General features: G+C 47.1%; 51 protein-coding genes, 2 tRNA genes, 2 pseudogenes and 1 riboswitch (1 of these 56 running past the window's edge). Of the genes and pseudogenes, 18 read left to right on the plus strand and 37 right to left on the minus strand.

Going from position 1 to position 57671, the window contains the following annotated elements; translation table 11 throughout:
• Positions 1 to 625: 625 nt before the first annotated feature.
• Positions 626 to 697, plus strand: a tRNA-Gln gene (locus IEX81_RS11530).
• Positions 698 to 748: 51 nt separating this feature from the next.
• Here IEX81_RS11530 and IEX81_RS11535 read toward each other — a convergent pair.
• A complete protein-coding gene (locus tag IEX81_RS11535) occupies positions 749 to 904 on the minus strand; it encodes a hypothetical protein (protein ID WP_188803466.1) in 156 nt (51 codons plus the stop codon).
• A 631-nt stretch (positions 905 to 1535) separates the two neighbouring features.
• On the opposite strand from IEX81_RS11535, the gene IEX81_RS11540 reads away from it, so the two are divergent.
• The 7 genes and pseudogenes from IEX81_RS11540 (at position 1536) to IEX81_RS11565 (ending at position 6471) form a co-directional block, all read left to right on the plus strand.
• The gene (locus IEX81_RS11540) at positions 1536 to 1859 is read left to right on the plus strand and encodes a hypothetical protein (RefSeq protein WP_188803468.1); all 324 of its coding nucleotides are present in this window, start codon (positions 1536 to 1538) and stop codon (positions 1857 to 1859) included.
• A 268-nt stretch (positions 1860 to 2127) separates the two neighbouring features.
• Positions 2128 to 3777 (plus strand): HNH endonuclease, encoded by a 1650-nt coding sequence (locus IEX81_RS11545; protein ID WP_188803470.1) that lies wholly within the window; start codon positions 2128 to 2130, stop codon positions 3775 to 3777.
• Between the two features lie 6 nt (positions 3778 to 3783).
• On the plus strand, positions 3784 to 4269 hold the full coding sequence (locus tag IEX81_RS11550; RefSeq protein ID WP_188803472.1) for a DUF6985 domain-containing protein: 486 nt from the start codon (positions 3784 to 3786) through the stop codon (positions 4267 to 4269).
• 63 nt (positions 4270 to 4332) lie between these two features.
• Positions 4333 to 4482: a hypothetical protein gene (locus IEX81_RS11555; protein ID WP_188803474.1), complete on the plus strand. Its 150-nt coding sequence runs from the start codon at positions 4333 to 4335 to the stop codon at positions 4480 to 4482.
• A gap of 155 nt (positions 4483 to 4637) precedes the next feature.
• A pseudogene (locus IEX81_RS16965) lies at positions 4638 to 5253 on the plus strand (IS4 family transposase); the annotation flags it as partial.
• A 341-nt stretch (positions 5254 to 5594) separates the two neighbouring features.
• The gene (locus tag IEX81_RS11560; RefSeq protein WP_188803476.1) at positions 5595 to 6068 is read left to right on the plus strand and encodes a MerR family transcriptional regulator; all 474 of its coding nucleotides are present in this window, start codon (positions 5595 to 5597) and stop codon (positions 6066 to 6068) included.
• Positions 6052 to 6471, plus strand: a complete 420-nt coding sequence (locus IEX81_RS11565) for a hypothetical protein (protein WP_188803478.1) — start codon at positions 6052 to 6054, stop codon at positions 6469 to 6471. Before IEX81_RS11560 ends, IEX81_RS11565 begins: the two co-directional genes overlap by 17 nt.
• Positions 6472 to 6525: 54 nt before the next feature.
• On the opposite strand, the gene IEX81_RS11570 is transcribed toward IEX81_RS11565, so the two are convergent.
• Both IEX81_RS11570 and IEX81_RS16975 read right to left on the minus strand, forming a co-directional pair.
• On the minus strand, positions 6526 to 6972 hold the full coding sequence (locus tag IEX81_RS11570; protein WP_229727585.1) for a hypothetical protein: 447 nt from the start codon (positions 6970 to 6972) through the stop codon (positions 6526 to 6528).
• Between the two features lie 90 nt (positions 6973 to 7062).
• Positions 7063 to 7218, minus strand: a pseudogene (locus tag IEX81_RS16975) (hypothetical protein); the annotation flags it as partial.
• A gap of 763 nt (positions 7219 to 7981) precedes the next feature.
• On the opposite strand from IEX81_RS16975, the gene IEX81_RS11575 reads away from it, so the two are divergent.
• Positions 7982 to 8611: a LysE family translocator gene (locus IEX81_RS11575; RefSeq protein WP_188803482.1), complete on the plus strand. Its 630-nt coding sequence runs from the start codon at positions 7982 to 7984 to the stop codon at positions 8609 to 8611.
• A 141-nt stretch (positions 8612 to 8752) separates the two neighbouring features.
• The gene (locus IEX81_RS11580) at positions 8753 to 9049 is read left to right on the plus strand and encodes an HIT family protein (RefSeq protein WP_229727586.1); all 297 of its coding nucleotides are present in this window, start codon (positions 8753 to 8755) and stop codon (positions 9047 to 9049) included.
• Positions 9050 to 9434: 385 nt separating this feature from the next.
• Here the strand turns inward: IEX81_RS11580 and IEX81_RS11585 are convergent, their stop codons facing one another.
• The 9 genes from IEX81_RS11585 to IEX81_RS11630 form a co-directional block, all read right to left on the minus strand.
• Positions 9435 to 9938 carry a hypothetical protein gene (locus tag IEX81_RS11585; RefSeq protein WP_188803484.1) on the minus strand — a complete coding sequence of 168 codons (504 nt, stop codon included), beginning with the start codon at positions 9936 to 9938 and terminating at the stop codon, positions 9435 to 9437.
• 456 nt (positions 9939 to 10394) lie between these two features.
• Positions 10395 to 11162: a type I 3-dehydroquinate dehydratase gene (gene aroD / locus IEX81_RS11595; protein WP_188803486.1), complete on the minus strand. Its 768-nt coding sequence runs from the start codon at positions 11160 to 11162 to the stop codon at positions 10395 to 10397.
• Positions 11163 to 11444: 282 nt separating this feature from the next.
• Positions 11445 to 12584 (minus strand): mannitol-1-phosphate 5-dehydrogenase, encoded by a 1140-nt coding sequence (locus IEX81_RS11600; RefSeq protein WP_188803488.1) that lies wholly within the window; start codon positions 12582 to 12584, stop codon positions 11445 to 11447.
• A 5-nt stretch (positions 12585 to 12589) separates the two neighbouring features.
• Entirely contained in the window at positions 12590 to 14689 is a 2100-nt protein-coding gene (locus IEX81_RS11605; protein WP_188803490.1) for a BglG family transcription antiterminator, read from the minus strand.
• An 81-nt stretch (positions 14690 to 14770) separates the two neighbouring features.
• Positions 14771 to 16675 carry a PTS mannitol transporter subunit IICBA gene (locus tag IEX81_RS11610; RefSeq protein WP_188803493.1) on the minus strand — a complete coding sequence of 635 codons (1905 nt, stop codon included), beginning with the start codon at positions 16673 to 16675 and terminating at the stop codon, positions 14771 to 14773.
• 498 nt (positions 16676 to 17173) lie between these two features.
• A complete protein-coding gene (locus IEX81_RS11615) occupies positions 17174 to 17962 on the minus strand; it encodes a L,D-transpeptidase family protein (RefSeq protein ID WP_188803494.1) in 789 nt (262 codons plus the stop codon).
• A 197-nt stretch (positions 17963 to 18159) separates the two neighbouring features.
• On the minus strand, positions 18160 to 18342 hold the full coding sequence (locus IEX81_RS11620) for a YvrJ family protein (RefSeq protein ID WP_188803496.1): 183 nt from the start codon (positions 18340 to 18342) through the stop codon (positions 18160 to 18162).
• Between the two features lie 141 nt (positions 18343 to 18483).
• Positions 18484 to 18699 (minus strand): DUF2922 domain-containing protein, encoded by a 216-nt coding sequence (locus IEX81_RS11625; RefSeq protein WP_188803498.1) that lies wholly within the window; start codon positions 18697 to 18699, stop codon positions 18484 to 18486.
• Between the two features lie 42 nt (positions 18700 to 18741).
• The gene (locus IEX81_RS11630; RefSeq protein WP_188803500.1) at positions 18742 to 18960 is read right to left on the minus strand and encodes a DUF1659 domain-containing protein; all 219 of its coding nucleotides are present in this window, start codon (positions 18958 to 18960) and stop codon (positions 18742 to 18744) included.
• A 246-nt stretch (positions 18961 to 19206) separates the two neighbouring features.
• Between IEX81_RS11630 and IEX81_RS11635 the strand changes: the two genes are divergently transcribed.
• Positions 19207 to 19590, plus strand: a complete 384-nt coding sequence (locus IEX81_RS11635) for a RidA family protein (protein WP_188803502.1) — start codon at positions 19207 to 19209, stop codon at positions 19588 to 19590.
• Between the two features lie 124 nt (positions 19591 to 19714).
• Here the strand turns inward: IEX81_RS11635 and tkt are convergent, their stop codons facing one another.
• Entirely contained in the window at positions 19715 to 21733 is a 2019-nt protein-coding gene (gene tkt / locus IEX81_RS11640) for a transketolase (protein ID WP_188803505.1), read from the minus strand.
• A gap of 62 nt (positions 21734 to 21795) precedes the next feature.
• Positions 21796 to 22509 (minus strand): transaldolase, encoded by a 714-nt coding sequence (locus tag IEX81_RS11645; protein WP_188803507.1) that lies wholly within the window; start codon positions 22507 to 22509, stop codon positions 21796 to 21798.
• Positions 22510 to 23641: 1132 nt separating this feature from the next.
• Between IEX81_RS11645 and IEX81_RS11655 the strand changes: the two genes are divergently transcribed.
• Complete coding sequence (locus IEX81_RS11655; RefSeq protein WP_188803510.1) at positions 23642 to 24667, plus strand: glycoside hydrolase domain-containing protein; 1026 nt, start codon at positions 23642 to 23644, stop codon at positions 24665 to 24667.
• A 66-nt stretch (positions 24668 to 24733) separates the two neighbouring features.
• Here IEX81_RS11655 and IEX81_RS11660 read toward each other — a convergent pair whose 3' ends face one another.
• The 3 genes from IEX81_RS11660 to IEX81_RS11670 form a co-directional block, all read right to left on the minus strand.
• Complete coding sequence (locus IEX81_RS11660) at positions 24734 to 24877, minus strand: hypothetical protein (protein WP_188803512.1); 144 nt, start codon at positions 24875 to 24877, stop codon at positions 24734 to 24736.
• Complete coding sequence (locus tag IEX81_RS11665) at positions 24864 to 27533, minus strand: cation-translocating P-type ATPase (protein ID WP_188803514.1); 2670 nt, start codon at positions 27531 to 27533, stop codon at positions 24864 to 24866. The genes IEX81_RS11660 and IEX81_RS11665 overlap by 14 nt, the downstream gene beginning before the upstream one ends.
• Positions 27534 to 27783: 250 nt before the next feature.
• Positions 27784 to 27856, minus strand: a tRNA-Ala gene (locus tag IEX81_RS11670).
• 642 nt (positions 27857 to 28498) lie between these two features.
• Here IEX81_RS11670 and IEX81_RS11675 point away from each other — a divergent pair.
• From IEX81_RS11675 to IEX81_RS11690, 4 genes are all read left to right on the plus strand, one after another.
• The gene (locus IEX81_RS11675) at positions 28499 to 29686 is read left to right on the plus strand and encodes a CaiB/BaiF CoA transferase family protein (protein WP_188803516.1); all 1188 of its coding nucleotides are present in this window, start codon (positions 28499 to 28501) and stop codon (positions 29684 to 29686) included.
• Positions 29687 to 29701: 15 nt separating this feature from the next.
• Positions 29702 to 30907, plus strand: coding sequence for an acyl-CoA dehydrogenase family protein (locus IEX81_RS11680; RefSeq protein ID WP_188803518.1), 1206 nt, complete (start codon positions 29702 to 29704; stop codon positions 30905 to 30907).
• Positions 30908 to 30931: 24 nt separating this feature from the next.
• Positions 30932 to 31255, plus strand: coding sequence for a DUF3870 domain-containing protein (locus IEX81_RS11685; protein WP_188803520.1), 324 nt, complete (start codon positions 30932 to 30934; stop codon positions 31253 to 31255).
• 165 nt (positions 31256 to 31420) lie between these two features.
• On the plus strand, positions 31421 to 32671 hold the full coding sequence (locus IEX81_RS11690; protein ID WP_188803522.1) for an MFS transporter: 1251 nt from the start codon (positions 31421 to 31423) through the stop codon (positions 32669 to 32671).
• A 422-nt stretch (positions 32672 to 33093) separates the two neighbouring features.
• Here the strand turns inward: IEX81_RS11690 and IEX81_RS11695 are convergent, their stop codons facing one another.
• From IEX81_RS11695 to IEX81_RS11710, 4 genes are all read right to left on the minus strand, one after another.
• Positions 33094 to 33732 (minus strand): ABC transporter permease, encoded by a 639-nt coding sequence (locus IEX81_RS11695; RefSeq protein ID WP_188803524.1) that lies wholly within the window; start codon positions 33730 to 33732, stop codon positions 33094 to 33096.
• Positions 33733 to 33768: 36 nt separating this feature from the next.
• On the minus strand, positions 33769 to 34728 hold the full coding sequence (locus IEX81_RS11700; RefSeq protein WP_188803526.1) for an ABC transporter ATP-binding protein: 960 nt from the start codon (positions 34726 to 34728) through the stop codon (positions 33769 to 33771).
• An 80-nt stretch (positions 34729 to 34808) separates the two neighbouring features.
• Positions 34809 to 35741, minus strand: a complete 933-nt coding sequence (locus IEX81_RS11705; RefSeq protein WP_229727587.1) for an ABC transporter substrate-binding protein — start codon at positions 35739 to 35741, stop codon at positions 34809 to 34811.
• Between the two features lie 19 nt (positions 35742 to 35760).
• Positions 35761 to 36405 (minus strand): ABC transporter permease, encoded by a 645-nt coding sequence (locus IEX81_RS11710; RefSeq protein ID WP_229727588.1) that lies wholly within the window; start codon positions 36403 to 36405, stop codon positions 35761 to 35763.
• A gap of 339 nt (positions 36406 to 36744) precedes the next feature.
• Positions 36745 to 36829: riboswitch (cyclic di-GMP riboswitch) on the plus strand.
• A 47-nt stretch (positions 36830 to 36876) separates the two neighbouring features.
• Between IEX81_RS11710 and IEX81_RS11715 the strand changes: the two genes are divergently transcribed.
• Positions 36877 to 37953, plus strand: a complete 1077-nt coding sequence (locus tag IEX81_RS11715; protein WP_229727589.1) for a glycoside hydrolase family 191 protein — start codon at positions 36877 to 36879, stop codon at positions 37951 to 37953.
• A gap of 194 nt (positions 37954 to 38147) precedes the next feature.
• Here IEX81_RS11715 and pelG read toward each other — a convergent pair whose 3' ends face one another.
• The 6 genes from pelG to IEX81_RS11745 form a co-directional block, all read right to left on the minus strand.
• Positions 38148 to 39602, minus strand: coding sequence for an exopolysaccharide Pel transporter PelG (gene pelG / locus IEX81_RS11720; protein ID WP_188803529.1), 1455 nt, complete (start codon positions 39600 to 39602; stop codon positions 38148 to 38150).
• Entirely contained in the window at positions 39565 to 41022 is a 1458-nt protein-coding gene (gene pelF, locus IEX81_RS11725; RefSeq protein ID WP_188803531.1) for a GT4 family glycosyltransferase PelF, read from the minus strand. The genes pelG and pelF overlap by 38 nt, the downstream gene beginning before the upstream one ends.
• A 2-nt stretch (positions 41023 to 41024) precedes the next feature.
• A complete protein-coding gene (locus tag IEX81_RS11730) occupies positions 41025 to 42857 on the minus strand; it encodes a DUF2194 domain-containing protein (RefSeq protein ID WP_188803533.1) in 1833 nt (610 codons plus the stop codon).
• The gene (locus tag IEX81_RS11735) at positions 42841 to 43764 is read right to left on the minus strand and encodes a tetratricopeptide repeat protein (protein ID WP_188803535.1); all 924 of its coding nucleotides are present in this window, start codon (positions 43762 to 43764) and stop codon (positions 42841 to 42843) included. Before IEX81_RS11735 ends, IEX81_RS11730 begins: the two co-directional genes overlap by 17 nt.
• Positions 43761 to 44987 carry a nucleoside-diphosphate sugar epimerase gene (locus IEX81_RS11740; RefSeq protein WP_188803537.1) on the minus strand — a complete coding sequence of 409 codons (1227 nt, stop codon included), beginning with the start codon at positions 44985 to 44987 and terminating at the stop codon, positions 43761 to 43763. Before IEX81_RS11740 ends, IEX81_RS11735 begins: the two co-directional genes overlap by 4 nt.
• Positions 44988 to 45156: 169 nt before the next feature.
• On the minus strand, positions 45157 to 46086 hold the full coding sequence (locus IEX81_RS11745) for an NAD-dependent epimerase/dehydratase family protein (protein ID WP_188803539.1): 930 nt from the start codon (positions 46084 to 46086) through the stop codon (positions 45157 to 45159).
• A gap of 352 nt (positions 46087 to 46438) precedes the next feature.
• Here IEX81_RS11745 and IEX81_RS11750 point away from each other — a divergent pair, with 352 nt between their 5' ends.
• On the plus strand, positions 46439 to 47596 hold the full coding sequence (locus IEX81_RS11750; RefSeq protein ID WP_188803541.1) for an amidohydrolase: 1158 nt from the start codon (positions 46439 to 46441) through the stop codon (positions 47594 to 47596).
• A 26-nt stretch (positions 47597 to 47622) separates the two neighbouring features.
• On the opposite strand, the gene IEX81_RS11755 is transcribed toward IEX81_RS11750, so the two are convergent.
• The 10 genes from IEX81_RS11755 to tuaE form a co-directional block, all read right to left on the minus strand.
• Positions 47623 to 47895 (minus strand): hypothetical protein, encoded by a 273-nt coding sequence (locus IEX81_RS11755; RefSeq protein ID WP_188803543.1) that lies wholly within the window; start codon positions 47893 to 47895, stop codon positions 47623 to 47625.
• A gap of 564 nt (positions 47896 to 48459) precedes the next feature.
• Positions 48460 to 49596 carry a carboxynorspermidine decarboxylase gene (nspC, locus tag IEX81_RS11760; protein WP_188803545.1) on the minus strand — a complete coding sequence of 379 codons (1137 nt, stop codon included), beginning with the start codon at positions 49594 to 49596 and terminating at the stop codon, positions 48460 to 48462.
• 11 nt (positions 49597 to 49607) lie between these two features.
• A complete protein-coding gene (locus tag IEX81_RS11765; RefSeq protein ID WP_188803547.1) occupies positions 49608 to 50807 on the minus strand; it encodes a saccharopine dehydrogenase family protein in 1200 nt (399 codons plus the stop codon).
• Between the two features lie 107 nt (positions 50808 to 50914).
• Positions 50915 to 51772 (minus strand): polyamine aminopropyltransferase, encoded by an 858-nt coding sequence (gene speE, locus IEX81_RS11770; RefSeq protein ID WP_188803549.1) that lies wholly within the window; start codon positions 51770 to 51772, stop codon positions 50915 to 50917.
• A 2-nt stretch (positions 51773 to 51774) separates the two neighbouring features.
• Positions 51775 to 53229: an aminotransferase class I/II-fold pyridoxal phosphate-dependent enzyme gene (locus IEX81_RS11775; RefSeq protein WP_188803551.1), complete on the minus strand. Its 1455-nt coding sequence runs from the start codon at positions 53227 to 53229 to the stop codon at positions 51775 to 51777.
• A 15-nt stretch (positions 53230 to 53244) separates the two neighbouring features.
• Positions 53245 to 54063 (minus strand): adenosylmethionine decarboxylase, encoded by an 819-nt coding sequence (gene speD / locus IEX81_RS11780; RefSeq protein ID WP_229727590.1) that lies wholly within the window; start codon positions 54061 to 54063, stop codon positions 53245 to 53247.
• Between the two features lie 385 nt (positions 54064 to 54448).
• Positions 54449 to 55630, minus strand: a complete 1182-nt coding sequence (gene tuaH, locus IEX81_RS11785; RefSeq protein ID WP_229727591.1) for a teichuronic acid biosynthesis protein TuaH — start codon at positions 55628 to 55630, stop codon at positions 54449 to 54451.
• Between the two features lie 119 nt (positions 55631 to 55749).
• Positions 55750 to 56508 carry a teichuronic acid biosynthesis protein TuaG gene (gene tuaG / locus IEX81_RS11790; RefSeq protein WP_188803558.1) on the minus strand — a complete coding sequence of 253 codons (759 nt, stop codon included), beginning with the start codon at positions 56506 to 56508 and terminating at the stop codon, positions 55750 to 55752.
• A gap of 15 nt (positions 56509 to 56523) precedes the next feature.
• Positions 56524 to 57204, minus strand: a complete 681-nt coding sequence (locus tag IEX81_RS11795) for a hydrolase (protein WP_188803559.1) — start codon at positions 57202 to 57204, stop codon at positions 56524 to 56526.
• Positions 57201 to 57671, minus strand: the final stretch of a protein-coding gene (tuaE, locus tag IEX81_RS11800; protein WP_188803561.1) for a teichuronic acid biosynthesis protein TuaE. It continues 1020 nt past the right edge of the window; 471 of the gene's 1491 nt are visible here — the last part of the coding sequence; its start codon lies beyond the right edge, outside the window — the gene reads right to left on this strand; it ends in the stop codon at positions 57201 to 57203. Before tuaE ends, IEX81_RS11795 begins: the two co-directional genes overlap by 4 nt.

Raw genomic sequence — 57671 nt, forward strand, 5'->3', positions numbered from 1 at the left:
CCTTTAAAATTATAGTTCAATCATACGGGATCCCATTTTGACGTGTCCACCATTTAGACTAACTCTAGTCGAGCCAAAACGCGAAAAAGTAGAACCGAAATATTGAAAAGTAGTACCGAATCCGGCAAAAGTCGAACCGAAAATGAGAAGTTAAACCGAAACGGGAAGAAGTCGAACCGAAATATTGAAAAATAGAACCGAATCTGGCAAAAGTCAAACCGAAAATAAGAAGTTGAACCGAAACGGGAAGTCGAACCGAAATATTGAAAAGTAGTACCGAATCTGGCAAAAGTCAAACCGAAATTCAAATTGGACCAAGCTGAGCCAACATGACAAAAAAGTTCAGCCATCATATATTGTCAGATCTTTACTTCACTCCTATCGATTTTATGAACAGTTCGTGTTTTACTGTGCAACATCAAAATGAAACAACTTTATTGTAATTTTTAAACGACTTTATTTGTAATTAAACATCTTTATTGTCATTCAACACCAGTGAAAAATAGCCGGAACGAAAAACGTTTTGGATAGGTTTCTGTTTCGTTCCTAATCAGCTTTAATTTTTTTGAATTTCCTCTTGCATAATTTTAAAATACTGGGTATAATATTTCTTGTTCTGATTCATTACCCCATGGCCAAACGGTAAGGCAGCGGTTTCTGGGGCCGCGATGTTCTGGTTCGAATCCAGATGGGGTAATCACAGAAGGGACCAAGATCTTTGGTGTATCAAGGATCTTGGTCCCTTTCTCTATAAGAATGTCACTGCCAATGTCACGCGTGTGTCACGATCCGTTTTTTCAACCGGCTGCTTCAGGGCGAGCTGTAGGTGATTCCGCTTCGAAGTTGCCCGCTTTTTGTGACGATTTTTCGTCGGATGGCGGATTCTCTTCTTTTGTTTCACCACTTATCCCACTCTTTTAATAGACTTAAGTCTTTGAATGAGCCTTCCTGAAGCCCGCCCCTTCGTTCACATCCTTTAGAACGCAGTCACTCAAAAAAATTTTTTCTTGAGTCCCTTTGGATAGACTCGGAATATTCCATTCATAAATCGCAAACTTCATCCTCCTTTACTAAACTTTCGCAGTTCAATAATCGAGATGATCGCTTAACATCATTCATTTCATAGCAGGTGAACTAGGGTTCTTGACTAAATAGAAAGACACCCCTCTTTTTGATATAGTGAACTCGACCAAAACACAACCAATTAGAGAAAGTATCCTTTCACAGGATAACGAACTGTCACAGCGATCAACTTCATAAAGAAATAAAAACAAGATTTGGTGAATTGGGAATTTTGAATCATCTACGTCAGGCAGGGATCACCAGGACCTTCGGCTTTTCCTGTGGCTGTCTCTTTCAATGGGTCTTCCGCCTGATTCTCATTCAGAAAAATTGGTATCGTCTGCTCGGTAGTCACCAGACAAACGATCTGCCAGGTAAAGATGCTGTTTATTGTTCTTTGAACTATCCTAAATTAACCTGGCGACGTTTTCTGCTCTTACTTAGAACGGCGACGGATCCAAAAAGTCAACCAGTTGACCGAAACAAAGCATACAAAAGTACTCATTTTGGATGATTCTTCTATCGAGATTGACTTTTCCCCGTTCAGTTCTGAAAAAGCAACGGTAAACGGAATACTAGGGCTCTGTTATAATTTCCTGATCCTGTTTTTATGCCGTTCCCGTTCCATAGATTCGCTTCTCTTGAAGAGAATGTATACGGAAATTCATCTGACCGTTAGCGACGGCGGATCGCTGCCTAATGGACAGGAAATGCCGGCAGAAGCGGATCATTTAAAAAGCAAGGGTTCAAAAGACCTGCAATTTCCTGTCGGAATCTGTCGAATAAGGTTTGAATAGTATGAAAGCAGATGAAAATTCAGGAACTTTTCCCTGTTCAATATTTTGTCACACTTTTCTATAATACAAATGAACGCGTGAGAAGAAATCAGAAATCGGAGCTCTCGGCAAAGTTTCGATTTTTTTCAGGTGACGTGAAATCGTTGCTGCGAAATGATAGAGCCGCTTTTTCGGAACGAATGAAGTACCCAAAATAAAGGGACGATGAATATGGACAATCAACAGCTGATGCTGGCCGCTTCAATCAATGAAAGGCGGTGACGGAAGCATGGGAGAGGATGTTTCCTACCGGAGCGGTTCATGGGACGACATGGGCCGGGCGATCGCTAAAATTTCCGCCTGGGGCGGCGCGTTGGAGCGCATGCAGCAGATGGACCGGACTCTTCAGCAGATCCAGAATGCGATTGATGATCTGGATGAGGACCGGCGTCTCTGGTTTTCGTACAAGAGCCAGGCTGGGGCGCTCGACAAACTGGGTCAGGACTACCGGAAACTGGACACCTTTACGGGAGAGGCCGGCAATGCGGTCAGCCGCCAGATCGATGATCCCTTTTACAAGCAGATGGATGCCTTTGTCGCGGAAATGTCGCAAATTTCTATCAACCAGTACCACACCCAAAACACGCTGAACGTCAAGGAATACCAGGCGGCCAGCCCGCTCGTTTCTGTTGCCACGTATGAGCAAGTGACGAAACAGTCGATCACGTTCGACGATATTTTTAACAGCAGCAGCCTGATGGCCGCTTCGCTGAAAAAGGAATACGAAGCCTACCGGGCCGCGGCCGGGAAACAAGCGGGAGATGTGACTTTCGACCAGTACAAAGAAGGAATCCAGTACATCCGCGGCTTTGACTACCAGTCGATCAAAGACAAGCAGATGGACCAGGAGTTCTGGGTGAATCTCGGCATCGGAGCGGCGATTGTCATTCTGACGATCACCTGCCCGCCGGCCGGGATTGCGGCGGGTGCCGCCTACGGAGCGATGCAGCTGACCGATGCGGCCACCGGGACGAGCCTGATCTCCGGGCGGAAGCTGAGCACGGAGGAGCGGGTCACGGAAGGCGTCTTCGGCGTGCTGGACGTGGTCCCCGCTTTCAAGGCCGCCGGCGCTTTCAGCGCGATCGGCCGTATGGGCACAAAGGGCGTGACGACCCTGGGCGGCCTGACGAAAACGATGGGCCGGGAGTCCGGAAGGCGGCTTCTGGAACTGAAACAGGCTGGTCGTACAGGGATAGACAGCGTGAAACAGGCCGCGACCAACGTGGGAGACCGGATCTCTCTGGGCGGCCTGCAGCCGGAATTTGCCGGGGCTTCAGGGGTTGGCGATGCGGGCAGTGGAGAGAGTTTCGTCCAGAATGTCAAAAGCACATTCCGACAGATAGCGTCTAAAGAAAGTGTTACTCAGCAGGTCAGTTATAGTAAAATAGAGGAAGTTAAAGGTGCCGCAAAAATTAATACGACAGAAAAGCATTTTAGTGACGTTAAACCACCAAGTTCTTATCAAGAAAGGCTTTCTCAAACGCCAGTAAATCATGGAGAATGGATGGGACAACGTGGAGAATCAACTTTTATTTCAGACTATGATGAGGTGAAAAATATTTTAGAAAAGAAAGATCTAGCAGGAATAGAATATTCAGATGCAATTCCTGACTTTTCACCTATATCCGTTCATGAAGTTGAAATTTCTAATATGACGACGGATAGAAGACTTAATTTTAGAAATGCTGATGAATTATTGGCTCAAAGGTTTGGAGTTACTAGAAAAGAAATTGTGAAACTTAGGAAACAACAAAATTTAACTTGGCATGAATTAAATGATATGAAAACTATGCAGTTAGTTCCCACAGTCATTAATAGTAAGTTCGGACATTTAGGCGGAGTTGCCGAAATTAAGATCCTATTAGGTATAAAGGAGTGAAAAATATTGGTAGATTCTATTAATCATAAAATTTTTGGGAAACTGAATTTTGATCAAGGATGGATAAAAAATATTGATCTGAAAATTTTTGGTAAAAATCAAAAGATCCAAATAGTTATAGATGCAGATGAGGATGCAGATTTCGAAGATGCTCAAATAAAATCCTACGAAAAATTTTTTGAAAAAATTGATAGAAGAGTCATTGATGCTGAAAACGCAACTTTTGAATTTTATCAAACAGTCAGTCCTAATATTAGAGATCAATATAAAGGTGTAGAAAAGATAAACGAAATCGTACCTGAGATTTCAAGAAAAGAAGATTTATATCATCTGGTTTTCCCAAAGCAAATTCTATTCCCCATCATTTTTGATGAAACTAAAAGAGAAGCTGGCTTTATTTGTGACTGCTCTTGGGAAATTGAACACGGATTGGGTATAAAATTTGAGAATGAAATCGTTACTGAAGTTGGGTTTCAAGATATATTGCTTTAAATTTCTTTAAGAAATTTATATTCAATTTCTAAACAGGAAAAAAGAGTATGGAGAATTCAAGAATTGAATACAGCAGTTCCAAATCAGAATAATCTTCTATATGAGCAAATGACTGTTAATGAAAACGAAATAACTGCAACAGATTTTTATGCCAGCGGATATTTTATTAATCCTTTAAGTGAGAATATTGAGGAAATAAATATTGGAAAGTAATAGTAACTCAACTTTCGCAGTTCAAAAATCAAGGTGATCGCCTAACATCACAAGATTCATGGCTTATCAATTAGGGTTCTTGACTCAATGGAAAGACACCTTTTCTCTTTGGTATAGTGAATTTTGACGAAAAACACGACCAACCAGAAGGTGTCCTCGTCAAAGCGACGAACCAGCGTTACTAGGTGGGTGGCCAACAGGTTGGTTTGAAATCCCTGTTCCGACTCGCTTCGCCAGTCACGGGCCAAAGTTCTACGTTCCATTCGCATCACCCTAGCTAATGGCACTCCAGTCAAAGGGATCTTCGTCCAAAACCGTCGTCAACAGGACCCAGCCCTTTTAAGTACCGATTTATAGAACGGGAAATCATCCGAATCTACGGCATGAGATGGGATATCGAGCTCTTCTTTAAAGCGGCCAAGTCCTTTCTCAAGCTGCAAGAAGAATTTCAGGGTCGGTCATATGCCCTTCTGATCAGCTACACAACCATCGTATTTACCCAGTTTATTCTTCTGGCGTGGCAGAATCGCTAGTTCAGACGACCGGACACTCGGTGGCCTGTTCTACGAGCTTTGTGACGAAATGAGTGAACGGGATTGGGCCGTTGCCCTGACCCAGCTTCTGGATCTTCTCCATGAAATTATAGTCGGGACCAAACATACGATCAAAGGGTGGATCACTTGTCAACTCCAGAAATGGATTGACAGACTCCACAACTCGGGTTGTGTTGCTGTTGACATCGAACATAAGTTGGCTTTCGCACTGGTGTAACCGCTTGTGGTTAGCGATACTTCCGTTGGCAGTACATCAAAATCGTTGGCGCTGTGCCCCTCCGTTCAACGATTAGAACTCGTTTCCTTATAGGTTGCTCCATTATTGATTCCGTGAGCGGCTGAAGAACCGTCTGCCTTAAAGCCACTGGTTAACGTCGTCACATTCCCGGATCTGAGCCGGATTTAAAGATGAGAAATGCTTCCTTTCCCATTCATGTTATTATGACATAGATAAATGAAAAGGAGACACTGATCCGGTTTAAATTACTAAATTGCACACTGAGAAAAAATAGAAAAAAGGCTTGACATTGGAGCCGCCTCTAATGTTATGTTAAATTCATGAAAAAACTTTATTCTATACAAGAGGTTGCGCAAATGCTTGGGATACCGAAGGATACGCTGCGGTACTATGACCGGATTGGAATCGTATCGCCGATTCGAGAAGGCAATCGGTATCGCAGGTATTCGAAGGACGACCTCATCGACTTGATGAATATCCAAATCATGCAGTATGCTGACTTTTCTTTAGAGGAAATTAGAGGGGTATTTGGGTTCCAAAGAATGGAAAATATAACCCCTGCTTATTGCGAAGAGGTTGCTGCGTTTCTCGATGCCAAGAATACAGAAATACGCACAAAGATTGCCCATCTGGAAAAGGTCAGCCGGCTACTTCACATAGCAGCTGAAACATTAAGAGACCTTAATCCTGAAAACGACCAACGGCTAGCAGAAATTGTCCGCAAGATTTACCGGGAAATGAGAAAGAATGAATCAAACATTTTCGAGGAGGGGTGTAATGAACATCAAGATTAGAAATTTTTATTACCTGATTGCAGGCATTCTTGCGATACTGTTTGCCATCTCACACGCATGGAACGGACAGTTTGCCGTACTGCCGACGCTTGACGTTAGGACGATATCTGTGGGGTCCCGGACGATATTAACGTATGTCTGGCACATCATCACGGTGGAAAATCTTGTTTTCGGCATTGCATTCATCTTCATGTCACTGCAAAGGGAACAATCGAAAGTCCGGTTTGCCGCATGGATGATCGTGTCGATCCTGATCTCCCGGCTGATGGTCATTCTCGGCGTAACGGCATTTCATGACATTTCAGCACTTAATGATACACTAATCGATTCGATCGCCATCGTAATCTATGTAGCCCTCATCGTACTGGGCACACGGATGAAAAAAAGAGAATACGGGGATTAGCCAACACAGTCCGGTATTGGGCAGTGAAAATGACCGGGCCGGAAGAACGGCACATCATTGGAGCCAGTCCGCGACATGTCCTCCACTCACATACTGACCACTCGGATTGGATGCATGCATCGCTCCTGTTTCATGTTCCGAATAAACTTGTGGGAACTGATAGCTATCAGACTGTGTATAATCACCGATTCCTAGTGCATACCTCGAAGAGACTGCATCGTCCATCTTAGCCGTTACATTACTTCCACTCGTTCCATGCGTTGAAGGATCTTCACTCCAAAGGTCTGCTGTATCTCCACTAACCTTCATCTTGTCTGAAATACTGAACGTTAACTTATTCGACTTATCATATTTATAACTATATTGATAGTCTGAACCCAATGCATTGTCATAGTTGACATCCACATTCGTGCTATCCCCATACCCCGACTTGTTTTTCTCCAGCGGCGTGGCTGAATACTTAAACGATTCATAGGTATCCATCTCGGTCGGATGAACCACTGACGACTCGATTCTGACGATATACTAATGTGAATCGGTATGGGTCGTGTTGCTGTTGACATCAAATAGTAAATTGGCTTTTGCACTGGTTTAGCGGCTTGTCGTCAGCGATGCTTCCGTTGGCAGTACATCAAAATCGTTGGTGCTGTACCCCTCAAACTTCACCGTATACGGTAGGTGCGATCCATCTGAATGACTCTTCGTCAGCGACGATGGAATCGTAAAAGTCAGATTGTCCGGAACCTTGTTGGCTGCATATTATTGCATGGCGATTCGGGTACTTCCCTGATAGAGCGATATGTTAATCGTCTTGCTTGACATGTCTGCAATTCTCGTTGCATAGTTATAAACTTTGTCCAACGCCATCACCCACTATCCCTAGTTTCATAGCCATACCGTTTCTTTTTGATACTTAAAGTTCTTAAAGTACTAAAAGCTCTTAAGTATCTAAAGTTCTTAACTACTTACCCAATCTCCTATACCCTGTTATATCTCATTACTGTCATGGCTTAACTAACACTTTTAACATTTTCAACAGATATTTACTTTATTCCTACTTTTACTTCACCATCATGAAATATCTCAACAACAAATCCCGAAGATATCTTTTCACTAATGGAAAGATGAGTCTAATATTGGCGACCCTCAGCCTCAGATGGGGGCAGCATCACCAGCCCATTGAGCGCCTGTGCGATTTCCCGCCCTGCCTTTTATTACTCTTTTAAAAGTAACGGCTCTCTCCCGCTCATCGCCGATCACCCTGTAACAAAGAACCAATTGGTGTCGATCTTTCCTTGTGCCCTGATTCCCCTCGATGATTTTGATTAAGATGAAGTATTGATGCTTTTTGATGGGGAAGATTCATGAGAGCTCAATTCATATGCCCTGAAATCAGTTATAATAGGGAAAATAGTTCTGTTGCGTAACTGACGGATGATACGCAACAAGTATATTTAATTAAAAAATTAGTTTTTAATACTGTTATGACATTTATGAGGGTGGCGATTTAATGATTGACGTATCATACTTTTCCGCTTTTCTCTTAACTTCATTAGTGATTTTGATAGCGCCCGGACCTGATATGGCGTTTATCATTAGCAGAAGTGTTGGAGAAGGACGAAACGCAGGTGTCGCAACAGCATTGGGGATGCAGGTGGGTGTGCTTGTGCACATTTGTTTGGCAGCGTTTGGGTTATCAGCTATTCTCATGACCTCAGTATGGGCTTTTCAAATAATAAAGTACATTGGCGCAGCGTATCTTATTTACCTAGGCATCCAATCCTTAAAAAGAGAAAAATCAATAAACATAATTTCAGAAAAAAATACAATCAGTGTCCGTAAAGCATTCATCCAAGGGGCAATAACTGATATTTTTAATCCAAAAGTTGCATTATTTTTCTTAACTTTTCTCCCACAATTTATTAACCCACAAATATCAAATCCTATTGACCAATTTTTTATATTCGGAATAATTTTTAGCGTTATGGGTTTGGCTGTCGATATTGTTACATCTGTATTAGCGAGTTCGCTGCGTCAAGTGCTTTCAAAGAACAAAGGAATATTAAGGTGGCAACAAAAGATTAGTGGCTTCACCCTCATTGGTTTGGGAACATGGCTTGCCCTTGAAAAAAGAAGTTAAGTTTTTTTTGCGCAGTACGCAACTAATGAGAAGTAGATGTTGTGCACTTTAGAAAATAAAAGGGGGTGTTTTCGATCAGAGATTGTCTCTTTTGTCGTCCGTTACCATATGTATTAGAAAATGCATTTTCAGTGGCTTTTTATGATAAATCTCCGGTCGCCTGGATACTTGATTATTATACCAAGACGTCATATTGAAACGTACTTTGATCTCTCACAGGAAGAGAAAGGAGCTATTGACAAGTTAATAGTTAAGGGGAAATTACTGTTGGATAAAAAATATTCGCCCGATGGATATAATATTGGAACAAATTGTGGTTTTGTCGCAGGGCAAACTATCTTTCACTGTCATATCCATTTAATTCCCAGATATAAAGGAGACGTGGAGAATCCTCAAGGCGGAGTACGCGGGGTAATTCCGGAAAAATGCATTTATTAAAAATTATTCACGTTTGAGGATTTATCTGAAGGAAAAGTTGAATATGAAGATAAAGGAATCTTCGGCCATATTCTCTATTACGTTAGACATAAATCATAACACAAATAGAATATCTACTTTTTACTTCACAGTGCGACGATACTTCGAATTTGACGGAAACCACACAATAAAATATGGCTGAGGTGAAATCACCGGTATAAATGCTAGCGGGATACTCTTTATAGCCAAAAGTGTGCTTCCCTTCGCTGTTCTTTTTCACTCCCCAGTGAGGGTCCTTCGGGGTATAGCATGTCGCAAAAAACTCCCAACTTAACACAAGAGATGAGAGCCAGTCGCAATGTATTAAATAAAAAGGATTTCTTGTTCCAAACAATAATTGTGGTTATTATCCGTGAAAGTTGCCCGTATATTGGTTCACCGTCACATAGGGATACTGACCCGTATTAATTTCTTTAACCCAGACTCCCCAGAGACCATTGCCAAAATACACGTAGCGACTAGGCGTTACATGATAACCTCGGTACAGATTTTGCTCAAAAGTTTTTACCCAGGCACCCTGCGGCCTATTCTCAGCTTGGTTGGCGGTACCTGCACTTGAACTTGAAATTGTATTCGTACTCGTACTCGTTGAGTCTGCGGACGAGCGGCTACTTGTTGGCTGATTAGAACCTGTTGAGACAGATGAACTGCTTACTGACGAATGACTTGAACTTGCCTCGGCATGCGTCGTCGTTGATGAACTGGGAGTTGAACTTTTTGCAACACTCTTAGATGAGGCTGTTTCTGAATGTCTGCTGACACGCGGTAAACTTTGGTTGTAATTGAACATGAATAATAGTCCGCTAATCACGATCAGAACACCGAGGAACATGAGTAAGACTTTTTTCATTTTTATCCCTTCCCCACAAGTGTCTGTAATCTTCTAAGATTAAACGACTAGTACTTGATCTGTATATATTTTGTTAGGGTCGACAACATTATTCCATAATTGTCATTGTGAAACTGTGATGCCATATTTCACTGCAATACCGCTAAGTGTATCGCCGAATTGTATGACATAGGTGATTGGTGTATACGAGTTATCGCCTGTGTCTGTTTCGATTTTCAGCACTCCCACATCTATTTTATTGGGTTCAGGAAGAGTGGGTCAAACACATTTATTTGACGCTTACAAAAAAGTCTAGCAAATCTCCCGGTAACTCAACGTTCTGCCCGATAACTCCATTGATTAATAAACAGATGGGTAACTACATAAGCAGAAAGCTGAACCGAATGAGCGTTTCATCCTTCTTTTTTAATATTTACGGATCGGTACGCAGCATGGACGATCCATCGGATTGATCCTTTATTGTCCCAGCTGTTCATGGAAAAAAGCCAGCATCTCGGCCAGTTGTTCCGCGCTGATCTGTCCGGGCGCGGATGCTTTTTCCGCAGAACCGAAAGTCAGCGCCGAACCGAACAGTTCCCCCGTCAGCCGGCTGATGACGCCTTTCCCCGACATTGACATGGTAATGAACGGCCGATCGGCATACGTCGTTTTCATCAGATTCGTGACTTTTAAAAGAGTTAAAACGTCCGCGCTTGTTTTCGGCATGACAGCGATTTTCGAGATATCGGCACCCCGATCCTGCATCTCGCATAACCGTTTGATCATCGTCTTCTCGCTCGGCGTCCGATGAAACTCGTGATTGGACATAATCACCCCTACTCCAAACTGGTGAGCCGTTTCGACAAGTGTTCGGACCGTCGTTTCACCGCTGCACAACTCCACGTCGACTAAATCGACCAGCCCGCTCCTGATCAGCCTGTTGTTCAAAGCAGCATAATGGACGGAGCTGATTTCTTTAATGCCTCCTTCCTTTGCTGTGCGGAAAGTAAAAAGAATCGGAAGATCCGGCAGCAGCCGGCGAATCACCGATGCCGCGTGAATCACTTCATCTTCTTTATCCAACGCATCGAAAAAATCTGCCCGCCATTCGACCAGATCTGCGGACAATCCCTTCAGTACGGCGATTTCCCGTTGAAGATCCTGCAGGTTCCGCCCGACGATCGGAATGGCTATTTTCGGAATTCCAGTGCCGAGTTCAATATTTTTCACTTTCACAGTCCGCATGACGCTCAATCCCCTTTTAAAAACTTAATCTCATCGTCCATTAATATTAGATCCTAAAAGGCTTTATTTTCAAACGCTGTTCTGCTACATTCAAAGTGACACTTTCTAATAACGCGTGCGGCGTTTACCAGGATTATATCATCATAACACGATAATAGTCCCAGCAGAGCCGACACGACAAGTAAATACTTGTAGGCCGCATTGGAACCGCCCGCACAGAAAGAAAAAGTGCGCCGTATGGAAATCCGGCGCACTTTTTCCAGCCTAATCGTTTAAATTCGTTCAGCGATTTTGTTTATAAAGACGAACAACCGCTTTCGTTACGGCATCCGTTTCACTCAGATGACTGACTTCCCGAAGAACCCAAAACAATCCTTGATCCCTTAGTTCTTTTTGAAGTTCAACCGCTTCGCTATCCGTATTCGCATCGAATTGCAGACAGGCGGCAATCGCTCCTGCCAAGTGTTCAAATGGAAGCCCAAGTTTTTCAGCTTCTTTTGCCGGCTTAACCAATCGATCCTCAGGTCCGAGTTTTCGTATGGGCGAGCGGCCGACACGGGTCACATCATCATTAAGTTTAGGGTTTTGGAAACGGTACAGGATCTTTTCAATATATTTTTCATGCACATCAGGATCAAACGCATAACGCTTGATGAGATAGGCGCCTGTTTCTTCAATCGCTGCCTTGACCTGTCCATAAATCGTTTTATCAAGAAGCGCCTCATGAATCTTCTTTTTTCCGGCCAGATAGCCTAAATATGCAGTGACCGCATGCCCGGTGTTTACCGTAAACAGTTTTCTCTCGATATAAGGAGCAAGCTCGGAAACGGTTTGCATTCCCTTTACCGCAGGCACTTTTTCTGTCGTTTCGACAATCCACTCGTGATAAGATTCCACCAGGACATCGAGCAGTTCCTCATTATGCTGAAGCGGAACTATACGGTCAACCGCGGAGTTGAAAAAATACACCCGTCCTTCAAGTTTGTCCAAGGTCCCGCTATCCAGAGCTTTCAGGACTTCTTTCTTCAAAAGATCAGTTGCATTAATCTGATTTTCGCACGCAATGACATAGACCTTAGCGTCCGACACCTTCAGCCGTTCCGTGAGCCCCTGCGCGATCAGCGGGGCTATGAAAGGCAGCACTTTCGGCCCGATCGCCGTCGTAATATAGGTTGCCTGTTTGATCGCTTCCACGACTTCTTCCGGATGGGTCTTATTGTTGATGCCGGAGACATTCCGGATATCGAAAACCTCCTGATTTTCTGAGGCCGTTCTTACCTTATAAGCTCCTTTTTCATTCAATGCGTCAATGATCGGTTCGGCAATATCGATGAAAGTAACATGATAGCCTGACTGAGCAAAGAGCGCCCCAATGAAACCCCTTCCAATATTTCCAGCACCAAAATGTACAACTTTGTCCATAATTATCAGTCCTTTGAAAATTTATTGAGCAAAAATTGGTAGAACGTCTCTTCCATTTTTGCCCGGATAATCTTTTCATTGGCTGAAGCAAAAATCAGCGTACTTTCGCTGTCTTCGACCAATGAAGAGCTGATCGTACTGAGCACTTCCTGCTGAACAAGTGTCAAATGTTCCGGAGCAAGAAGCAGCAAAAAATTGCTGACATTGACGTTTCTGCCATCCATTCCTCTTAAGGCAAAGTGACGATCCGAATGCGCGATTTGAAAGGATACCGTTTTGACCGACTGATCACGGCAATGGAACAGCGCCATATTTGTCTCCGGAATGCCGAGCCCTGCCATTCGCTCCCGTACCATTAATTTTTGAAAAACAGCATCGGCGTCACGAATCAATCCGCGGCGAAACATATGATCAACCATCAACTCTATGCTCTTCTCCATGTTTTCCGCATTTGGAACTTGGGTGACCGAAAAATTTTTCAAAATCTCTCTAATCGTACGTTCCGATGCATCCATCTCCTCCATCAAATCATCAAGGGTATGGAACTTTCTCTCCGGACGCCGCTTCGAAACATTTTCCTTATTCTGCGAAAAATAGACAGGCCTGATCTTTTTTTTAGCCGATTGTTCCATTGTCGCATGAATTTCCGTTATATTTTCCTTGCTTAAAAGCGGATTAACAAAGATACAGGGAATTTTTTGCTTCGGCAAATGTACCGTTGACAGGATCATGTCAAAATTTTCTAGATCCATCTGTCCCATGTCCTTAATCGAAGCAATCTCAACAGATGACAGTTCGGGCATCTCTTTCTTCAGCCGGGTGGCAAGCATTTTTGATGCGCCAATGCCTGTCGGACAGACAACAAGGGTATGGACTTCCGACACTTGTTTCCTCTGTTCGAGAGCCGATCCAAAATGAAGAACGATATAGGCAACCTCGTCATCCGGAAATTCAATCTGTTTAAAAACTTCTCTGAGAGAACTGGCTGTAACCGAGAAAAGAACAGGATATTGCGTTCTGACCTGCTCGGTCAGCGGATTAAAGGACGATAGATTCTTCCTTATTCTGAACAGTGAGGGCTCGAGATGGGCCATCAATCCTTGAAAAAGCGAAAAATCATCTGTCAGATCGACCTTTAACTGCTGAGAAACATGCTGAATCAGTTTCTTTATCGCCTTACCGGTAATTACGCTGTCATAGTAAACGGATTCTGCATTTTGCAGGCGAGAGCCTTTCAGAAAGACTGCAAGAAAAGCTTTTTCCCTTTCGGAAAGTGCAATGGACAAGTGCTCAGCAAAGACATCACTGATTTTTTCAATCAGCGGGAACGCCTCCATTTTCCCGGACCATTCATCCTCGATATCCTCTTCTGTCAGCGGAAAACCGGACTCACATCTTTGCATCGTGATACACACCTGAATCATGAACCCCACATAATCACTGTCCGCGAGTTCAGCGTACATTTTTCCGATATTTTTCTTAATCGTCTGCTCAATTTCGATAAGGTAATTCGGCTTGAAATAATGCAGAATCAGTTTCTCTGATTCCTGATCTGTACCGGAAAGCTGAAAAATCGCTTCAATCAGTTCTTCATTAAAGTAGAACAGGAAAAAGTTGCCCAGGGCTTTCCGTTTTGCACTTTCCGGCCCCCCCAATTGAACGCCGACCCCCCGTTTCCTGCTGATTTCCAGACCAAAATCTCCGATCCAGTCTGCAAGATCGTCCAGATAAGCGAGCAGCGTGGTCACTGAAACGCTAAGATCTTTGGCCAGCGGTCCGGTTTTCAGCGGATCGTGCGCTCTGAGGAGATTCAGAAACAGCAGGAGTTTCCGTTCTTTGACCGACAGATCCAGAGGTTCAACTCTCGAGAGTGTCTGGACCAATTTAAAGATGGCTTCGTCGGACCCGTCAATGTAGAGGCTGCCATTCTCTTTTTCCTTCAGTTTCAGGCCAAAACGATCCAAACTGTTTTCTATTTTTTTCAAGTCGCGATGAACCGTACGCACACTGACCTGAAGATAGGTCGCAATAGATAATGATGTATGTCTTCCGCCCGTCTTGATCAGCAGTTCTAAAATTGTTTTTTCTCTGTTGGTGATAAACATCGGACCAACCCATTTCTTTTTCCTTTACCCTAACACTTTTCGTCCGAAAAATGCTCTTTACAAGAAGTCATTCATGGATGCTCAGCTATTTTGCATGATTGTATCATTAATGACTGCCATCAATTCATCTTCCGTTTTCGCGTCAACCATTTTATGGACGCTGTTGACTTCAGCACAGGCGACGGCAATTTTAGAGAGAATGCTTAAGTGACTGTTGTTTTTCCCGGCTATTCCGAAAACAAGACGAACCCGGTTCCCGTCAAAGTCAACTCCATCCGGAACCTGAACGATAACGACTCCCGAAGAAAGCACTTCTTTCTTCACTTTTTCAGTGCCATGAGGAATGGCAATCTCATTTCCCATATAAGTGGACATTTCCTGATCCCGTTCAATCATTCCCTGAACATAGGATGGATTCACATAGCCGTGGTCAACCAGCGCCTGTCCCGCGAAGCGAATGACCTCCTCTTTGCTGGCAAACGATTTGTTCAGAAAAATATTTTCTTTTTTCAGCACATTTTCATTGTTGAATACATTATCAGGCGCTGATTCCTGCTGCACATTTTCTTTCCGATTTCCATGCTTCAGCTGATCGATCAGCTTGTCATACTCCGGGCTGCTCAGGAAATTATCTACGGAAACGTGATACGCATCGGGCGCACCTGCTTTTGCGCGCTCCGTCAGTCCGGACTGCGTGACAACGATTTGGGCATCTTTGGGGATAGCGCTCACTGCAGCGTTGGTCACATGAATGTCCAATCCTGCAGCTTTTATTTTCTTTTTTAAGAGAGAAGCGCCCATGGCACTTGATCCCATCCCGGCATCGCATGCAAAGACTATTTTGTTAATTTGACTCGGATCAAACGTTTGATTGTTTGTCAATATTCCTGATACGCGGCTCTTCTTCCCTTTCATGCTTTCCATTTTCTTTATTGCTTCATCAAGGTCTCCTGCTTCACTCTTATCCATTTTCAGAATAAAGGACGAAATCAGGAAGGATACCGTAAAAGCGACCAGAACATCTGCAATGTTGGCCAGGAAAATTGGAAGAGATTTTGGCGTAACCATCAAAACTGCGATGATGCTGCCTGGAGACGCCGGTCCAACCAGTCCTCCGTGCAGAGTAACCAATGTGAAGACTCCGCTCATCCCGCCGAGAATCGTCGCGATAATCAGTTGCGGTTTCATCAGAACATATGGGAAATAGATTTCATGAATACCGCCGAAGAAATGGATGATTGCCGCTCCGGGTGCCGATTCTTTGGCGTTTCCTTTTCCAAAGAAACAATACGCCATCAGAACGCCCATGCCGGGACCAGGATTCGCTTCGAGCAAGAACAAGACTGAATGGCCGGCCTGTTTGACTTGTTCCAGCCCTACTGGCGTCAAAACGCCATGATTAATCGCATTGTTCAGGAACAGTACTTTACCAGGTTCAATAAAGAGACTCGCCAGCGGGAGCAGCCTCATATTAATTAACCAGCCGACACCGCCTGCAAGAGCACTGCTGGCCCAATCGACAACCGGGCTGAACGCTGCAAAACCGATGATCGCCAGAAGAGCGCCTAAAATCCCTGCCGAGAAAACATCCACAAGCATTTCAAAGCCCGTTTTAATTTTTCCTTCAATCAGTTGATCAAATTTCTTAATCAGATAGCCGCCAAGCGGTCCCATAATCATGGCGCCCAGCAACATCGGGACATTGGTTCCAACAATAATTCCGGTCGTTGCGATTGCGCCGACGACCCCTCCGCGGTGATCATCGACCATCTTGCCTCCTGTATAGCCAATTAATAAGGGAAGCAAATAGGTGATAAAGGGACTAACCAGTTCACTTAGTGCCTTATTGGGCAGCCACCCCGTTGGAATAAATAATGCTGTGACAATACCAAAAGCAAGAAATGCGCCTATATTCGGCAAAATCATCGAACTGAGGGAATTTCCGAATTTTTGAACCCCTAATTTTAAACTTTTCCCTTCTGACATCGTTTTTCTAACCTCCTTAGGGTCAATAAACTCATGTTTTTATTGTTCTTGTCATTTCAAGTTCCGTTCACGCCATGTATACAGCGTTTTCATAATGGAACCGTTTCAACTGACGCTCAAAATGTTCGGAAGCAAACGCAAATACTAAAAGATTTCATTAAGCTTTTTGTGCACAAAAGGGAGTTCAGTTTTAATAAGCGCTTACATTTTTTCTTTAATCTAATTTCCTCCTCCTTATCTTTATTATAAGGACACATTCCCATGGCTAACAACGCTTACTAATCATAACTTTGTCACGGCAGTTGTGACAAAACTGGATCTTGAATCTCAGGAAGCAGTCCATTTTTCAAAGATAAGGGACCGATAACTTTTTTCCGAAGCAAAATATAAAACCGCGTCGAAAATGAATCGAAGCGGTTTACTGTCAGAATCGGTCTTTTGTTAATTTGTTTCTATTATAGCTCAGGCTGAAAATGGAACTGAATTTTCGATAAATCTTCAAAAATTTCCGATCTCCTGACCCGAATTGACGTTAATGATGAATGCGCCAGGCCGAAGCATCAGCATCAGGTTTTTCATCTGGTTTGTCGGGATGGAGACGCAGCCTGCAGTCGGGCCGCCATTGTCGCAGTGGACGAAAAAACCGGAACCGGCATACGGGGTGCGTGCCGTATTATAGTTTATGACAATTGCGTAGTGATACTGGACAGGGTAGTCAGCCAGGTGTTCACTTGGAGAATTGAAAGAATCCCCTTCCATCCAACTGTTGTAATATGGGCTCTTGCTGTCCTCCACCCACCACGACCGGGGAGTGATTTGCCGGAAAAGAAGTGACGTTCCAGGGTTTTCCGTGCCGAATGCAAAGCCGAGTGAATAAGCGCCGTATGGGGTGGTGTTCATGCCTTCATGCGTCGGCCCGACGCCTTTCAAGCCGACGTGTCCGCTTGTGGAGAGTGTTTGAATCCAGCCGCTCGCTTTCTTTTCCCATAGTTTCACTTGTGCAACGCTTCCGCTTGCGACAACGGTGATGATCTGACTTGCTTGAGAAGCAAGTCTAGTCTGCGCGACGAGCGGCTGTGCGGTACTGTTTCCCGCTGCCGGCCGATCAGTAGAAGACCCTGACGCTTTCTGAGTATCGGCGGCTTTCCTGCCGTTCCTATCTGATTGTGAAGAACCGGGCCGGACTCCTGTTTCAGCCGTCTTTCCATTTGGTGGCTGATTTTTCGAAAGAACTGTTTTATATTCTTGGTCAGATGAATACTGCCTTTTAATCAGTTGAACGGTCAATACTGTTTCCCCCTTCCACTAACTGCTGGAATTTTTACTTTATGTATTCCGGTTTGTCTTGTTCTTCTTGCGCTTTATTACTGTGTCAAAAGCTATTCTCATTTTAACATCATAAACAGCTGTCATCCGATAAAAATAGTACTTTTTAAATGGAAAAGGCATCCGATGCCCAATCTGAGCAGAGAATGCCTTTTGGTTTATCCTTGTAATTTTAGTTTTCGAGGATCGCTCTCCTCAGGTTGTTCGGCCGTCCGCACGTCAGGCAAGGCTCTGACCGATTGAATCAGTTCATCCAGCTTGCCCTCAATCCGGTACAGCAGGTAAAAGGTAACTACAGCCGGAAAACCGACATCTTTGATCATTGAGAGCCACACTTCCATCTTGTAAGCCTTCTTTCAGGGAAGCAGGTTGCGAACAATTTTTCAAGCGTTCGTAGCCTGCCTTCATTTTCAGAAAAAGCCGAAGAGAAATTTACACTTCTCTCCGGCTTTACGTGAATCCTAGCTTTCTGGCCGTTCCGATCAGGCGATCGAAATCGGGGTCGTGATATTTTCCGAGATTCGCGCCGATTTTGCCTGAGTCAGTTCACCGCCCGTTGATATGAAAACATTCTGCGTAACGATCTCGGCCATGGCGGCTTTGATGGCAGCGGGATCGGCCGGTTCAACCGGATCATTGAGCGTCAGCGTCACGCTCTTGCCCTGCTGGTTAAGAAAAACCAGATTCAGTCTCTTCATTGAGCTGCCTCCTCTCTTCTTAATTTTTCCGTCTGATTTTATTCAGACTGTGATCTTGGCCGTGTCGTTACGTTCGACCGAGATCAGGGCATGCTGCTGCAACGGTCCGAGCTTCTGCGCGATAGCCAGCAGAGCGTCGTACGACGCGCCCGGCTTGATGTTCTGGAACGATTTGGTCAGGTAAGCCGGTTCGCCCTTTGCGTTCAAGCCGTTGTCAAGTGTCAGAACCATTGCGGATGCTGTGATTGTGCTTGTTGCCATCTCTATCACCTCCTACATCCAATAAGTAGCGAGGCGGAGTCCCGGATGGTGAGGTTGATATAAAACTTCAAAGTGTAGCGCAGGTTGGCTCTGATGCCAGTTGCGGGGGAAGAATAACAGAAAACCGATGAAAATAGTCCGGCTTCAATCGGTACACAATATGTTAAAATAAAATTATTCACAAAATTATGCGTGACGGATGGATGATTCTTAAGTCCGTTTCTCACCTTTTGGAGGCATGTCATGATGAAAAAACAAATAGCCACCGGCCAGGCGCCCAAAGCAGTTGGTCCCTATTCTCAAGCCGTTAGTACGGACGGCTTCCTGTTTGTTTCCGGACAGATTCCGCTTGATCCGGAAACAGGACGGATGGTCGGGAAGACTATTGAAGAGCAGGCGGAGCGGGTCTTTCAGAACATCCGCGCGATCCTGAATGAAGCGGGTCTTGATTTTTCAGACGTTGTCAGCGCCACGGTCTATCTCGCCGACATCGGAGATTTTGCCGCTGTTAATGAAGTCTATGCCGGCTATTTTTCCGAAGGCGTGCTGCCAGCGCGGTCCGCTATTCAGGTCGGCGCCCTGCCGAAACAGGCAAAAATCGAGATCTCGTGTGTCGCTCAAGAAAAATGATAGATTGCGAAACAACAAAGAGTCCGTCAGGAAACGCGGTCATGTTTCCCGGCGGACTCTTTGTTTTGAATGAAGAGCGATGCTTTTCTTCTCTCTGACTGGAGCGAAAGAATCAAATTTTGCTTTATCTTACTGACTTTTTATGTTCCGAAAGAATACTCTTCATCGTCTCGGCGACGTGTTCCGGCGTGAAGCCGTATTCCGCCGTCACACGGCCGCCCGGCGCCGATGCGCCGAAGCGGTCGATCGCGACCAGCGCCCCGGCCGGCCCGACAAACTCATGCCACCCGAGCGGCGCCGCCATTTCGACGCCGACACGCGCTGTGACGTCCGGCGGCAGCACGCGGTCCTGATAAGCCGGCGGCTGCTTCCGGAACAGCTCCCACGACGGCAGGCTGACGACACGGACCGCGATGTTTTCCTGCGCCAGCAGCGCCTGGGCCTCCGCGGCCAGGGCCACTTCCGAACCCGTCGCGATCAGGATCCCTTCCGGACGCCCGCCCGCCGCTTCCGAGACGACATAGCCGCCCCGCCGGACACCTTCGGCCGCGCCTTCCGCTTCGCCTTTCAGTGTTTCGACCCCCTGGCGGGTCAGGACGAGCACCGTCGGGCGGTGCCGGCTTTCCACCGCCACCTTCCAGGCTTCGCGCACCTCGTTGCCATCTGCGGGACGAATCACCGTCAGGTTCGGGATCGCCCGCAGACCGGCCAGCTGTTCGACCGGTTCATGGGTCGGCCCGTCTTCGCCGACCGCGATCGAGTCATGGGTGAAGACGAAGATCGACGGAATGCCCATCAGCGCCGCCAGACGAATCGCCGGTTTCGCGTAATCCGAGAAGGTGAAGAACGTCGAACCGAACGGGATCACCCCGCCGTGCAGCGCCAGCCCGTTCACCGCCGCCGTCATTGCGAATTCCCGGACGCCGAACCAGATGTTCCGCCCGCTGTAGGTTTCCGGCAGAAAATCGCCGCCCGCCTTGATCGTCGTCTTCGTTGACGACGCCAGGTCCGCCGCCCCGCCGAACAGCTGCGGCACGGTTTCGGCCAGCCCGTTGATCACCTCGCCCGAGCTCTCCCGGGTCGCCTTCTTCGCCCCCGGCGCGTAGACCGGCAGCCGGTCCGCGTAACCCGGGACCAGCTGGCCGGCGATCGCCGCCTTCAGCTGCGCCGCGAGCTCCGGATACGCCTGTTCATACGCCGCTAACCGGGCGTTCCAGGCCTCTTCCGCCTGCCGGCCCGCGGCCGCCAGTTTCTCGAAGTGGGCCCGGACTGCCTCCGGCACAAAGAACGGGGCATAAGTCCAACCGTACGCCCGCTTCGTCGCCGCGGTCACCTCCGCGCCCAGCGGGTTGCCGTGCACCTTGTTCGTTCCGGCTACTTCCGGCGCCCCGTAGCCGATCGTCGTCCGCACCTCGATCAGCGTCGGGCGGGTGTCCTCGGCCGCCGCTTCGTCAAGCGCCTGCCGGATGTCGCCGACCGCGTTGCCGTCTTCGACGAGCAGCGTCTGCCAGCCGTAGGCGTCGAAGCGCTGCCGGACGTTTTCCGTGAACGACCTATCGAGTTTCCCGTCCAGAGAAATGTTGTTGGAATCATAGAGGACGACCAGATGCCCGAGCTTCAGCCGGCCAGCCAGCGAGGCCGCCTCGGCCGACACCCCCTCCATCAGGTCCCCGTCTCCGCAGAGCGCGTAGGTCCGGTGATCGATCACGTCATACCCGTCCCGGTTGTACGTCGCCGCCAGATGGGCTTCAGCCATCGCCATGCCGACCGCCATCGCGATCCCCTGCCCGAGCGGGCCGGTCGTCGCCTCGACCCCGGCCGTGTGCCCGTATTCCGGGTGGCCCGGCGTCCGGCTGCCCCACTGGCGGAACTGCTTCAGTTCCTCGAGCGGCAGGCCGTAGCCGAACAGGTGCAGCAGGCTGTACAGCAGCATCGAGCCGTGCCCCGCCGACAGGACGAACCGGTCGCGGTTGAACCACTTCGGGTCGGCCGGATTGTGGCGCATCGTTTGCGCCCAGAGTGTGTAGGCCATCGGCGCCGCGCCCATCGGCAGCCCCGGATGGCCGGAATTGGCCTTGTCGATCGCGTCGATCGACAGCGTGCGGATCGTATCGATCGACAGTTGTTCAATAGATGTTGTCATAGACGACTCTCCTTTAAATCATTGATTGGTCATATTCGCCGGTTTCAGATGAAGGGTGAGGCTTACAGAATCGAATAGCCGAGCGCCTGAATATCTTGATTGAAGGCTTTGACCGTGTCCAGCGAGACCTGTTCGAGCGGCTTGCCGACTTTCTTCAGTTTCCCGATAATTTCCGGCGTGCAGGTGATGATATCGACGCCGAGCCGGTCCGCCTCGTAGACGTTGAACAGTTCACGCGAGCTGGCCCAGAGCAGGTTTGCGCCTTTTTTCGCCCGGCAGATCGCGACAGACTTTTTCATGTACGGAATCGGGTCGCGCCCTGTGTCGGCGATCCGGCCGGCAAAGACGGAGACGATGTTCTCCACCTCCGGATTCAGCGCTTCCACGGTTGCCTCGACCTGCTCCGTCGTTAGGATCGCCGTCACATTCAGTGAATAGCCTTTGGCTTCCAGCTTGCGGATCAGCGGGATGGACGATTCGCCCTTCGTGTTCGTGATCGGAATCTTGATGAAGACATTCGGACCGAACGTATGGATTTTCTCCGCCTCTTTTTCCATCGTCTCGAAATCGTCCGCGAACACTTCAAAGGACAGCGGCAGATCGGGAATCTTTTCAACCACTTCCTGGGCGAAGGCGACATAGTCTGTGACGCCCGCCTTCTTCATCAGGCTCGGATTGGTCGTGAAGCCCGAGACAAAACCTGCCTCATAGGCGGAGAGCATGTCGTCCAGCACCGCACCATCCGCGTAAATTTTCACTTTCAAATTGTTATCCATGATGAGTCCCCCTTATTATACTTAATATTACACATTCTGAAGAAAAGAGTCAGTTATCCTGTTTTAAACAATTATGAATTCATGCAGCCTTTGCTTAGGCGGGTAAAGATTATTGATATTATCTTCTATAGTATAGAAAATAGATAAAGAAAAAAGAGCAGCAAATAAACAAAATGATGATCATTCTTGCTCACCTAAGTTCGCAAAAATGCCTCCTGAAATTTCGATAACAAATCAACAGCTAAAGATTATCGTCCCGCTCCGCCAACTTGAGGGCCAGTGCCGGCTAAAAAGGTCAAACTGAGTTCTGATTATTCACACTTATTGATATCAGGTCGTTTACTGATGATTTCTTGGGCTTTACTGTTGATTTTCTGCTATTTACTGATGATTCTCAACCGTTTACTGTCGATTGTCCGTCTGCACGCTCCTGTAAAAATATAGAAGTTGATTTTCATCTTGTTGTTTTCAGGCAGCTTCCGCCACTTGAGAGGATTGTTAAACGTCAATATCGCCAAATGAAAGAAATCCGTCCCATTTTTCATCGGTTTGTTCAAACCTTTGAAATCCGACATGGAACCGGTGCACAATCAGTAAACAAAAACAGCAACCGTCTCTCTGCCTTAATTGCGGAGTTGCTTAAGCGGGCTGTACTACAAACGTTTTTTTCCGCTTTTTTCGACTGATTTTTTCCCATCTGAGTAAATGGCCATCTTCACAAAAAAATTCACAAATTGTGAAAATTATCACTTCACCAAATACACAAAATATGTTCTACTAAGATTGTTAGGGGAAAATATTACTAAAAAATCGAATTCATTAACCGTTCTATTGACCTTTCCTTCTGAACGGATCCGCGAAATATCCCCTATTTTCTATTTATAAGCCTCATACTCATTTACTTTGCGGCATTCATTTTCAGCAATTGTACTCATGCACATCCACCCAGGAAAGGAGTCCTGCCTTCTGCCGTTCTAACAACTCCTTCCGTAGATTTTTTCGGATCCATTTCAGCCCCGGTAAATTTAATCTTCATCCTGCAGGAAGCCTACCCCGGTTTTTTCCGGTATTCGATCTGCAGCCGATATTGTCCTGCCGATAGCGTACATTTAAATTTAAGGAGTGACGTTCAGTGACAGCGATAGACTGCCCATTCAAGCTTGCCCAACCCATGATAAACCGATTAAAACATGAAAAAATTGAAGCTGTGGGCCGATACCTGAATCCGGATGATCCGGATAAGATTCTTGGCGCAGCGGAAGCTCTGAAAATACGGAAGGCAAGGCTGAAGCTTTTCAGCATCTGGCAGACCGGAGGGGGAAAACATTCCTATTTTACAGAAAAGCAGGGCAGGAAAGACGCTCAGAGCGCCGCATATCTGGCTACGGAAGCTGGGCAGCCTTCCGGTACACCGATCTTTTTCAAAGTAGATTATGACGCCCTTCCAGCGGATCACGCCGCAATTACCCGCTACTTTTCTTCCATCAAAAACATGATTCAAGGCTATGCGGTCGGCGTTTTCGGATCCTACGCCGTGATTGAACTGCTGGCTTCCACAGGACAGGCCGACTTCTTCTACCAGACTTCCGCCTGGTCCGCGGGAAAGCTCTCTCAAAAAGCCCATATTTATTTCGATCAGGACAGTGGAATCGTGGCGAGTATCGGAACCGGTCCTGTCAGGATTCTAAAACCCGGTGCGTTTTGGAGTTCTTCGTTCCATTCACAACGAAAGTTGAGAAAAGCCAAAATCTACCGAAAGGCCTCTAAAAACAAAGTAAACATGATCAACGAACTCATGGAAGGCACTTATACCGCATCCGAATATTCGAAAAATTTATTACAAAGCGATTTGCCCGATTCGCTACAAACTTTCAAACAAAGTGAGCAGCAAAACGGTGTTCCCTCAGTCAGGCGTTACCCCGGGAAACTGATCCAGCTTGGCAGCAAAGGCAAACCGGTCCGCAGTATTCAAGAGGCCATCGGGATACGGGTCGACGGTTTCTACGGACCCAGAACAAAAGCCGCTGTGGAAAACTATCAGAGGCGCTGCCGCCTTTATCCGGACGGTATCGTCGGTCCGATCACCTGGCGTCTGTTATTGAAGGTACTGTTCTTTTCATACTCAATCCCCGGGACATTTCTATTATCTTACGATTGATCATAAAATGCCCCTCTGCCTTCACGCGAGTTGAAGGCCAGGCCACCAAGGTTGGCGCTTTCCTGATTATTCATCATGGTAAAGCCAAGCGGGCAATACACTCGATAGTGTACCTGCGCCATGACTGACACTATTTTTGGACGGATTCATCTTTTTCATTTCCCGGGGAATGCATGTACGGAAAATAGTCAATTTTTCATCCTGCTCCATTCCGATCCTTCCCCCTTCTGATAAAAAATTTTATTAACTCGCTTACAGCAAGCGGAACAAGGGCAAGCAGGACAACAATAACCCAGTCACGCGGAGAAAGCATATGAACGTGAAATGCATCCGAGAGAAACGGAATCGAAATCACGGCAAACTGCAGAGCCATTCCAAGGACGATGGCCCCTGTTAAGTATATATTGGTGAAAAAGCCAACTTGAAAGATGGATTGGGTCGCATTGCGCATCGCAAGTGCATAGAAAAGCTGGGAAACCGCCAGAACGACAAAAGCCATGGTTTCCGCATAAATTAAAAGGCCGGTTGGGATATCCTTTGATCCGGGGCCGTAGCCATGTTCATTCAGGCCGAGGAAAAAGGCGGAAAGCGTGAGAACACCGATCAGAGTCCCCCCTAAAACCGCGCGAAACCCAGCGCCGCCGGCGAAAAAGCTTTCTTTGGGAGCTCTCGGCGGTTTTTTCATGATTTCTTTACCCCCTGGATCGACACCGAGCGCGATTGCCGGAAAAGTATCCGTAATCAGATTGATCCAGAGAATCTGCGTCGGCAAGAGCGGCACAGGCCAGAAGAAAACAACGGAAGCCAGGACTGTCACGATTTCACCCAGATTGCAGGCAAGCAGAAAAATGATCGTTTTCCTGATATTATTGTAAATGTTTCGCCCCTCTTCGACTGCACGGACAATGGTCGCAAAGTTGTCATCGGTCAGAATCATGTCGCTGGCCCCTTTTGAGACGTCTGTTCCCGTGATCCCCATAGCAACACCGATATCCGCAGTTTTCAGCGACGGCGCATCGTTCACGCCGTCCCCGGTCATCGATACAATGTGGCCGCGCGACTGAAATGCTTTGACAATCTGTACTTTGTGTTCAGGCGACACTCTGGCGAAGACACGATAATTGTGAATCCGATCGGAGAATGCGACATTGGAGAGGCTGTCTATTTCATTTCCCGAGATACTCTGCTCCGGCGATTCGGCAATGCCGAGCTCCATCGCTATGGCGGCAGCCGTGTCCCGGTGATCCCCGGTGATCATGACGGGTGTGATGCCCGCTCGTTTCGCTTCAGCAATTGCCCCCTTGACTTCGAAGCGGGGCGGATCGATCATGCCTGCCAGGCCGATAACGGTCAGACCGCTTTCCATCTCTGCGGGTGAAAGAATCCGGTCGGTATCCTTATAAGCCGCGCCGAGTACGCGCAGCGTCCTTTGCGACATCTCCTCAGCCGTCCTGAGATAGTCCGCCCTGATTTCTTTCGTCAAAGGCACAGGTGTGTTGTCGACCAGCGCGTGTGTGGCTGCTTTCAAAAGGTTATCAATCGCCCCTTTCGTATGCACGCGGTATCCAGAACCTTCCCTGTTAAGCGTTGACATCAGCTTTCGATCGGAATCAAACGGCTTCTCAGCGACACGCTCATGCTCAGTCTCCAGTTTCTTCCTCGGCATATGATACTTTTCGCCAAGCACCACAAGCGCAATTTCAGTCGGATCACCGGTTCCTTCCCCATTTTCGAAGGTCGCATCCGAACAGAGAACAAAGGACTTAATCAGTTCCCTTTCGTTTTTCTTATCAGCGGTTGCCGTCCCGTCCGCCGGAACATTTTCAAGGTGACGATACGTATAGACATGCTGGACGGTCATCTTGTTTTGGGTCAGCGTGCCTGTTTTGTCGGAACAGATGATACTCACGGAACCCAGCGTTTCAACGGCCGGAAGTCTTTTGACAATCGCATGGATCCGGGACATTTTTGTCACTCCGAGCGCCAGAACAATGGCGACGATTGCCGGGAGTCCTTCCGGAATAGCCGCAACGGCAAGGCTGATCGCGGTCAGAAGCATCTCGATAAGATTCCTTTTCTGAAAAAAAGCGATCATAATAATAGCTGCACAGATGGCAACAGCGATATAGCCCAGCATCTTTCCAAGCCCGGCCAGTTTCTGCTGAAGGGGTGTCAGATCTGTCCGGTCCTCTTCAAGCACTTCGGCAATCTTTCCGATTTCGGTAGCCATTCCGGTGCCGACCGCAACGCCCTCGCCTCGGCCATTGGTCACCAGCGTCGACATGAAAGCCATATTTGATTGATCGCCGGCAGACATTTTCGCTTCATTAAAGGTTGCCCGTGCATCCTTGTCTGAAGGGATCGACTCCCCCGTCAAAGCGGATTCCTCTATCTGCAGATTGGCGCTTTCAATCAAACGCAGATCGGCAGGTATATATCTTCCGGCGTCAAGCACAACGATATCCCCAGGCACGACTTTTCCGGACTCTATTTCCTTCACTTCCCCGTCGCGCCGGACGAGGGACTTGGGCGCCGCCATTCGCTGAAGAGCCTCAATCGCTTTTTCAGCCTTATGCTCCTGAATAACACCGATCACCGCATTCAGAAAAACAACCGAAAGAATAATAACGGCATCCGTATATTCGCCAATCAAGAGCGTGATCACCGCCGCCCCAAGAAGCACGTAGATCAGCAAATCTTTGAGCTGTGCAAAAAAAAGTGCCGCCAGACTCTTTCTCGGCTTGTCTTTAAGTTTATTTTCACCATGCTTTTCAAGCCTTGCCCCCGCTTCTTCCGAAGAAAGCCCGCTGCGGGGATCGACATGAAAATCGTTCAGAACTTCCGCTGCTGTTTTCGTATACCACATCTTTGCTCACCCCGTCCACCTTACCCGATCACTTAAGGAGTTATATACATTTATCTATACCCATTTGTCACCAACTTATTTTTGGAATTCGTACGAAAGCCTCCAAATAGAACCAATGACCATAGAAAAAGACCTCCAAGAGTAAGTTTCTGAAAACTTTACCCTCAGAGGTCTAATTTGATCAAAAGAAGCTCTGTCACAGAAATGCTGTGTACTTCTGCGCTGGAAAATCCCTTTCCAGCCGGTTTTATGGAGCATAGGGGGCTCGAACCCCTGACCTTTGCGCTGCCAGCGCAACGCTCTCCCAGCTGAGCTAATGCCCCGCATCACTCTTATAAGGTTAAAACCTCATGAGCTGACAACAAAAATATGTTACACTATTTCCTTTACCAGGTCAAGAAAATTTCCAAAGCGAGCTTTTTCGATGAAAGCATAATTTAATGTGACCTACTCCAATTTCAAAAAACCAGTGATCAATCATTCATCTGCTTCCAAAAATGCACTCATTGATTTAGCAAACCAAATAATCCAGTGGTCAAGAAAATAGTTAATTCTTACGTCGAATAAGCGAACGGTGAATAAGAATCGGCTAAACGGCATAAGTATAGGGGGTGTACACGAATGAAACTAAGAGTGTGAGCAAGCTGTAAAATTGCTTATTTTGTTCCTTTCTCAAATTGCTCCCAAAAATGCCTGGAAAAACATTCGGCGCGTTTTTTAATTAAAACATGGCAAAGTCCAATTGCTGACTCTGCCAATTGACGAACCGATGACGGCAACGGCCTTGTCGCGTGACGGTTCGGTGATGGTCCCAAAATTTATAAATTGACTTTGTTCACTCGATCTTCCTTTTGCCGGAAGATGAGCCTTGAATAGGAGTCAGTGAAACGTTCAATGGATGAGAACATTGTTTGTTTTACTGGCTCTTTTATGTGTCTAAATCCTGCTTAGAAAGGGATGATGCAATGAGAGGAGCCTTGGATGGAATACGAATCATTGATGTTTCTCGTGTATTGGCGGGGCCGTTCTGTTCCATGATTCTCGGAGATTTAGGAGCGGAAGTGATTAAAATTGAGCATCATGAAACCGGGGATGAAACAAGAGGTTGGGGACCGCCTTTTGTCAACGGGGAAAGCGCTTACTATTTGTGTGCCAACCGCAACAAACGGAGCCTGACTCTGAATCTGAAATCCAAACAGGGAAAAGAAATATTTCACAGACTCGTCTCCTCCGGAGATATCGTGGTTCAGAATTTCAAAACAGGTACTCTTGAAAAACTGGATCTGGGCTATCAACAATTGAAGGCGACAAATCCGCAGCTGATTATGGCATCGATCACAGGTTTTGGATTAACAGGACCATATAAGGGTCTGCCAGGTTACGATTATATTATCCAGGCATTGAGCGGGCTGATGAGCATCACCGGCGAAGCCGACGGCGGCCCAATGAAAGTGGGGATTGCCATTGCCGATGTGCTGGCTGGATTGTACACGTGTATTGGAATCTTAACTGCCTTGCATCATCGGGAAAAAACCGGGGAAGGCCAGGAAATTGATATCTCGCTGATGGATTGTCAGGTTTCTTCATTAGTTAACGTCGCCGGCAATTTTTTGTGCAGCGGTATCAATCCAAAAAGAATAGGGAACCGGCATCCCAACATTGTCCCTTATCAGGTGTTTGTGGCTAAAGACGGGGAATTTGTTGTCGCTGTAGGAAATGATTCACAGTTTCGCAGATTCACAGCTGTATTGGGAAAACCGGAATTAGCTGAGATGGAGAAATTTACGCATAATGACGGCCGTTTACGAAATCAGTCTGAACTGATTCCCGTGATTAAAGAATTAATGAAAGAGAAAACAAAAAAAGAGTGGAAAAATTTGCTCGACAGCGCAGGAATTCCGAATGGACCGATTAATACCATTGCGGAGATGTTCGAAGATCCTCAAATAAAAGAAAGAAACATGTTGGTGAAAATGGAACATCCAAAAGTTGAAAATCTAAAATTAGTCGGTTCTCCATTAAAATTATCGGGCACACCGGTTACGATGCGATATCCTCCCCCGTTATTCGGTGAACACACAGAGTCTATATTGTCCGGGCTTGGCTATAGTTCAGAAGAAATCATCCAATTTAAACAGAATAAAGTCATTTAGGAGGCGCTTTAGATCATGAACTTTGGTCTAACAGAAGAACAGCAAAGTGTCAAAAACATGGTAAGAAAATTCGTCGATCGGGAAATTATACCGAATATTCGTGAGTGGGATCGGCAGCACCATTTTGATCGGACCGTGCTTGGGAAACTGGCGGATCTTCAGCTATTGGGTGTCTGCATTCCTGAAAAATACGGCGGAGCCGGAATGGATTACAATACACTGGCCATCGTATGCGAGGAATTAGAGCGTGGTGATACGGCTTATCGAACGGCGGTCTCCGTACACACCGGTTTAAATAGTCTGACTTTGCTGCAGTGGGGAACAGAAGAACAGAAGCAAAAATATCTGGTTCCCCAGGCACAGGGAAGCAAGATTGGCGCGTTTGGCCTGACGGAACCTGATGCGGGTTCCGATGTTGCAGCGATCCATTCGACTGCCGCCAGGGACGGAGATGCTTACATTCTGAACGGCTCGAAAACATGGATTTCACTTTGTGACGTAGCGGATCATTTCCTTATCTTTGCTAAAACGGATCATGGTTACGGACACAAAGGGATCACGGCTTTTATCGTGGAGCGCGGTTTTTCAGGGGTAGAATCCAGGGCTATCCAGGGGAAATTAGGCATTCATGCAGGTAATACCGGTGAAGTCTTTTTAACAGATGTAAAAGTCCCTGTGTCCAACGTACTTGGCGAAGAGGGTGAAGGTTTTAAAATCGCGATGTCCGCACTGGACAATGGCCGCTTCACCGTAGCCGCGGGTGCGGTTGGTTTAATCTCTGCCAGCCTGGAAGCAAGTCTTAAGTATTGTCATGAACGGAAAACATTCGGAACAGAAATTGGGAAGCACCAGCTTGTTCAGCAAATGATCGCAAAAATGAGTGCTAATCTGGAAATTTCGAGGCTGCTTGTTTATCAGGCGGGATGGCTCAAAAACCAGGGAAAACGGAACACCCGGGAAACATCGCTTGCGAAATGGATGGCCTGCAATGCCGCTTTCGAAGCAGCCAATGATGCTGTCCAAATCCATGGAGCCTACGGGTATTCGGACGAATATCCGGTTGAACGTTTCCTGCGTAATTCGAGAGCTCCGATCATTTATGAAGGGACCCGGGAGATTCACACGATCATGCAGGCCGAATATGCACTCGGTTATCGAAAGGATAAACCTCTGCGTAAATTGCTGCCGGCGTGGCCTTTTGATACTTTTTCCCAATCATAAATGAATAACTGAGGAGGCCAAATGATGAACACCTATTTAATCGCCGGGCATGCCAGACTTCCACAGGGAATGGCCGCGAGAACTATCTATGACTCTCTCACGATCACTTTGGAACTTGACAGGAAATACGGAGTGATTATTCACGCCGATTGCACACTGGCAACCGAACATGCCGGCCAATTTCTGCAGCAGCTATTGCGCGGTTATTGTCTGAAAGACGGGATTGACGGATTGCTGGATCGGGTACAGGAGTTTTATCGCGGCAAGGCCTGTCAGGCCATTCAGGCTGCCTTAAAAGACGGTTATGCTCAATTTGAATGGATCTCAATGAAGCAAATCACTCAATAAAAATTAACCGAATCAGACTTTTATCGGAGAAGCCGGCGCTGAACTCGATTGAATATCAATCTAACTAATACGTAAAACGTTTTCTAAAAATCGACTGTTTACCTTTTCCTCCGACGTGTTCACGGTGATATTCTTCATATTTTATTTACGAGGAGGTTCTTAGCGATGAATAGGCCTGTTCCAAAACGAATGAAGAAAAATAGGGAGAAAATGAGTTCGAAGCAGCGCAACATCCTTGCTGTTGTGACCATGGCCTGGATCTTCGATGCCTTTGATTATTTAATGCTGACCTATATTGCCGTCGATATCATGAAGGAATTTAACGTGACTGCGGCCGTATTCGGAACCGTTACATCGGTTACCGTTCTCGCAAGATTGATAGGAGGCGCACTTGTCGGCGTTATCGCCGATAAATGGGGACGCAGAATTCCGTTGATTACTTCTATGATTTGGTACGGGATCTTTCAGCTTATCTCAGGATTCTCCCCGACATTTACCCTTTTATATGTGTTTCGATTCTTATTCGGTCTCGGCATGGGATCGATGTATTCCGTTGGCGTTCCGCTTCTTATGGAAACAGTTCCAAGAAATAAAAGAGGGCTTGCTTCGGGTCTTTTGGAAATCGGGTTTCCTGCCGGCGGCATCCTGGCCGGTCTTCTTTACGTTGGCATCTACTCCTCCGGCAGCTGGCGTGAAATGTTTTATATCGCCGCCATTCCACCGATTATTTTAGGGATCTATACTCTGGTTACGTTAAAAGAATCAAAGAAATGGATCCGGCAACAATCCGCTCAGCATAGCCTTGAAAAAATTCCTCTGATCAATCTTTTTATTGGAAAACAACTATGGAATACGGTCCACTCCATTTTAGTGAACGCGGGATTTCTGGTTCTATTTTACTCCATCAGCTTATGGTATCCGACTTTTTTAAGAATAGAACATCATTTTACCGTGCCCATGGTCAGTGCCGTGACCATTTTACTGAATGCGTCGGCAGTATTAGGCAGTATCCTGTTCGGAAATTTGTCCGACAAAATCGGAAGACGCTGGACGATAACCCTTTCTGCATTAGGTTCCATGCTCGGTGCTCCTTTGTTTGTTCTGCTGGATAATAATTTGCTTCTTTATATTGGCGCGATTATCGTGGGGTTTTTCGGACCCGGCGGCGTTTGGAGCATTAACGCAACGTACACGGCAGAGCATTTTCCTTTGAGCATGCGTTCTACCGGGCATGGACTGACTTACAACGCGGGAAACTTTTTCGGGGGTATGCTCACTCCCGTCATTATCGGATTGCTCTCAACCCAATACGGATTTGGCGCAGTCATGACCTTTGGCGTTCTGTCCTCCGCGGCATTTTTGATTCTCATGGCGTGGCTCTGGAAAGAAACGAAAGATATGGATATGTCCATTTAAACGAGATATTAGTGTCTATTAAGGTGGTTATCAGTCATTATGTTCACGAGGCAGGTCCTCAATTTGTTCGGAGTATTGCCTGGAAAACTTCTAAATTTCTTAAATGGTCTATAAGATAAGCGGACACGGGTTTCAGTTCGGCTCCCCCCTAAATTTCGGCAAAAATCCCGTTGCTAATTGGCATCAAGCATGCGTAAAAAGCCTCGAGTAAGCTGATAGTTACAATCAGTTCGCGCGAGGCTTTTATTCGATCAAGTTTTTAACAACATGGTAATGCATTTTCCTGTTAGATTTAATAGACTGAGAAAAAATGACGGCAAATCTTGTCAGCGCAACCTTCTCCCCAGTTGAGCCATTGCCCCGGGGAGGCTTCTCTAATTAATGACAGACTTCTTTGCACATGCCATTCCGTTTGCCGGAGCTTATTTCACATCCGCCCCTTTGGATTTTGCAAGTGCCAGGGATTCCAGGACGGATAGAAAATAATTGACAAAAAGGGCCATCCCGGCAACGAGGATCGTTCCCCAGACAATTTGCGGCGTGTTGCTCTCGTTCAGCCCCTGGAATAAAATAACGCCGAGGCCGCCTGCGTTGATCCAGGAGGCGATGGCGGCAATGCCGATAATCGATACCGCCGCAATTCTCACCCCACCCAGAATCGCCGGCAGGGCCAGCACCCATTCAATCTTGCAGAACAGCTGCCAGCGGCTCAGCCCGAGGCCGAGACCGGCCTCAATCACCGCCGGGTCGATCGAGCGAAAGCCGGCGATTACATTCCTGACAAGAATCAGCAGGCTGTAGGCGACGAGCGCGATGATCGCCGGTTCCAGTCCAAGACCGACGACGGGAATCAGCAGCGCAAACATCGCCAGGCTCGGAATCGTATAAATCACACTGAGGACGGGCATGATGATCGCCGCAAGCGCAGCGTTCTTTGCGAGAAGCACGCCAAGCGGCAATGCGATGATGACCGCGATGGCAAGAGAAATGACGGTTATCTCAATGTGCTGCAAAAAAAGAGTGATAACCTCCAGATAATTGTTTTCGATATAGGCAATCAAAGAAAATCACCATCCGGATACAGAGTTGTTCAAGAATCAGGCCCGCCGGATCTCCTTTAATGTCACTCGGCCGACCGGATTGTTCTTCTCATCTTTAATTTGTACGTAATCTGTCCGGCCGCCAAGGAGAAGCATCAGGATTTCATGAAGGGTGCTGTTCTCAGGAGCTTCAGGTGCCTCCTTGTCCGGATCCGGAACAGCGGCTTCCGTGTTCATGACGTCTTTAGCGCGAACGAAGGCCAGCCGCTGCAGTCTGTCATCTGAATGAACGAGGTCCCTGACAAATTCGTTGGCCGGATGTCTTAAAATGTCGAGTGGCCGGGCGAACTGCTGAACTTTTCCTTCATTCATTACGATGACTTTGTCGCCCAGTTTCATGGCTTCCATGATATCGTGTGTAACAAAAAGAATCGTCTTATGTAGCTGTTTCTGAATGCGGAGGATCTCGTCCTGAAGTGCTGCGCGATTAATCGCATCAATCGCGCCGAATGGCTCATCCATCAGCATGATTGACGGGTCCGCCGCCATGGCCCGCGCAAGGCCTATCCGCTGCTGCTGGCCGCCCGACAGCTGTCCCGGATAACGTTTTCTGAATTCGCTCGGCGACAGGCCGACGAGATTCAGCAGATCGTCAATCCTCCGGTTGATTTTTTCTTTATCCCAGCCAAGAATTCCGGGAACCATAGCCACATTCTGCTCGATGGTCATGTGCCGGAAGAGGCCGGTCTGCTGGATGACATAACCGATCTGCCGCCTTAGTTTTGTCGGAGCGATCCGTGCGATATCCTGTCCGTTTATTAAAATTTTTCCGGATGACGGCTCATAAAGACGGTTGACCATCTTCAGCAAGGTTGTTTTCCCGCATCCGGAAGCGCCAAGAATCGTCACAAAGCTTCCGCTTTCTATTCTTAGATCCGTCGGATACAGAGAAGGTTTTTGCGCCTTTTTAAACGTTTTGCTGATTCCTTCCATAACTATCGCATCTGTCTCCGTCATAAGCTTTCCTCCTCATCTTGCTGCCGGAACGGAATGTGAGGGTCGACCATCCTTCGAAAAGACGTCTCTGTAGAAAATCATTATTTTATGAGTCCCTGTTTGATAAGAAAATCTTTGGCCACCTGCTGATACGTTTTCTTCTGAATATCCACCTGAGCATTCAATTGCTGCATCGTCCGGCTGTCGAGCTTTGAAGAAACTTTATTGATAACCGTTTCAATCTTCGGATCATTTTTAATGACATTTCCCCTGATTACCGGACAAACATAGTAAGGAGGGTAAAAATGCTTGTCGTCCGTCAGTAAAACCAGATTCTTATCGGTCAATTGTCCATCCGTTGTAAAAGCGACGGTTGCATCCGCTTTTCCGTTCAGCAGCACATTGTACTTCAGGCCATAGTCATAGAGCTTGTCCGTCTTGAACTGAAAGCCGCCATAGGCCTGCTGCAGCCCCTTCAGACCATCCGGGCGGTCATTGAATTCCGGCGTTGCCGCAAAGTTAATATTAGATGCCGCTTTGGCCAGATCGGAAAAAGTGTGGATATTATATTTATCCGACACGTTTTTGCTCACGGCAAGCCCTTGTGAATCGTTCGCCTGTGTCGGCTGCAGCCAGATCAGGTTCCACTTTTTCTTATAGGCCTGCGATACATCCTGATATACCTGGCCGGCATCCGTTACTTTGCTATGTTTCAGGATATCGAGCAGCCCGGTCCCGGTGTATTCCGGGTACATGTCGATATCTCCCTTTACAAGGGCTTCATGGGCGACAAGCGTTCCGCCCAGATTCAATTTTCTGTTCACTTTATAGCCTGCGTTTTCCAGGGCATCCGCGTACATCTCGCCAAGGATCAGACTCTCCGTAAAGTTTTTGGATCCGATCGTAATCGTTTTGGCGGAAGTTACCGAACCGCCGGACGATTTATTATTGTGCAATGAAACGATAAGGATCAGTCCTACGATGACAGCAACGACAAAGATAGAAAGTCCGATAAAAAGGCCGCGTGTTTTCAATAGTTTCATCTCCCTGTTTTTAAGCCTGTCTATATTTTGTTGCCAGTTTTTCAATAATGCCGAATACTACCTCTGAACAGATCGCGAACAGGGCCACGGGAATGGCGCCGGCGAGCAGCACGGCGAAATTATAAAGACCGAGACCGTTAATAATGAACGTCCCTAAACCGCCGCCTCCGATAAATGCGGCCAGCGTCGCACTGGAAATGACTTCGACCGAAGCAGTACGCACTCCGGAAAGAATTAGGGGCAGAGCTAGAGGCAACTCAATTCTGAAAAGAATCTGCCGGTTATCCATGCCCATGCCGATGGCAGACTCTATTACTTCGTGATCCACACTCTTGATTCCGAGAAACGTATTGATTAAAATCGGCGGACAGGACAAGATAGTCAGCGCGACAAGGGCAGGAGTATAGCCGGTCCCAAGTATCGGCATAACAATAATTAATATGGCCAGACTGGGGACAACCCGAAGCGAATTGACCATTCCCATGATCATGACGGACAGCCTCGCATGTCTGGCGCAGATGATCCCGAGCGGAATGCTGATTAAAAGTCCGATGAGAAGTGCGGACCCGCTTAATTCAAGATGAGTGCGCATGGCTTCACTAAATGCCGCGCGATTGTGCATGATATATTGAAAGGCACCCCAGACGAGGTCCACCCGATCCCCCTCCTCCTTAAGTTGAAGTGTATCAGTCAAAAATCAAAACAAATCATGAAGCAGATATCTTATCTTGTCCTTAAAGATGCCGGTCTGTCAATTTTTTCGACTTTTTTCACCTAATCGCACGGCCGCCGTTAATCTGATCGCGACTGAAAACCTTTCCAATCTAAATGGGCCCCCTGAATCCTTCAAGCGGCTGGTAAACTTTCTGAACTGATTTCTGCGGGCCAAGGAAGCCTTATTTTTTTAAAGCGGACACACACCCATTGCAGAAAATCCTATTGTCTTTGATCATTTCCTGCTTTATATTGGTTATGCAGTAGGACCTATTACTTTCTTTCTAAAAGGCAAAACCGCTGAAAAGCGGCGGCGCAAAGTCACAGATCTAACGCATTCGTGCCAGGATGGCTGGGCTGTCGTGTTTTTGACCCGTTTCCGGGAAAAAACGTAAATGAGGGGGAGCTTTTTATGGCTTTTTTTAGAAAATCCAAAGCTGTTTTATTTTTTCTCTGTCTGATGCTGTTTCTCTCGACGGTGAGCGGCGATGTATTGGCTAAGGAAAATGCGTCGACTCAGAAGACGGGGAGTACAAAGACAGTACATATGGGAAGTCATAAGAAAACAGCCGACCAGTCTAAAAACGCGGGGAGTACTCAAAAAACGGTTGTTCGGCAGGTAAACAGTACCGGAACAAAAACGGCCGGCAGCAAGATTCTCTCCCGACCGGCAGCAAAAAGCAGAAACACGGTTCAAACGTCCGCCGCGAGTACGGCCGGTTGGGGCACGTCGGCAATAACTCCCCAGACAGAGGTTAATATGAACACGATCAAAAGCATCAAAATATATTATGGCAATGCGACGAACAGCGCCATTGCTCAACTGTCAACATATAACGCAGTCATTATCGAACCTTACGCGTTCACAACAGCTCAGGTTGCGCAATTACAGGCAAAGGGAATAAAGGTTTTCGGCTATTTAAGCGTTATGGAACTGGAGGCTCCCAACAAGGCCCTTGTTTCTGATTCGGACTATTTTTATTATCACAATCAAAAATACATTATTCCCCAGTGGAACACCTATATCATGGATCTGTCCAAACCGCACTATCAGTCTGTTCTGATGAATAAAGTGACCAGTGAAATCGCCGGCAAACAGATGGACGGTGTTTTTTTAGACACCGTCGGCGATATCGACGATTATTTCTATAATGATCCCCAGACTCAAGATCAATTCCGTTCAGCCTATAAAACGCTTCTTGAAAAGATCAAATCCGCTTGCCCGAATCTGTCGCTGATTCAGAACTGGGGTTTTGATACGCTGAAAACAACATCAGGCTCGATGATCCACGCCGTCCTTTGGGAAGATTTCAGCAAAAGTACAATTACCGGCGATGCCTGGAGCCAAAACTGGATCCGCTATTTTCAGAGACGGACAAACCTGTTCAGAGTGATCACCGTTTCGCCCGATGTACAGTCTGCGGCGTATGCAAAAAAAATCGGTTTTATCCCGACTTTGAATAACGGCAATATTTATAACGGGCTGTAATTGGATTCAGCGCCGGGTGACCGCAGGTTCCGAAAGTTAAGATTAAGGCTATCCCCCGTTCTTGCGAAATCCGCGGCATCATAAAAAAGCCGGTTTCCCATTTTCTGGCAGGAGCCGGCCTTTTTGTCATTTCAATAAAAATCTATGGATTGATCCGTTCCTTTGAATCCTGACTTGACTCTTCCCCTTTTCAATCAGACAAAACGGTTCAGTCTTTCTCCGAGCATTGTGAAAAAATGCCGGCCGCTCTTCCGGCTGTCTGGACAAAACAGGTAAAAATCAATATCCCCGGTATAGTCAAACAGACGGTAAAGGCTATAAAGAAACGCGATCCCCGAACCTACTGCGAAACTGATACCGTAGCCGTTCAGCCCGAGCGGAAAAAGGGACAGTGTTAATAGCGTATGAGCGGCAAAAAGCAAAAAAGCCGTGCGCAAGGCACCCGACCGATCCTCGAAATAAAGGAGAAGAAGCATACAGACCAGCACCATGCCGTTTGAAAATGCTCCGATCGCGGCGAGCTGAAAAATCGAAAGCTGCACGGTCTGCTGAGAATATTGAGACATAACTATCCAGGCTGTAAAAATAACGATCAGAGAGAAGATGCCCTGCGATCGAATCATGCGGCTGATTTCCTGACGGAGCGTGACATTCATCGCCGTCTTCAATTCATCAATCTGATTAAGCGTTCCGCCATGATTGACGGCTCCAAGAAATTTTTTATAACGTTCATAAAACCTCGTCTCTATGGAAACCGTGAAAAAAACATAGATGGGCGTGATAGTCAGATAAGCCCAAAAAACGGCACTGTCATAAATGGGATTATAAAGAAAACTGTTTTCGACGACACGATGCCCTTCCCCGAACCAAATAATAAAGTTACAGACCCAGATTCCTGCGTTATAAAACAGCCCGCTCCAGAACAGTTCGGGATAACGATCAAATGAAGACAGAAAGGTAAACTGCCCTGTTTCTTTATAAGAAGGAAACATGCGCACCAGGACGGTGCTTAGGAAAAAAAGAGTCACGGTCATCCCCAGTGTAAAGCAGGCCAAGAGCAAAAATGCCTGTGCGTGTTGAAAATAAACAGCGGGATGAAAAAAAACGACGGCAATGATTCCGGCCGCCGAAACCCCTCCTCCTGCGAGAAATGCCAGAGTAATAGATTGATAATCTTTTGCCGATGTTAAGTAAACAGTCTGAATCCAAATCACGCAAAGCGAAAAAAACAAAACAAGCAGCAGAAGATCATAGTAAAAAGGCAGCGGAGTCAGAAAGGCAAACAGCGCCCAAAGGACTGAGGCCAAAACCAGGACAATTTTTATAACACCCAGCAGCGATGGAAAAACGCGGTCAATCTGTTTCTCGTATAACCGGTCGGCAATATACCGGGTGACGGGCAGCTGAATCATACCGTAAATAATCTGGGAGAAAATAAAACAATAGGAGACCGATACCGTAAATAATTGCTGCTCATTGAAAGAGATCGAATAAAAGAAGCCCGTCAGATAGTGAACGGCCGTGATCACCGCGATGACGACAAGCCAGGGGCCGGCGGTTACAAACAGAGAATAGCCGTAAGCCCTGGATCTTGCTGAAAAATAATCCTGTTCAAATAATTTTTGCAGCCGAAATCCGATTCCCGCCATCTTCTTTCCCCCCATCCGCGTATAACTTTCTGTAACTGTCTATTGTGCCGGAGAGCTGATAATATTTCTCAGCTCTCCGGTAACCGTCTTCGCCCATGGCCCGGCTTTCTTCTTCATGTTCAGCGTACCATTGCAAATAATCGGCAACCCGTTCGGGTGAAACGGGCGGCACGACAAAACCGCACGGACCGATGCCGTCTTCTCCGGATCCGCGCACCAGTTCCCGGCAAGCTCCGACGTCGGTGACAATCCAGGGAATACCGGCCGCCATTCCCTCAAGCACCGCCAGAGGCTGTCCCTCGGAAATGCTCGTTAAGACAAGGACATCTGTCTGTGTCAAATAATGTTTAATATCCACTTTCCCTTCCATAAAAACGGAACCGTCCAGATGCAGCCGAGTGATCAGGTCCCGGCATTCAGCGGCATATTCCGGTTCCTCTGAATCCGGCCCCAGCAAAAAGAACGCAAAGGCGAGGCCCCTGTCCGCCAATATTTTTGCGCTGTAGATCATCGTTTTCACGTCTTTTATCGGAACGATACGGATGACAGCGGTAATCATCAGTTTTTCCTTTCGCTTTGCCTGCCTTTTCCTTATTTCCCGGACGGTTCCATAATCTTTGAGTTCGATCCCGTTCGGAATGATCTTCAGCTTCTCGGGAGGCGCCCCTAATTCCCGCTGATACTCACTGTTTCTGCCGAACAATGTAACCACGTCCCTTGCCTGCATATACGCCTGACGTGAAAGGTGATGAAAGAACGTAATCCATCGCTGCTTATATTCAGCCGGGATCCAGTCCGTCTGAAGAATTTCCTCTTCCCTCTCACGCGAATAAATACCGTGTTCCGTTAAAAGGAACGGAATGTTCTGGCGGGCGCTGATCGACGACGCGAGCAGGCCGCCGTATCCGGTGGAAACGGAATGGATCAGATCGAGTTTCAGAAATTTGACCTGCAGAAGCCGGATAACCGGGAGAAAAAGCGAGCGGCACATCCATAAATAGTCGGAAAACGATCCGCTGCTGTTTTCCTGCCGATAACTCTCCCGGACAATTTGATAAAAATCGCTGCTTCGAAGAAAAATCTCGGCCGATCCCAGTTTCTTTTTGTCTCCAATTATTTTTAGGGCTTCAGGGCCGACCGTACGAAAAGAAAACCAGTCCTTGATCATTTTTAATTCTTCTTCCGATAGCGACGTCTTGAATGGTTCCCTGAATGCAGCCGATTGCAGCGGAATCGTCATAATATCGATGACATTTGAAGGAAGTTCATATTGGTAGTCTTTTTCCGTTTTCGGTGTCGGAACAACGGCTATGATCGTGAAATCATGTTCAGGAAATTTTTGAATGATCATATGGACCCAGTTTGCCACGCCTCCGCTGACATACGGATAACTTCCTTCAGCCACGAGGCCAATTTTCATCTTTATCCCTCCCTGATCGGAAGGGTTGCCTGAGGTTTGGAGAGCTCGACATCATACAATTGACTGCCCAGTTTTATCACTCTTCCAAATGAAAACCTTCCGACATCCAGTTTTTTCCCCTCTTCAACATGAACGATAACAGAAGATTGAGCGGGGATTCCTTTAAAAGCGATATGAATCGCATGATTTTCATAGGTCGTTATTATATCTCCCTTAAAATAATCCTTCATCATACGGGTCGCTTCGCTCTGAGTCACACTTGTTATCTGCGGGTACGACGTCCGCACCTTTGTGATAATGCCATCATATTCACGGGACAGCTGAGACCACTTCTGGTTTCCCGAACGCTGAGGATCCAGCACGTCATCTGGATGCACAAAATGCGAGACAACGCCGAAATTGGCGACTGCATCGGCCAGGGAGAACCAGTCGTCCACACTGAGAGAATACCCGCTTGTCACACGGGGATATAAGAAAATATTAGGATGCTGCCTGTCATAGCCGAATTCAGTGACATAGCTGCCTTCAGAGGTCGATCCCAGATATGAGGAAGCGACCGTTTTCACCGTCGGGGCCGCTTTGCTTATGGCATCCAGCCCCGTCGCATTCAGCATATCGGAAGGCGGCACATAGACATTAATCTGATTTTCCGGAAAATATTGATGAACCAGTTTCTGTAATTGAACAAGCGACTGCACCATATCCGATTCATTATGCCAGCTTGAATAGCCCAGTGTTTTATCGGTCGGGTCGCCCGCAAGCAGCAGCGGCTGGTGGTTGAACCCATGGATGCCCAGTTCACCGCCCATAGACAAATTTTCCCAGCCGAAGTATATGTAGAAGTTGCGGTCGCTGTTTGATAAATCGGGAAACGGGGGACCCATAATCTTTTGATAGATTCCGATGGCAACAGTTGTAAACTTGATATGGTTATCCGCCGCTATTTTTTTCATAGCGGGCCACCAAACGTTCTGATAGAAATTCCGGACGGTTATCGGATAGCCTGTGATCTTATCCGTTGTCGTATCGGGGGCGGGGGCCGGAAAGTCGTCAATATACATAGTCTGGGCACCGAGCTGGCCGGAAACAAAGGCGGGAAAGACTTTTCCGAGCGCCTGATCAAACAGGCCCCGCGACGTTTTGTCATTCAACGCTGACGTGTTCCAGAACAGCACCTTCCCCCGTCCGAAACGGTTGGTCCATAAAACGGGTAAATTTTCTGCCGTAACTAACGGCTCGGTTGTATCGGGATTTAATTTTACAGCTAATGAACTATGGTTGAAAAGCCTGGATGACGCCGGAATATTCGGGTAACCCGGGAACAGCGTTTTGTTGAAATGGAAACCCGTTACATCTGTGAATCCATTGACCGCCGTCATGCCAAATAGAGAAAACCAGTCTTTAGTGACATAAAAACGGTTGGCTGCGATCAGCCTCCCGCCGCCCTTGACAAAGTTCTCGAGAGCCGTCCTCGGAAACAGGGCCTGATTCTCTCCGGACAAAATGATTCCGTTATAAGGATCGGCTTTGATTGAACCGATGGCCTCCAGCTTGATGACCTTATAATGAATTTTTGCATAGTCCATCGCCTTTTGTGTATTGTCCGCAACTTCTCTCCCCAGAAGGTCATTCGTCGAGACGTAATATAGGTTTATACTCTGCCCCGGGCTCGTCCTTTCACCGCTGGTCAGCGTATGAACTGAACTTTTCTGGACAGGCTGTCCGTACCCGAATAGTCTGTAAAAAGTGTCGGAGCGAAAATAAAGGACCGAGGTGATCAAGGCAAAAAGGATAACGCCCATGATCGGGATCATCATTTTAGATGTTCGTTTCACTTTTCACCCCTCCCAATCGCCGAATCATCCACCGGTACTTTTCCGGAAGCCGGTCAAATTTCACATTCCGGGCGATCTGATCAACCACCGTATAAAACTTGGCCCAGCGGTTATTCATATAATAAATCTCAAGAAGCCCTGTATATCCGTAATATTTTGACGGATCGCTTTCGGTCAGCTTCAGGAACCGCCGTTCTGCTCGATCCAAATCTCCGGTTCTCAGGTAAAGAGAACCGAGACGATACTGAAAGGCCGGAGCATTCGGAAATAAATGAACGGCGTGGATCAGAAAGTGAATGCACTCATCGATTAGGTCCTTCTCCTGTCCCGACAAAAGAATACCGCTCAAGAGATAATGGAAATAAAGGTCTGCCAGTTTCTCCGCATCGTCCAGTCTGTAGTGATCCGTAAATCGTCTTTTCGTCTCGTCCACCTGTTTCCGGTAGCGGTCATTCAACACATTGATGGTAGTAGCCGCGTAATGAACCGTTTCCGTATCATTCAGATTCATGGCCTTCCTCAGCAGCACGCCTTCATTGGCTATTCCATGAGAACCGAGCTGAACGATCAGTTTTTTCTGCAAATCAGGATTGTCGAGATTCAGTCCTGAGCTGAAAGGAACCAGTTCACGGTCCTCCCTTGCCTCCGTCCTCAGATCTTCGTAATTGACTGGATCGAAAGTGACATATTTTGAATAGTCATCGATCCATCCCGCCCTGTTTTTTCTTTTCTGAAGTAAAATCAGCATCACGGCCATGGGAAGACCGGCTGGCGGGCAAATCAGCGAAATCGTCAATAAATAGGCGTACAGCCCCTTCTTCTCGACCGGAGCCCTTTTCCTGAGAAGTGTGAATAAAAAAGAAGACAGCACGATATAAAAGAACAGGATAGCCAGAACGGCAATCATTCGATCACCCCGATTTTGCCTGACAACGCGTCACTTAAACGTTTTTCAATGAGCGGCTTATATTTTTCATCTGTTCCGGGAAGCAGGATCATGATCGAGTAGCGCTCCATATCGTATCCGACATAATCGATCTCGCGCAGCTGAGTTTTTAAAACGGGATCCACGGTCCGCAGATCCTGTTCGGCTATCGGCAGTTCGAAATAAACATAAGGATAATTAAGGACCCGTTTTCGCTCTTTCTCAATCTTTAAGAGATGCTTAAATTCTGAAGCAATAAAGATATCCGTGCCCGCAAACTTTCGATTGTCGATATTGGCCTGGTAAAGATCAACGGCGTTCTCCAATCGGTCGCCCATCCATTTTAATAACCAGACAAACAGCTCGAAATTTTGTGAACTGACATCCGCAAATTCAATTTCATTGAGGACAATCAAATACCTGACCTCATTCTTAAAGACGACCGGACCGACAAGAACAGGGGCATTCTCCGGATCTTCCCGCGTCCTGAACAGGGCGCTTTCCTTTTCAAGAGCCAGGCGGATGACATTTGGCGCGCTTTCCACGAAGATGGTTTGAGGCAGTACAGTCGTGTCATGTTCCGAACTCAGTTTGAGCCTCAGCGTTTTACCGGAATTGCCGACATAATAAATGCCCGTTTTTTTAGCATTAAGGTATTCCCTGACGACGCTGAGTCCGGCATCAAGGACAATTTCCGGCTGTTCGTGGTTCAAAGCTTTAAAAATGTGAAAAATTTTTGACAACTGATTATCAGACTCAAGAACTTTTTCTTTCAATTTCAATCTTGTTTCATTCAGTTCGCCGACAGTCTCCTTCAGCTGCTCGTTTTCAGAGAGCAGTTCATCATTGATATGATGCGCATCTTCGTATCTCTCGCGTTGACCGGTGCTGAATGCGCCGCAGCAAACAGCGACAAGGAACAGAAAAAGCCACCGGCCCCATTGATCCAGTGAATAAAAAAAAGTGGGAATCGGGAGACCTCTGACGTACCCGGCAACCAATGTATAAACAATCGACTCGGCTAATGATAGAAAGGCAATATAAATCCCGTATCGATTAGAAAAAATCATGACAAGAAAAACCAAAAGCATATATTCATATGTAGGAGACACAATATGAGAAAAAAAGGCCAGCAGACCGAGAAACAGAAAGCTTAACGTCGGTTCTGTGATTTTCAGAATACGATTAGACTGTTTATAGTACATCAGGCATCCCCCTTTCTCCGATTCTTCATCGACGAGACAGACGGTTTTCTTCCGGACAGATCCTCATGTTTATCAGACCGCTTCGAGATCCATGACCTGTCTTTCATTCAACGCCATAAAGATTGGCTGTTGGCTATTCCCGTAAATGTCCGCTTTCTGGAATTTTTCCCTATTTGACATTTACCAGCTGATCCCGATAATAATCGATCGTTTCCGCCAGGCCCTGGTCGAGACCAACTTCGGGACCCCACATTAATAAACGCTTGGCCTTCTTATTGCAAAGCGAGCTGTTCCGGATATCTCCGTTTCTGGCATTGAGATGGCTCACTTCCGCCGCCTGGCAGGCCGTTTTCTTCAATCTGGCTATCAGTTCGTTTAAAGTAATCGGACAGTTCGTACTAATATTAAATGTATCACGGTCACCATAAAGTATAGCTTGAATATTGGCTTTTGCAACGTCGCGTACAAACACAAAATCCCTGGTTTGTTCGCCGTCCCCGTATACTTCGAGAGGGCGTTTCCGGATCAATCTGTTGACAAAAATGCTGATGACTCCCGATTCTTTGGAATGGTTCTGTCTCATGCCGTACACATTCGCATAGCGCAATATTGTGAAGTTCAAATCAAACGTGCTGCCGAACAACCGCACATACTGTTCTGCAGTATGTTTGGACAATCCGTAAAAAGATATCGGTTTTTGCGGGCAGTCCTCTGTCAAAGGAACATGATCGCCTGCTCCGTAGACAGCGGCGGATGACGCACAGATGAACTTGGAGACGCGATTTTCAACACAATTCTGCAGTAAATTTATGGTGCCCATGATGTTTGCATCGCCGTCAGCAAACGGGGACTGTTCTGAATAGCCCACCGATACTTGAGCCGCTTCATGGATGACAGCTTCGGGTTTTTGTTCCTTGAATACACGCTTTATCTCCGGAGACCTCACGTCAAGTTGATAGAAAGGCACGCCATCAGGAATGTGACTGATTTTCCCCGTTGACAGATTATCGATGACGATCGGATTCCATCCCATTTTTAAGACTTCATCAAGAATGGATGATCCAATAAATCCCGCACCGCCGGTAATGAGAATTTTCATGTTAACGCACCCTTTCGTGCAATTTTTTCCTTTTCTGATGGAATGTGCAGACTCTCCCGATTCTACGATCTATCTTTAATGCATTATACTGTTTTTGCCTGTACCATTTCTGAACAAAAACAAATAAACGCCTTTCATCAAAATTAATCTGAATGGGTGCTGAACCCAAATGACCGATCATGCCGGTTGTTTGCGTTCTGAACATCGTGTATTCTATTTTTATAGAACGTGTTCGAAAAAGTCCGGAAAAAGGGAAGTTCCCCGGCCGTTCCCGAAAGCGGTTGAGCCGGTATCATGATGAATCTCATGCATTCCGGGCGGCCTGAAGGAAACAAAGGTGAGGAGAAAATACATGATAAAAACAGTTAATGAAAAGAAACTTGAGCAGAAACTGATCGGCTGTCGCCGAATGCTGCATGAAAATCCTGAGCTGGCCTTTGAGGAATTCGGAACGACGCAATTGCTGAACAAATGGCTGGCGGAAGCAAGCATTGAAAGAGCCCGTCTTCCTCTGGAAACTGGTGTTCTTGCAGTCATCGGAGGGAAAAAGCCGGGGCCAACAATCGCGCTCCGTTCGGATATTGATGCGCTGCCGATTCAGGAGGAAACCGGACTGCCTTACGCATCCAAAATACCGGGGAAAATGCACGCATGCGGCCACGACTTCCACATGGCGTCAATTCTCGGCGCAGCGCTGTTGTTGAAAGAACGGGAAGATGAGCTTGAAGGAACAGTCAAGATTATTTTCCAGCCTGCTGAAGAAAACGGCAGCGGTGCGGTGCGGGTCATAAAAACGGGTGTCCTTCATGATGTTCAAGCTATTTGTGGGATGCACAATATGCCTTATCTGCCAACCGGGACGATCGGAATAAAACAGGGTCCGCTGATGGCCAGTGTCGATCACTTTATTATTAAGGTTGAAGGAACCGGTACCCATGGGGCGGCACCTGAAAAGGGGGTTGACACCATTGTCGCCGCCACCCAGATTGTCACCGCCCTACAAACGATCGTCAGCCGGAATATCTCGCCGCTCAGCCACGCCGTGATCAGTGTCACGCGGATTCAGGCGGGCAATACATGGAATGTTATTCCGGCAACCGCCGAATTGGAAGGGACCGTACGCACGTTCAGCGAAGATGTACGGAATGCCATACCCGTAAGAATGAAAAGCATCGTTGAAGACATTGCCCGGGCATTCGGTGCCAAAGGAACGTTAACATTTATTAAACTGGGCCATTCTGTACAGAACGACGGACAGCTCACAAAATGGGCCGCAGAAACTGCTGAGAAATCGGGTCTGAACGTTATTGAACCCTTACCGACAACAATCGGTGAAGATTTTGCTGAATACCAGCAGAGCATTCCCGGGGCATTTTTCTTTATGGGCGTATCGGGAAACTCCGATCTTCACCATCCGGACTTAATCATTGATGAGGACGCCATCCTCCCGAGTGCCCGTTTCTTTTCCAATCTGGCCGTTGACTTGTTGAAAAAAATAAAGAACAGTTAAGTTACTGTTCCCCTGCCTTGAATCACTTACCTTTCGGATTCACCGGCCTCTTCTTCTTGCCGGCAAACATAATAGATAAATTCTTCAGTTTGTCCGAACAGGCGTTTTTGCTGAAAAAAAGCACGCATAGTGTTATCTGCAAGTTCATCATAACTGACCAGTTCAAGCTTGTGTTTACGGGCAAACGATTGAATCGCGGACAGCATCGTTTCCGCCACAACAACCTGAGCCGGACGGCTGATCTCTACAGGCAGGGACTGTCTCCCATCGTACTCTTCATACATGGCGTAATGATTCATCAGAAATCCCCCCATTTTTACAGTAACATCACAACTGCTCCCGAAAAGTTGTTTCAAGGACGGGCAGCAGTTATTTATCGTAAGTTTTTGTATAATATAGTATTCTTATCATGATGTCGGGCCTGCGGGTCGGGCGAAAAACTGTAATGAACAAGAAACAAACGATCTTTGCCGCGCCGGACCTTTTTCCTGTATTCTTACCGGGGAAAACCCCGGCGATCCTATAAAGAAATGAACGACAACGCGATAGATGGATATTACGCAACAGACCGATCGAATTTTGAAAGTTAATCCGAAACGCTGAAAAGTCGATCCGAATCACAAAAAAGTCGATCCAAAAATGAGCAGTTGCACCAAAGCAGTCAAAAGCCGCTCCGAAATTCAAATGGAACCCGACTGAGTCAACATGACAAAAAGTTCATCCATTTCATAGTTTGTCAGCTCTTTCTGCGCCGCTGCTGTCCGAATTTCATTTTCGGAACTGAAAAAGCGTTCCTCTTAAACTCAGACGAACGCTTTTTGTTTGGTCATCTATTCAATTAGAGGGACAGGATCTTCATCTCTTCATGACAGTCTCATTTTGAAGTCTTCGTAGCCGAACTGTCTGACGGTCCGCAGGCCTTCCGTATCGTTATAAGAAACGATGGCGGGCAGACCGACACCATTAAATGTATTGTTTTTGACCATCGAATAAATGGCCATATCACAAAAGACCAGCCGGTCGCCGACTTTCAGCGGTTCGTCGAATGAGTAGTCGCCGATCACATCACCTGCCAAACAGGTCGGCCCGCCAAGTCTGCAGGTCCACGCCTTCTCTCCCGGTTTTCCGGCCCCGATGATTTCCGGGCGGTAAGGCATCTCCAGTACGTCGGGCATGTGGCAGGTTGCCGATGTATCAAGAATAGCAATCTGCATCCCGTTGTCCACGATATCCAGTACCGTCGAAACGAGATAACCGGTATTCAGCGCCACTGCTTCGCCCGGCTCAAGATAAACCTGAAGGCCGTACTTTTCTTTCATCAGAAGAATGCAGCGGACCAAAGTTTCGATGTCATAGTCCGGTCTCGTAATATGATGGCCGCCGCCAAAATTAATCCACTTCATTTTTTTTAAGTACTTGCCGAACTTTCGGTCCACGGCCTGAAGCGTGTGCTCCAAAGCGTCCGAATTTTGCTCGCACAAGGTGTGAAAATGCAGTCCGTCAATGCCATCCAGTTCCTCCGGTCTGAAATTGGCCTCCGTCACGCCCATGCGGGAATATGGGGCGCAAGGATCATAAAGTCCCGTTTCTACTTCGGAGTACTCCGGATTGACGCGGATGCCGCATTCTATTTTCTTTGGCGCGCTGCCGATTTTTTCCCTGAACTTCCGCCACTGGCTGAACGAATTAAAAACAATATGGTCGGAGACTCGCAGAATTTCATCGAATTCATTCTCATTATAAGCAGGTGAGTAAATATGGACCTCTCTGCCCATTTTCTCACGGCCGAGGCGCGCCTCAAAAAGGGAGCTTGAGGCTACACCGCTCAAATATTTGCCGATCAGCGGATAGAGCGAGAACATAGAAAAAGCTTTCTGGGCAAGCAGGATCCGGCAACCGGTACGTTCCTGAATCGATTTCAGGATTTCAAGATTTTTAACGAGCAGCCGTTCATCCACCACATAGCTTGGCGAAGGCGCCGACTTAAAATTGATGTCCATCAGCCGCCCCCTCAATCAATCAGCTCAGGAACGAAACTTTCATGCCACGGCAGACCGAATCGGTTCAAAGCATCCATAAACGGATCCGGATCAAATTCTTCAATATTGAAGACACCCGGCCGTTTCCATTTTCCAGTCAACACCATGGCCGCACCGATCATTGCCGGGACGCCGGTTGTATAGGAGATCGCCTGCGATCCGACTTCCCGGTAGCATTCCTGATGATCACAGACGTTGTATACGTAATAAGTGACCGGTTTTCCGTTCTTTACACCCTGGAAAATACAGCCGATGTTTGTCTTTCCCTTTGTTCTCGGTCCAAGAGACGCTGGATCAGGCAGAACCGCCTTGAGAAACTGAAGCGGAACAATCTGATGCCCTTCATAGTTGATCGGTTCAATCGATGTCATGCCGACGTTCTGCAGAACCTGAAGATGGGTCAGATAGTTCTGGGAAAAAGTCATCCAGAATCGAATTTTTTTGATTCCCTTGATGTTGATCGCCAGGGACTCCATTTCCTCATGGTGAAGCAGATAAATATCCTTTGGCCCGATTTGCGGAAAATCATAAACTTTTTTAATCGACATCGGGTCGGTTTCGATAAATTTGCCGTTCTCAAAATAACTGCCCTTTGCGGTCACTTCACGAATATTGATTTCCGGATTGAAGTTGGTTGCAAACGGATAACCGTGATCACCCGCGTTGGCATCGAGAATATCAATCGTGTGTATTTCATCGAAATAATGCTTCTGGGCATAAGCGGAGAAAACACCGGTAACACCCGGATCAAACCCGCTACCAAGCAGTGCCGTGATCCCGGCTTCTTTAAAGCGGTCACGGTAGGCCCACTGCCATTTGTATTCAAATTTGGCCGTATCCTCCGGTTCATAATTCGCCGTATCCACGTAGTCAACCTTTGTCGCCAGGCAGGCGTCCATAATCGTCAGATCCTGATAGGGCAAAGCCACGTTAATCACAATATCCGGCTGAAAACGTTCGATCAGTGTAACCAGCTCGGATACATTATTGGCATCTACCTGAGCCGTCTGAATTTTCGTCTTTCCTCCATCCAGTTTCTTCTTCAGCGCCTCGCATTTCGAAACCGTCCGGCTCGCTATGCAGATCTCTTCAAAAACGTCCGGGTTCTGGCAGCACTTGTGAACCACTACACCTGCAACACCGCCAGCTCCGATAATCAACGCTTTTCCCATATTTACGCCCCCCGTGATTTAAAAATTCAAGTTTAATTTTAATAAGAAAGACTGATCGCTCAGGTTGTACGGACAACCGGGCTGTTCGTACTCTAACTCGACAGAGATCAGTCCGGTTCCACCTCTTCCAGCAGGTTTTTAACATAATTCGGCAGCGCAAATGCGCCGATGTGAATTTTTGTGTTGTAATATTTCGTTTTCAGCCCGAGGGTCTCCCACTTCGAATCATTGAAATCCGTGACGGGGTGATACTTTTTCGAAGCAAAACCGAACAGCCAGTGTCCGGACGGATATGTCGGAATGTGCGCCTGATAAACCCGGCTGATTGGAAAAGAGTCAACAATCCGTTTGTGCGCCCGCTGCATCGCAATGGCGTCCACTGGATAGAACGGACTTTCCTGCTGGTTGACCATCAGTCCTTCCGCGGTCAGCGCTTTGTAACAGTTTCCATAAAATTCTTTAGTGAAGAGTCCTTCTCCGGGACCGAACGGATCCGTCGAATCCACAATGATCAAATCATACACATTTTCCCTTGTCCGAACAAATTTCAATCCATCCTCATAGTAGATCGTGACACGCGGATCATCCAGCCTGCTCGCGGTCTGCGGCAGATACTTTCTGCAGACGTCCACTACCTGTCGGTCAATCTCCACAAGATCGATCTGTTCTATAGAGGGATAACGGACCAGTTCACGTACCGCTCCGCCGTCGCCTCCGCCGATCACGAGCACTCTTTTCACCGCGGGGTGGACAGCCATCGGGACATGGACAATCATTTCATGATAGATAAACTCGTCTTTTTCAGTCAGCATCATGTAACCGTCCAGCGTCAGAAAGCGGCCGAATTCTTTGGACTCGAAGATGTCGATGCGCTGGAAATCACTCCGTCCGCAATACAGCTGCCTGTCAACCTTAATTGAAAAGGTGACGTTTTCCGTGTGTTTTTCCGTAAACCACAATTCCACCCTCATCGCTCCTTTATCGTCCGGATCTGGTTGACCAGGCTGTCCTGTGTCCCGGTCAGAAAAGACCCTTTTGCCTTAGCGTATTGAATATATTCGAGAATTTCCGCGGTGATTTTCTCCCCTGGAGCAAGGATCGGAATTCCTGGCGGATAGCACATCACAAATTCACTGCAAACCCTGCCCACACTTTGTTCAAGCGGCAAAGATTCGCTTTCAGCGTAAAACGCTTCTGCCGGAGCGAGGATGATTTGCGGTTTAATGTATTCCTGGCTGAGCATTCCTGTTTTGTCCTTAGCGTATCGCCTTTTGATTTCCGAGAGGGCGGAAACCAGACGTTCCAGATCCAGTTTCCGGTCGCCAATCGAAAGATACGCGAGAATGTTGCCGATATCGCCGAATTCAATCTGAATATCGTACTCGTCGCGGAGCAGATCATAGACTTCAATCCCGGCAAGCCCGATGTCCAGCGTATGAATCGAAAGTTTGGTTACATCGAAATCGCAGATCGTGTTTCCATTAACCAGTTCCCGCGAGAAAGCGTAATAACCGCCAATGTGATTGACTTCCTCCCTGGCGTATGCCGCCATATCGGCGACCCCTTGAAAAATCTCATCACCCCTGAGGGCCAGATTTCTGCGCGAAATATCCAGTGATGAAATCAGCAGATAGGAGCCGCTCGTTGTCTGAGTCAGGTTAATAATTTGCCTGACATAGCCTTCACTGACGTCGTTGTTAATTAAAAGGAGAGAACTCTGCGTCAGCGAGCCGCCCGATTTGTGCATGCTGACGGCCGCCATATCCGCTCCAACCGACATGGCCGATGGAGGGAGGTTTCTTCCGAAATAGAAATGTGTGCCGTGTGCTTCGTCAACCAGCACCAGCATGTGATGCTTGTGCACGAGCTCTGTGATCGCCTTGAGATTGGAACAGATACCATAATACGTTGGATTATTGATCAGGATGGCCTTCGCGTCCGGATTTTCAATGATCGCCTGCTTTACATCCCCGAGTGACATGCCGAGTGAGATGCCCAGATCCGTATGAACACCCGGATTAACGTAGACAGGCGATGCCCCGCTGAGAATCAGCGCGTTTATGGCACTGCGATGCACGTTTCGGGGCATGATTATTTTGTCTCCTCTTTTACAGGCACTCATCACCATGCTTTGAACGGCAGAGGTTGTCCCGTTCACCATGAAAAAAGCGTGTCGTGCGCCAAAGGCTTCTGCCGCGAGTTCTTCCGCTTCCTTAATGACCGAAACCGGATGGCACAGATTATCCAGCGGTTTCATCGAATTCACATCCACCGTCAGGCAGCGCTCGCCCAAAAAATCGGTAAGCTCTCTGTTTCCCTTGCCCCGTTTGTGTCCAGGTACATCAAAAGGGACCACCCGCATTGATTTATAACGGTTCAGCGCCTCAAGGACGGGCGCTCTTTCCTGTGAAAGTTCCTTCATTATCTACCTTCTCCACTAATCAAAGATGTTGGCACCGCTGTAAATCTCAATCATTTCTCTGCGGAGACTGTTACTGATTTTAAGCCGTTCTCTTGGCGGAATTTCAAGCACGTCTCTGTTAAATAAATAGTTTTGAAGATCAATTTCTTTTATCAGCATTTTCGTATGAAATAAATTGGCCTGGTAAACGTTGATGTCGAGCGCGTCGTATTTCTGCAAGGTCGCGTCATCAATATAATCCTGAATCGACGTCATATGGTGATCCATAAACAACTTTTTCCCGTTCACATCGCGTGTAAATCCGCGCACGCGATAATCGGCTGTGATAATATCGGAATCAAAGCTGCCGATCAGATAGTTCAGCGTATTCAGAGGGGTGATCTCGCCGCACGTCGCCACGTCGATATCCACCCGGAATGTGGCAATGGCATTGTCCGGATGAAATTCCGGGTAAGTGTGCACAGTGACATGGCTCTTGTCCAGGTGACCAATCACGGTGTCGCGTCCTCTGGAATTACCGATCCGGCCCAGATTACATGACTCGTCGATCTGGTCCGCCGGAAATTCCTGCTCGGCAATCAGAATGGTGACGCTCGCGCCCTGAGGATCATAATCCTGCTTGCTGATATTTAATACATGCGCACCGATCATTTCGGTCACATGGCACAGGATGAGGGTCAGCCTTTCTGAATTGTACTGCTCGTCAATGTAAGAAATATAATCGCGCTGCTCACGTTCACTTTTCGCGTAGCACACATCATAGATGTTAAAGCTGAGCGACTTGGTGAGGTTGTTGAAGCCGTACAATTTCAGCTTGTTTTCCAACCCTATCATCACAGCCTTTCCTGTTTATCAGGGTCCGATGAAGCAAAATGTTTACAAAATTCAGGGGAAAAACAGTAAATTTATGAGTAATTTCCAATTAGAAATGAAATAGTCAACGGATTCTTCGATTTCTGCTGATTTTCATAGGTTTACTACAAAAATTCAATTTATATTATATACAGAACAAACCGTAAGTCAAGTTAATAATTCGTAATCAAAAAGCAATCCCGCCGGCTTTCTGATCCGTCCGTACAATGAAAAAACAATCTTCGCCATCTCTTATGGAGCGCTCGCATAATGTAAGGGCCCATTTCCAATAAAATGGACCCTTATATACTATGCACGTTTTCTTTATAAGACACGTTGAGTCATCCGGTATTTCAAAAAATTTCCATTATTTGGATTTCTCATGGTTTATCACCAGATCGGTCATGTGCTGAAAAATGTCATGCCAGTTTCTGGATTTAGCAAGAGCAAGACGCCTGTTTATGGCAGCCTCCTGATTTTTCGAACCGGCCATTTGTTCGCAGGCTCGGATAAACGACCCGGGATCGCTGTTGTCCAGATACGCATAAACCCCTTCTTCGGCGTACTTCTTCGTAGACGGGAGGTGTACACCGACCGCCGGTTTGCCGGCAGCAAGAAATTCGAACAGTTTCAGCGGAAATACCGCCTCGTTATAAGGCGAAAGTTTGTATGGCATGATACCGACATCCACAAGGTTCATATATTGGGATATATCCTCCGGGGAGACGCTCCCGGTCCACAATACATTTTTTTTCATAAGAAGCTGCTGAAATTCACGATTTCGCCCGGTTCCATCCGGCCCGACAAACAGAAAAAGCCAGCCGCTTTTTTTCTCGGCCACCTGCTCAATCAGGTTGAAATCCAGTTTTGGCTTAATTCCTCCGATATATCCGAGCACCGTACCCCCGAAATTTTCCGGGAGCACGTCCGCGGCCTGAGTTCTCCCGGAAAACCTATCGAACTCGACGCCATTCTCAAACGTGAACACACGCTTTGTTTTCTCAGCGCCCAGCTTTTTCACGACCTGATCATGCAAATAATCGGACGTGCAGAAAATAATTCCGGCCCGGTCGATGATCCGCTGCTCCGCTTTCGCAATGACGTACTGTCTGAAGTGAGCCGCGGCCGACGGTCTGCCGCTGATTGGCGAAGCCCATAGATCGCTGCAATCGTAAATGACCCGAGTCCATGGAAAAAGATCGCCAAGCAGCGGAAATCCGGGAAAAGTGAACCATAGATAAAATCTGTGGTGTGCGGCCCGCGCACGGATGTAGGATAGAAGCGGCCGAAGTCTGCGCCGATGGAATATATCCACATAGCGCCCAAAGCGAAAAGCTCTATGAGGGAACAAGTCCTGAACCGTCCATTGACTGATTCCATTCGCCAGTCTTGACCGCGGCGGATCAACACGGCGCGGCGCAGGGCACAGCCAGATCACTTCCTGCGTGTCCGATTCATTTTGCAGAAATTCCGCAAGGCGATGCCGCCTGTAGCGCAGCCTATCCTGCTCCCACACCCCGGTCGCAACGATGATATGTATATTCTTCACTGATGCTTTCACCCTCGTATTCTCGAAGTTCCTTTTTTAAGTCGAATTTCCACTTTAGAGAAATATCTTTTTAGCAGAAGATCCTTTTTACCTTTCCCGGACTTTTCGAATATCTTCTATTAAAACCGTTTGATCACGGCATTAGCCGCATAGTTGCAGAAATACCAGCAGGACCGCCATAATGGCAGCTTTTCCATCCGGCGGTAAACGAACCATGTTTTTCGGGCGGCTTTCCATTTGTCGCGTGAAATGGACTCCGGCCCGCCGACGCGGTATTCCGCCAGCGTTTCATTCAGCCCGTAAGCTGCCCTGCCTTCTTTTAACAGTGCCAGCCATGTCGCCAGATCCTGCCGCGCGCGCAGATCCGGCATATGAAAGTCGCCGACTTGCTGTCTGTCGATCATCACCGTCAGGCAGCCGACAATTGTATTCTTCAGCATATCGGAATATGTTACACGCTGGGGCGCCGGAACGCGTTTCTGTAACGGTTCGCCCTCGCGGCTGATGTACTCATAGCCGGTAAAAGTAAAAGCGTAGTGGCGGTCGTTCATGAACTTCAGCTGTTTTTCCAGCTTTTCCTTTTTCCAGCAGTCATCGCTGTCAAGAAACGCGACATACCTACCCTTTGCCAGATCAAGAGCCTTATTGCGCGCGGCGGCCGCGCCGCTGTTTTTTTCAAGAAACAGGGTGCGGATACGCGGATCGGACGCCGTTAGATTCATCAGTCGGGCACGCGTACGGTCCGACGAGCAGTCATCGACAATAATCATTTCCCAATCGCGAAAGGTTTGCCCGATCACCGAAGCAATCGTTGCGTCGATGGTTTGTTCCGCATTATAAGCAGGTGTGATAACCGAAACAAGTGGATGGTTCAGCACCGTAATGACCTCCTTTTATTCCGGTCTTTCACGGACAAACTCGGGAAAAGCGAGCCATAAAAAGACAATCGTCACGCCCAGCATCACTCCGAGCACGGCCCTCTGCTTTGAGGAAAAAACCTTGCCGCCCGGGCCGGGGGCTGCACCCGCGGGTTCTAATAATTGAGCGGGTTTGAGGTCAAGTTTCGCTGTTTGCAGGTTATACAGGAGACGCTGACGGTCGACCGCGGTACTTTCGTTGATTTTGCCGTTTAGAAGCGCGCTGATGGACTGATTGATCAGCGTCTCCCTTTTCTGGTACTGCTCACGATCGGCCGACAGAAACGCACTGGCAATTTGATTGACGGTGCTGATTGCTTCATCTTTTGACTTCCCGATAAATGAAAGCTGAATCAGCTGATTTTTCACCATGCTTACCTTGAGCTGGCCGAGTAATTCGTTTTGGCGGTTTTTCCATAAAGCGGGCAGCTGTTTCTGAAAAAAAGGAGCGTTGCCAAGCATAATCATCACCCGGTTCGGATCATTAAAATCCGGGTCTGAATAACTTCCTAAAGACATTGTCGCTGTCGCCGTGTAGGGCACAGCTGTTTTTCCAATCGGAATGAACCATCCGGCCACGCCGAAAATCAGCGGAATGGCAACGATGATCCATATAAATTTCTTGATTTTTTCTGCCAGCCGGTGAACGCTTGTCATAAATAAGCTCCTTCATGGTCAATGATTTTTTTTGTTCCCATTTCGGTCATTCCGCCAAGCGGCTCATTTTTCAGTACGGAAACAGTAGAAATAAGCAGTCCGAGAAACACCCAGTGAAAGTAAAGGTTGCTGACGGAACTTGGACTGATGTTCGAGATAACAAAGGAGGCCATCGCAGTCAGACAGCCTTCAATCAGCATTTTGTACGTCCGGTCGACGTAAAGCCGACTGGCTCTGTACAGGCTGACAAACAGACAAGCATACATGGTGACATACCCCAGGGCAATGATCAGCCCGAAGTTGCCCAGGATTTCCGCCAACCAGTTGTGCACCTGATAGATATGACTCGTATTATAAATCGGTTCATATTCAAGATAATAGGGCAGGTTGCCCGCACCCACGCCCATTCCAAAAGTATCCGCTACATAGTAAAACGTATCTTTGAGCAAATTGCTTCTGATCACGTT

This window comes from Sporolactobacillus putidus, from assembly GCF_014647035.1.
In the GTDB taxonomy this organism is placed as follows: domain Bacteria; phylum Bacillota; class Bacilli; order Bacillales; family Sporolactobacillaceae; genus Sporolactobacillus; species Sporolactobacillus putidus.

Excerpts from the sequence above, each read along its gene's own strand:
- aroD (WP_188803486.1), bottom strand. The coding sequence starts at position 11,162 with ATGCGGACTGTGAAAGTGAAAAATATTGAACTCGGCACTGGAATTCCG.
- IEX81_RS11690 (WP_188803522.1), top strand. The coding sequence starts at position 31,421 with ATGAATAGGCCTGTTCCAAAACGAATGAAGAAAAATAGGGAGAAAATG.
- IEX81_RS11575 (WP_188803482.1), top strand. The coding sequence starts at position 7,982 with ATGATTGACGTATCATACTTTTCCGCTTTTCTCTTAACTTCATTAGTG.
- IEX81_RS11745 (WP_188803539.1), bottom strand. The coding sequence starts at position 46,086 with ATGAAAATTCTCATTACCGGCGGTGCGGGATTTATTGGATCATCCATT.
- IEX81_RS11795 (WP_188803559.1), bottom strand. The coding sequence starts at position 57,204 with ATGACAAGCGTTCACCGGCTGGCAGAAAAAATCAAGAAATTTATATGG.
- IEX81_RS11545 (WP_188803470.1), top strand. The coding sequence starts at position 2,128 with ATGGGAGAGGATGTTTCCTACCGGAGCGGTTCATGGGACGACATGGGC.
- nspC (WP_188803545.1), bottom strand. The coding sequence starts at position 49,596 with ATGGACATCAATTTTAAGTCGGCGCCTTCGCCAAGCTATGTGGTGGAT.
- IEX81_RS11715 (WP_229727589.1), top strand. The coding sequence starts at position 36,877 with ATGGCTTTTTTTAGAAAATCCAAAGCTGTTTTATTTTTTCTCTGTCTG.
- IEX81_RS11660 (WP_188803512.1), bottom strand. The coding sequence starts at position 24,877 with ATGGAGCAGGATGAAAAATTGACTATTTTCCGTACATGCATTCCCCGG.
- IEX81_RS11735 (WP_188803535.1), bottom strand. The coding sequence starts at position 43,764 with ATGATTGCCGTTCTGGCTATCCTGTTCTTTTATATCGTGCTGTCTTCT.
- IEX81_RS11630 (WP_188803500.1), bottom strand. The coding sequence starts at position 18,960 with ATGGCAACAAGCACAATCACAGCATCCGCAATGGTTCTGACACTTGAC.
- speD (WP_229727590.1), bottom strand. The coding sequence starts at position 54,063 with ATGATAGGGTTGGAAAACAAGCTGAAATTGTACGGCTTCAACAACCTC.
- IEX81_RS11605 (WP_188803490.1), bottom strand. The coding sequence starts at position 14,689 with ATGTTTATCACCAACAGAGAAAAAACAATTTTAGAACTGCTGATCAAG.
- IEX81_RS11700 (WP_188803526.1), bottom strand. The coding sequence starts at position 34,728 with ATGACGGAGACAGATGCGATAGTTATGGAAGGAATCAGCAAAACGTTT.
- IEX81_RS11775 (WP_188803551.1), bottom strand. The coding sequence starts at position 53,229 with ATGAAGGAACTTTCACAGGAAAGAGCGCCCGTCCTTGAGGCGCTGAAC.
- pelG (WP_188803529.1), bottom strand. The coding sequence starts at position 39,602 with ATGGCGGGAATCGGATTTCGGCTGCAAAAATTATTTGAACAGGATTAT.
- IEX81_RS11685 (WP_188803520.1), top strand. The coding sequence starts at position 30,932 with ATGAACACCTATTTAATCGCCGGGCATGCCAGACTTCCACAGGGAATG.
- IEX81_RS11765 (WP_188803547.1), bottom strand. The coding sequence starts at position 50,807 with ATGGGAAAAGCGTTGATTATCGGAGCTGGCGGTGTTGCAGGTGTAGTG.
- IEX81_RS11585 (WP_188803484.1), bottom strand. The coding sequence starts at position 9,938 with ATGAAAAAAGTCTTACTCATGTTCCTCGGTGTTCTGATCGTGATTAGC.
- IEX81_RS11755 (WP_188803543.1), bottom strand. The coding sequence starts at position 47,895 with ATGAATCATTACGCCATGTATGAAGAGTACGATGGGAGACAGTCCCTG.
- IEX81_RS11560 (WP_188803476.1), top strand. The coding sequence starts at position 5,595 with ATGAAAAAACTTTATTCTATACAAGAGGTTGCGCAAATGCTTGGGATA.
- IEX81_RS11625 (WP_188803498.1), bottom strand. The coding sequence starts at position 18,699 with ATGAAGAGACTGAATCTGGTTTTTCTTAACCAGCAGGGCAAGAGCGTG.
- IEX81_RS11580 (WP_229727586.1), top strand. The coding sequence starts at position 8,753 with ATGATAAATCTCCGGTCGCCTGGATACTTGATTATTATACCAAGACGT.
- IEX81_RS11565 (WP_188803478.1), top strand. The coding sequence starts at position 6,052 with ATGAACATCAAGATTAGAAATTTTTATTACCTGATTGCAGGCATTCTT.
- IEX81_RS11680 (WP_188803518.1), top strand. The coding sequence starts at position 29,702 with ATGAACTTTGGTCTAACAGAAGAACAGCAAAGTGTCAAAAACATGGTA.
- IEX81_RS11600 (WP_188803488.1), bottom strand. The coding sequence starts at position 12,584 with ATGGACAAAGTTGTACATTTTGGTGCTGGAAATATTGGAAGGGGTTTC.
- IEX81_RS11750 (WP_188803541.1), top strand. The coding sequence starts at position 46,439 with ATGATAAAAACAGTTAATGAAAAGAAACTTGAGCAGAAACTGATCGGC.
- tkt (WP_188803505.1), bottom strand. The coding sequence starts at position 21,733 with ATGACAACATCTATTGAACAACTGTCGATCGATACGATCCGCACGCTG.
- IEX81_RS11665 (WP_188803514.1), bottom strand. The coding sequence starts at position 27,533 with ATGTGGTATACGAAAACAGCAGCGGAAGTTCTGAACGATTTTCATGTC.
- IEX81_RS11740 (WP_188803537.1), bottom strand. The coding sequence starts at position 44,987 with ATGTACTATAAACAGTCTAATCGTATTCTGAAAATCACAGAACCGACG.
- pelF (WP_188803531.1), bottom strand. The coding sequence starts at position 41,022 with ATGAAAATTGGCCTCGTGGCTGAAGGAAGTTATCCGTATGTCAGCGGA.
- IEX81_RS11635 (WP_188803502.1), top strand. The coding sequence starts at position 19,207 with ATGAAAAAACAAATAGCCACCGGCCAGGCGCCCAAAGCAGTTGGTCCC.
- IEX81_RS11645 (WP_188803507.1), bottom strand. The coding sequence starts at position 22,509 with ATGGATAACAATTTGAAAGTGAAAATTTACGCGGATGGTGCGGTGCTG.
- IEX81_RS11675 (WP_188803516.1), top strand. The coding sequence starts at position 28,499 with ATGAGAGGAGCCTTGGATGGAATACGAATCATTGATGTTTCTCGTGTA.
- IEX81_RS11610 (WP_188803493.1), bottom strand. The coding sequence starts at position 16,675 with ATGTCAGAAGGGAAAAGTTTAAAATTAGGGGTTCAAAAATTCGGAAAT.
- IEX81_RS11620 (WP_188803496.1), bottom strand. The coding sequence starts at position 18,342 with ATGGAAGTGTGGCTCTCAATGATCAAAGATGTCGGTTTTCCGGCTGTA.